General features: G+C 44.4%; 46 protein-coding genes (1 of these 46 only partly in view). 9 read left to right on the forward strand and 37 right to left on the reverse strand.

What is annotated here, in order from left to right; translation table 11 throughout:
* Positions 1–242 precede the first annotated feature (242 nt).
* The 6 genes from MHI12_RS30095 to MHI12_RS30120 form a co-directional block, all read right to left on the reverse strand.
* On the reverse strand, positions 243–803 hold the full coding sequence (locus tag MHI12_RS30095; RefSeq protein ID WP_405171161.1) for a DUF4303 domain-containing protein: 561 nt from the start codon (positions 801–803) through the stop codon (positions 243–245).
* A gap of 318 nt (positions 804–1,121) precedes the next feature.
* Entirely contained in the window at positions 1,122–1,739 is a 618-nt protein-coding gene (locus MHI12_RS30100; RefSeq protein WP_405171162.1) for a hypothetical protein, read from the reverse strand.
* Positions 1,740–2,151: 412 nt separating this feature from the next.
* The gene (locus MHI12_RS30105; RefSeq protein ID WP_405171163.1) at positions 2,152–2,697 is read right to left on the reverse strand and encodes a 50S ribosomal protein L25; all 546 of its coding nucleotides are present in this window, start codon (positions 2,695–2,697) and stop codon (positions 2,152–2,154) included.
* A 364-nt stretch (positions 2,698–3,061) separates the two neighbouring features.
* Positions 3,062–4,180, reverse strand: coding sequence for a GNAT family N-acetyltransferase (locus tag MHI12_RS30110; protein WP_405171164.1), 1,119 nt, complete (start codon positions 4,178–4,180; stop codon positions 3,062–3,064).
* 201 nt (positions 4,181–4,381) lie between these two features.
* A complete protein-coding gene (locus tag MHI12_RS30115) occupies positions 4,382–6,505 on the reverse strand; it encodes a 5'-nucleotidase C-terminal domain-containing protein (protein WP_405171165.1) in 2,124 nt (707 codons plus the stop codon).
* A 262-nt stretch (positions 6,506–6,767) separates the two neighbouring features.
* Positions 6,768–9,143 carry an Ig-like domain-containing protein gene (locus MHI12_RS30120; RefSeq protein WP_405171166.1) on the reverse strand — a complete coding sequence of 792 codons (2,376 nt, stop codon included), beginning with the start codon at positions 9,141–9,143 and terminating at the stop codon, positions 6,768–6,770.
* 580 nt (positions 9,144–9,723) lie between these two features.
* Between MHI12_RS30120 and MHI12_RS30125 the strand changes: the two genes are divergently transcribed.
* The 4 genes from MHI12_RS30125 (at position 9,724) to MHI12_RS30140 (ending at position 12,809) form a co-directional block, all read left to right on the forward strand.
* Positions 9,724–10,350 (forward strand): hypothetical protein, encoded by a 627-nt coding sequence (locus MHI12_RS30125; protein WP_405171167.1) that lies wholly within the window; start codon positions 9,724–9,726, stop codon positions 10,348–10,350.
* A gap of 156 nt (positions 10,351–10,506) precedes the next feature.
* A complete protein-coding gene (locus MHI12_RS30130) occupies positions 10,507–11,052 on the forward strand; it encodes a DUF6199 family natural product biosynthesis protein (protein WP_405171168.1) in 546 nt (181 codons plus the stop codon).
* A gap of 242 nt (positions 11,053–11,294) precedes the next feature.
* The gene (locus tag MHI12_RS30135; protein WP_405171169.1) at positions 11,295–12,254 is read left to right on the forward strand and encodes a YndJ family transporter; all 960 of its coding nucleotides are present in this window, start codon (positions 11,295–11,297) and stop codon (positions 12,252–12,254) included.
* 102 nt (positions 12,255–12,356) lie between these two features.
* Positions 12,357–12,809 (forward strand): HEAT repeat domain-containing protein, encoded by a 453-nt coding sequence (locus tag MHI12_RS30140; protein ID WP_091035293.1) that lies wholly within the window; start codon positions 12,357–12,359, stop codon positions 12,807–12,809.
* Positions 12,810–12,989: 180 nt separating this feature from the next.
* Here MHI12_RS30140 and MHI12_RS30145 read toward each other — a convergent pair whose 3' ends face one another.
* Both MHI12_RS30145 and MHI12_RS30150 read right to left on the reverse strand, forming a co-directional pair.
* A complete protein-coding gene (locus MHI12_RS30145) occupies positions 12,990–14,480 on the reverse strand; it encodes an aldehyde dehydrogenase family protein (protein ID WP_338589593.1) in 1,491 nt (496 codons plus the stop codon).
* A 28-nt stretch (positions 14,481–14,508) separates the two neighbouring features.
* Entirely contained in the window at positions 14,509–15,594 is a 1,086-nt protein-coding gene (locus MHI12_RS30150; protein ID WP_338589594.1) for a 5-methyltetrahydropteroyltriglutamate--homocysteine S-methyltransferase, read from the reverse strand.
* A 273-nt stretch (positions 15,595–15,867) separates the two neighbouring features.
* On the opposite strand from MHI12_RS30150, the gene MHI12_RS30155 reads away from it, so the two are divergent.
* The 3 genes from MHI12_RS30155 to MHI12_RS30165 all read left to right on the forward strand — a co-directional run bounded on the left by MHI12_RS30155 (position 15,868) and on the right by MHI12_RS30165 (position 18,846).
* On the forward strand, positions 15,868–17,892 hold the full coding sequence (locus tag MHI12_RS30155; protein WP_405171170.1) for a right-handed parallel beta-helix repeat-containing protein: 2,025 nt from the start codon (positions 15,868–15,870) through the stop codon (positions 17,890–17,892).
* A 558-nt stretch (positions 17,893–18,450) separates the two neighbouring features.
* A complete protein-coding gene (locus tag MHI12_RS30160) occupies positions 18,451–18,654 on the forward strand; it encodes a CPBP family intramembrane glutamic endopeptidase (RefSeq protein ID WP_338589599.1) in 204 nt (67 codons plus the stop codon).
* A gap of 30 nt (positions 18,655–18,684) precedes the next feature.
* On the forward strand, positions 18,685–18,846 hold the full coding sequence (locus MHI12_RS30165) for a hypothetical protein (protein WP_405171171.1): 162 nt from the start codon (positions 18,685–18,687) through the stop codon (positions 18,844–18,846).
* Positions 18,847–18,975: 129 nt separating this feature from the next.
* On the opposite strand, the gene MHI12_RS30170 is transcribed toward MHI12_RS30165, so the two are convergent.
* The 7 genes from MHI12_RS30170 to MHI12_RS30200 form a co-directional block, all read right to left on the reverse strand.
* A complete protein-coding gene (locus tag MHI12_RS30170) occupies positions 18,976–19,602 on the reverse strand; it encodes a DUF2306 domain-containing protein (RefSeq protein ID WP_405171172.1) in 627 nt (208 codons plus the stop codon).
* A gap of 195 nt (positions 19,603–19,797) precedes the next feature.
* A complete protein-coding gene (locus tag MHI12_RS30175) occupies positions 19,798–20,757 on the reverse strand; it encodes an SDR family oxidoreductase (RefSeq protein WP_405171173.1) in 960 nt (319 codons plus the stop codon).
* Positions 20,758–20,938: 181 nt separating this feature from the next.
* Positions 20,939–21,907 carry an AraC family transcriptional regulator gene (locus tag MHI12_RS30180; RefSeq protein WP_338595092.1) on the reverse strand — a complete coding sequence of 323 codons (969 nt, stop codon included), beginning with the start codon at positions 21,905–21,907 and terminating at the stop codon, positions 20,939–20,941.
* Positions 21,908–22,243: 336 nt separating this feature from the next.
* The gene (locus MHI12_RS30185) at positions 22,244–25,717 is read right to left on the reverse strand and encodes a hypothetical protein (protein ID WP_339787519.1); all 3,474 of its coding nucleotides are present in this window, start codon (positions 25,715–25,717) and stop codon (positions 22,244–22,246) included.
* Between the two features lie 369 nt (positions 25,718–26,086).
* A complete protein-coding gene (locus tag MHI12_RS30190; RefSeq protein ID WP_405171174.1) occupies positions 26,087–28,057 on the reverse strand; it encodes a hypothetical protein in 1,971 nt (656 codons plus the stop codon).
* Positions 28,058–28,379: 322 nt separating this feature from the next.
* Positions 28,380–29,489, reverse strand: a complete 1,110-nt coding sequence (locus MHI12_RS30195) for a hypothetical protein (protein ID WP_405171175.1) — start codon at positions 29,487–29,489, stop codon at positions 28,380–28,382.
* Positions 29,486–29,998 carry a DUF4365 domain-containing protein gene (locus MHI12_RS30200; RefSeq protein ID WP_339787513.1) on the reverse strand — a complete coding sequence of 171 codons (513 nt, stop codon included), beginning with the start codon at positions 29,996–29,998 and terminating at the stop codon, positions 29,486–29,488. Before MHI12_RS30200 ends, MHI12_RS30195 begins: the two co-directional genes overlap by 4 nt.
* Positions 29,999–30,495: 497 nt before the next feature.
* Here MHI12_RS30200 and MHI12_RS30205 point away from each other — a divergent pair, with 497 nt between their 5' ends.
* Positions 30,496–31,353: a hypothetical protein gene (locus tag MHI12_RS30205; RefSeq protein ID WP_405171176.1), complete on the forward strand. Its 858-nt coding sequence runs from the start codon at positions 30,496–30,498 to the stop codon at positions 31,351–31,353.
* 41 nt (positions 31,354–31,394) lie between these two features.
* Here the strand turns inward: MHI12_RS30205 and rlmH are convergent, their stop codons facing one another.
* The 5 genes from rlmH to MHI12_RS30230 all read right to left on the reverse strand — a co-directional run bounded on the left by rlmH (position 31,395) and on the right by MHI12_RS30230 (position 36,380).
* A complete protein-coding gene (gene rlmH, locus MHI12_RS30210) occupies positions 31,395–31,874 on the reverse strand; it encodes a 23S rRNA (pseudouridine(1915)-N(3))-methyltransferase RlmH (protein ID WP_017691463.1) in 480 nt (159 codons plus the stop codon).
* A 676-nt stretch (positions 31,875–32,550) separates the two neighbouring features.
* Entirely contained in the window at positions 32,551–32,718 is a 168-nt protein-coding gene (locus MHI12_RS30215; RefSeq protein WP_017691462.1) for a CxxH/CxxC protein, read from the reverse strand.
* A 206-nt stretch (positions 32,719–32,924) separates the two neighbouring features.
* Complete coding sequence (locus MHI12_RS30220) at positions 32,925–33,890, reverse strand: MBL fold metallo-hydrolase (RefSeq protein ID WP_339787509.1); 966 nt, start codon at positions 33,888–33,890, stop codon at positions 32,925–32,927.
* 374 nt (positions 33,891–34,264) lie between these two features.
* A complete protein-coding gene (locus MHI12_RS30225) occupies positions 34,265–34,789 on the reverse strand; it encodes a hypothetical protein (protein ID WP_405171177.1) in 525 nt (174 codons plus the stop codon).
* Positions 34,790–35,105: 316 nt separating this feature from the next.
* Positions 35,106–36,380 carry a S1C family serine protease gene (locus MHI12_RS30230; RefSeq protein ID WP_405171178.1) on the reverse strand — a complete coding sequence of 425 codons (1,275 nt, stop codon included), beginning with the start codon at positions 36,378–36,380 and terminating at the stop codon, positions 35,106–35,108.
* Between the two features lie 716 nt (positions 36,381–37,096).
* Between MHI12_RS30230 and MHI12_RS30235 the strand changes: the two genes are divergently transcribed.
* Positions 37,097–37,309 carry a hypothetical protein gene (locus MHI12_RS30235; protein WP_036611899.1) on the forward strand — a complete coding sequence of 71 codons (213 nt, stop codon included), beginning with the start codon at positions 37,097–37,099 and terminating at the stop codon, positions 37,307–37,309.
* Here the strand turns inward: MHI12_RS30235 and MHI12_RS30240 are convergent.
* The 17 genes from MHI12_RS30240 to MHI12_RS30320 all read right to left on the reverse strand — a co-directional run.
* Positions 37,278–38,084, reverse strand: a complete 807-nt coding sequence (locus tag MHI12_RS30240) for an MBL fold metallo-hydrolase (protein WP_036671861.1) — start codon at positions 38,082–38,084, stop codon at positions 37,278–37,280. The genes MHI12_RS30235 and MHI12_RS30240 overlap by 32 nt on opposite strands.
* 6 nt (positions 38,085–38,090) lie before the next feature.
* Positions 38,091–38,834: a two-component system regulatory protein YycI gene (gene yycI, locus MHI12_RS30245; RefSeq protein WP_036612041.1), complete on the reverse strand. Its 744-nt coding sequence runs from the start codon at positions 38,832–38,834 to the stop codon at positions 38,091–38,093.
* 273 nt (positions 38,835–39,107) lie between these two features.
* Positions 39,108–40,388 carry a YycH family regulatory protein gene (locus MHI12_RS30250; protein WP_127547514.1) on the reverse strand — a complete coding sequence of 427 codons (1,281 nt, stop codon included), beginning with the start codon at positions 40,386–40,388 and terminating at the stop codon, positions 39,108–39,110.
* Entirely contained in the window at positions 40,372–42,222 is a 1,851-nt protein-coding gene (walK, locus tag MHI12_RS30255; protein WP_405171179.1) for a cell wall metabolism sensor histidine kinase WalK, read from the reverse strand. Before walK ends, MHI12_RS30250 begins: the two co-directional genes overlap by 17 nt.
* Positions 42,222–42,944 carry a response regulator YycF gene (yycF, locus tag MHI12_RS30260; RefSeq protein ID WP_017691453.1) on the reverse strand — a complete coding sequence of 241 codons (723 nt, stop codon included), beginning with the start codon at positions 42,942–42,944 and terminating at the stop codon, positions 42,222–42,224. The genes walK and yycF overlap by 1 nt, the downstream gene beginning before the upstream one ends.
* Before the next feature lie 438 nt (positions 42,945–43,382).
* On the reverse strand, positions 43,383–44,915 hold the full coding sequence (locus MHI12_RS30265; RefSeq protein WP_405171180.1) for a peptidoglycan DD-metalloendopeptidase family protein: 1,533 nt from the start codon (positions 44,913–44,915) through the stop codon (positions 43,383–43,385).
* A 486-nt stretch (positions 44,916–45,401) separates the two neighbouring features.
* Complete coding sequence (locus MHI12_RS30270) at positions 45,402–46,211, reverse strand: class I SAM-dependent methyltransferase (protein WP_405171181.1); 810 nt, start codon at positions 46,209–46,211, stop codon at positions 45,402–45,404.
* A gap of 285 nt (positions 46,212–46,496) precedes the next feature.
* A complete protein-coding gene (locus MHI12_RS30275) occupies positions 46,497–47,264 on the reverse strand; it encodes a hypothetical protein (protein ID WP_405171182.1) in 768 nt (255 codons plus the stop codon).
* A gap of 223 nt (positions 47,265–47,487) precedes the next feature.
* On the reverse strand, positions 47,488–48,774 hold the full coding sequence (locus tag MHI12_RS30280; RefSeq protein WP_036671866.1) for an adenylosuccinate synthase: 1,287 nt from the start codon (positions 48,772–48,774) through the stop codon (positions 47,488–47,490).
* A 444-nt stretch (positions 48,775–49,218) separates the two neighbouring features.
* The gene (gene dnaB / locus MHI12_RS30285; RefSeq protein ID WP_036611922.1) at positions 49,219–50,580 is read right to left on the reverse strand and encodes a replicative DNA helicase; all 1,362 of its coding nucleotides are present in this window, start codon (positions 50,578–50,580) and stop codon (positions 49,219–49,221) included.
* Position 50,581: 1 nt separating this feature from the next.
* Positions 50,582–51,025, reverse strand: coding sequence for a 50S ribosomal protein L9 (rplI, locus tag MHI12_RS30290; protein ID WP_133386402.1), 444 nt, complete (start codon positions 51,023–51,025; stop codon positions 50,582–50,584).
* Positions 51,022–53,013 carry a DHH family phosphoesterase gene (locus MHI12_RS30295; protein ID WP_074092888.1) on the reverse strand — a complete coding sequence of 664 codons (1,992 nt, stop codon included), beginning with the start codon at positions 53,011–53,013 and terminating at the stop codon, positions 51,022–51,024. Before MHI12_RS30295 ends, rplI begins: the two co-directional genes overlap by 4 nt.
* Positions 53,014–53,024: 11 nt before the next feature.
* On the reverse strand, positions 53,025–53,936 hold the full coding sequence (locus tag MHI12_RS30300; protein ID WP_036612044.1) for a DUF2232 domain-containing protein: 912 nt from the start codon (positions 53,934–53,936) through the stop codon (positions 53,025–53,027).
* Between the two features lie 5 nt (positions 53,937–53,941).
* Complete coding sequence (locus tag MHI12_RS30305; RefSeq protein WP_036611930.1) at positions 53,942–54,244, reverse strand: MazG-like family protein; 303 nt, start codon at positions 54,242–54,244, stop codon at positions 53,942–53,944.
* Between the two features lie 264 nt (positions 54,245–54,508).
* Positions 54,509–54,934 (reverse strand): CBS domain-containing protein, encoded by a 426-nt coding sequence (locus tag MHI12_RS30310; protein ID WP_091035263.1) that lies wholly within the window; start codon positions 54,932–54,934, stop codon positions 54,509–54,511.
* Positions 54,935–55,118: 184 nt separating this feature from the next.
* Positions 55,119–56,153, reverse strand: a complete 1,035-nt coding sequence (locus tag MHI12_RS30315; RefSeq protein ID WP_036671869.1) for an LCP family protein — start codon at positions 56,151–56,153, stop codon at positions 55,119–55,121.
* A gap of 240 nt (positions 56,154–56,393) precedes the next feature.
* Positions 56,394–57,671: the 3' portion of an MFS transporter gene (locus tag MHI12_RS30320; protein ID WP_405171183.1), read on the reverse strand. The gene runs 312 nt beyond the window's last position; the window shows 1,278 of its 1,590 coding nt (coding positions 313–1,590); its start codon lies beyond the right edge, outside the window — the gene reads right to left on this strand; it ends in the stop codon at positions 56,394–56,396.

The following is a 57,671-nucleotide window of genomic DNA, read 5'->3' on the forward strand; positions in this document are numbered from 1 at the left end:
TAGATGCAGTTAAATAGTTTTGGTGAGGTATAAATGTGGACAAGGCAGAAAAAGTGTGTTTGTACAGTGGTAGGGGGGAACTGGTAGCTTGATGTCAAAACTCAAGCACGAAAAAAAACCACCCTTTACTGTACAAAGGTGGTTCGAAAATTATAGTCCTATTATCATAATCATCTTATTCAGCCAATTGAGTCGAAACGGTACATTATAGACGGTCAAAACTCTCCAAATTGCAGATGCTTCTATTCTGCTGCCTCCGCCAACCATGCTTGCATAGCCGGAGATTCCGCCCGATTCAAACGTAAGGCAATTTCGGTATTGATCTCATCTGGTGGCATGACTTCAACAAGGACACATACGGACTCTCGCGGTTGATTTAAGGCAAATACGCCTTCATCATCGAGCATTTTTATCGCCAGCTCCATGGCGTTCAGCCTCACATCCAACTCCCGATTCCAATCATCATACTCCAGATCCGCAATGAAAGGACGCTCGTTATATCGTTGTTTGACATCGTCAAAGTGATCATCCTGAAAACAACAATAGGGCGAATCCGCATACGACCATTTGATGAGATCCGCAATCGTGGAGACCGGCGTATCACTTTCCTCTGCTTGCCTAGCCGACTCCAACGCCAAAGCTTCCCACGACCAGGCAGAGATGCTTGGCGCATGTCCTTCGCCAGTAGTGTATAGCGTACAATAATAGTAACGTTCACCATTTTCAAAAAGGGTGCAAAAAGACGTTCTGGCGGCAGCAGCGATCTCTATGGCCAGTGTCTCTATTTCTTGCAGTGGCTTCATGATTGGAGTCCCCTCTCCATTTGTTTATCATTTGCCCCTTCGATATGAATTGGCTATTTGGACTAGATACCAGACACCCGCACCCACAAGGATAGCAAACACCAGATTGATGCAGCCGAACACGATGAGTGACTTTGCTTGGCCTGGACCGATCCGAAAAGCGGTAGCTAGCTGGAAGACAGCCGGTAGCAAAAATGCCAGCCAGGAGATGGTTATAAGCTTTTCTGTTCTGAAACTCCACCATACTGCTGAACATGAGGCAACTAGCAGTACCCAGGTACAGATAAGCTTTAGGGCGAACATCATTTCGTCCCCCTCCTATTTACCATGAATCACAAGCCCATATTTACCGGATATCCACGATTGGCTCAAGTCGTGCATTGCATCATAGCTTATACGCACAGAGGGCTTCTGTTCCTTCATCGCATCTGCATCATGGGCTGAGAAGCGAAGGGGTTTGGTCATTTTTTTGATCAAGTCTCTTATTTCATCGAAAAACGCATAGGTTAGCGGCTTATGGTCCCGGATATCCTCATATATATAGTACTTTCCTTTTTCATCTTCCAAATTAACTTGAAAACCTTTCGGAAATGAAAGCAAGATACACGGCAGTTCATCCTCTGCCCATTGTCCGTGATATGGAAAAGAAACCTCTTCATTTCTCACAAAAAATCCTGAACTTTCTTGATCTGATGCAATCGAAATAGAGTAAACAAAGAAGGGATGGATGTCATCTCTCTTTTCTCCTGCCACAAAATACTGATAGAACGTCTGATACCCCTCGTACACCTGTCTATAATCATGTTCTGTTCGGGTAGCATTGGTACGATAGAATTGCGCTTGCCGATGCTCCAAAAGCTGCAAAAGGCTTTTAAACTCTTCAGGGGTGATGAAGAATCTCAGTTTATAGAATCCGCTATTCTTTAATTTGTCCATTTCTTTTCGCTCACCGCCCTGTTTAGAAATGTTATGCCAATGACCTTAGCGGTTCAGGTTTACTCACCGCTCTTCCTCATCTCTATCTCTATCTCTATATTGAGCGTTAATTCATCCGCATCCATTCTTATATATCAACTATATATGTATCTTATTTCCATTATAGTGATTACCTTTCCTGAGTCTACCTACTTTACACCTGAATTTTGCGAATGGACTTTGAAAGGGTAGCGAAATGTCAGGATTAATTGCGCCTGTATGCGAGCCAAAGCATACGTGAGGTGAATTCCAGACTACCCGACTTGTAAGGATGGGAGCACTCAAACATCTCGTAATCAGCACAAATTAGCCGTACGGGATGATCACCCGTACGGCTAATTTTGACTTATTCAGCTTTGCGAATTCGGAATTGTTAAGGTTTAACTACAGAGAGAAGAGACTCATTCCCCTCAGAGATGACCGTCACATCTGGTGCAAACGTTGCATCACTTACATGTAACGTTTCACCAAGTTCCATAGCACTAATGTCAAATTCAATCGACGTTGGCAAGTGTCTCGGCAATGCCTCCACTTCAATAGAAGATAATTGAACTTGCACAACTCCGCCCTGTTTTGTCCCAATCGGCGTGCCGTTGAACTTGACAGGAATTTTAGTGCGCATGATCTCATTGGTCTGCACCTGTTGAAAATCCACATGAATCAAATCGCGTGTAACCGAATCCCGTTGAAGGTCTTCCAATAATACGGTCAATGAGCCTTTCTCTTCAAACTGCAATTCAATAAAACCAGACGCTCCATGCTTCAACCATTTTTGAAATTCTATTGTTGGAATATGAATCATCTCATTCTCCGTATTTCTGCCAAAAACAATACCTGGCAAACGCCCGGATTTACGTAGATCCTTAAGTCGAGAAGAATTTAATGGAATGCGGGTCTCCGCCTGAAAACTAGTAGTCATGCTATGTTCGCTCCTCTTTATTAAATGATATTTTCACATTTTTAATACTCATCCAACCATCCCCTGTTGGGGCTAAAGAGAGAAACATAGCATCACCACCTCCATATACGATCCAATTGATTTTAAAATACATTTAATGTAAGCTCCCATAATATACATGAAGGCACTCTACTCCGAAGAGTAGAATGCCTATGGGATGCCTCCACCCTATCATAGAAACATCCTTTTGTCGATATAACCCCATAATATGATCAAAAGTGTCTCCATCCTGTCCGCATCGTTATCAGCATAGAGACCACCCAACGTGGAGTGGCCTTCATGTCCTCATCTCTAATTTATATATCCTTAATACTCGTTGGATTCGTCAGAATTTATCGATCTTGTACCAGAATATCGGGAGTGGAAACCACCCAACGGGCGCAGCAACTGCCATATAACGGCCATGTTGTGTAAGTAGAAGCGCCTGAGCCTGCTGCTTATCAAGGACAACGGCATCGGTCTTAGCAGATCGCTCGACAGTCACACCACTCGCATCCACTCGCGCAGTAATCGGCTGACCGTCCATAACTGCTGAGAATTCTCCCTCCACTATCCCTGTGGTTTTGAATTTGAGTGTCAGATATGCCTCCAATACATTGGCAAAGTCCAAAATATGATACATATCCGATGTCTCAATAACATAGTCTTCCGCAATGTTGCCAAGTGTCGTATTCAGCGGAATGTCATATTCCGGCGTAAATATAGATATACGATCCGATCTGCTATGTACCATATAAGCCTTAATCGTCCGCGAAATATCTACCTCATTTTCCAACGCAAATTCAGATATCTCATCGCCTGTTTCATTTACAATTAGATACCCGATCAGTTTACCTTGATCCAGAACGCCCAGCGCCTTTTGATGGAGGCTGCTGAAAATAAGCGGCAATTGCTGCACTGTACGTTCAACATAAGCAAGCCGCGAGGTGTTGATGCTAAGTGCAAAGGACTTTGCTCCCTCAATCTCGAAGAACGACCTGAAGGATATTCCTGTGTCGTTCACATGTTTTAAGCCATGGCGCACATTGGCCTCTCCCACAATATACTTAAGCTTTACACCACCAAGCGTGAAGCCAAAATACTCATATCTCTGCCGCTGACCATATAATACAACCATATCACACATATTGCGCAGTTCCTCAAGCCACATGTCCATGAGCACCTTCATATGTCCTTCGCCACGTGCCCGTGGGTGGACCGATACAGTACCCAAATAGCCGGTTCGCAGGGTATAGCCACATACCGTCAGAGGCTCTGGAAAAACAGCTACCTGCGCGCGCAGCCTGCCTTCCTCATCTACAGCAACCTTATGCATGGCAGAAGAATCTACGTTCTTCCCATACCCTTTGGGCATCAAGGTTTCAAAATCCAAGTGAAAAGCATAGTTGGCTAAATCGATACATTCTTCACGCTCATCTGGAGTTGCCACTCTGTATTCAGTCATTTGCCCTATCCCTTCAACATCAATATTGATAAACAGCCTTCCAAAACATAATTCTAGGAGCATATTCAATATCCTGCCCAGCAGCGTAGAAGAGGTCGACCACATGTAAGCATGAAAAAAACACATCCTTAATTGGGATATAGACTTCTCCCAATCGGATGTGTTTTCCTGTTCTCATATAAAGTTTGAATAAGTTCTATATTATGAAGCTTTTGCTGCAACAGCTTTTTCAATTAATGCTTTTGCATCGTTAGTAGTCAGACCTTGTTTAGGTTGAAGTGATTTTTTATCTGTTCCAGCAAAAATACCTTTGTCAATCAATTTTGCCATAGGTTTAATTGCATAAGCAGACACGGATTTACCATCTTCAAAACTAGCAATAATCGTAGCAGCGTCTTTATCAGTCGCTTGATCTTTTACCAATTTAGCAAGAATCGTAGCAGCTTCTTCACGCGTGATATCCCGATCAGGATAGAAGTTTCCACCATACCCTTGAATAAATCCAGCATGCGTAGCTTCAGCAATCGCATCTGCATATGCAGCATTAGCCGCAACATCCTTGAATGCAGGTGCTGTCGCTACTTCGTTAAGTTTCAACATGTCGACCAGAGCACTTACAAATTCAGCACGAGAAATGACTTCTGTAGATACAGGTGTTTCTGTTGGCTCAGTAGATGCAGCCAGGTTTGTGATACGTCCTTCATTTTTAGCTTCGATGCTACCGCCTTTATACGTATCTACGATGTACTGGTAGAATACATCCAGATCGATAGGACCTGCCAAGGATGATTTAGCATCCACCAGCACTTTATAGTTATCTCCACCTGCAGCCATAAAGTTGTTAACTACAGCAGTATATGTTTTTGCAGGATCAATAGGTGTACCATCTTCAAGACTAAGACCAGTAACACGTTCTGCGACCGGCTTATTGAAATCTGCAGTGTATTTTAAACCAGAGATTTGAAGTGTTTTGGTATTAGGTGTACCGTCAGCGTTGGTACCCCATTGTTGTTGCAACAAAGTTTTAATTTGTTCGCCAGTCAGTTCCAGCTTCACTAGAGTGTTACCAAACGGTTGGATTTTGGCAAGATCAGCAAAGGTCACATCGCCTTGTGGCAGATCCGCACGAATACCGCCTGGATTCATAAATGCAAAGTCAGCAGCACTTGCCTTATCCCCAAAGTCTGCTTCACGCATTGAATCTGCAATGAGGTTTCCTAGAGGGGCTTCGTTATTATAAGCATCTGTACGGGTAACAGAACCATCCGTTGTACCTACTGGCTTCGTCAGCTCAGGATGCTTGTCCAATGATTTTTTAATAATAGCTAAAGATTCAGGGTCTTCTTTTACACCCTCTTGGAAAGTCGTTGTAACAGTCGCTGATTTTTCAGTTACATCCCCGGTAGCAGGGTCAATCATCAACTTGATATCTTCAAACGCCGTACCATAGGAATAAGCTTGAACGATCAACTTTCCATTCACTTCACCGTTAGCCAATGCATGATTGTCACCTGCAACGATAACGTCAACAGGGGAATCCGCCGGTAAAGCTTTTGCCAGATCAGCTGCTTCTCCAGTAGTTACGCCTTCTTTGGTTGTTGCTGGATCATGTGCCAAAACAATGATCGTTTCTACGCCTTGGTCTTGCAATTCTTTAGCATATTTATTAACGGCTTCCACTTCTTCTTCTGGGCTTAAGAAACGTACGCCAGCTGTCCCAGATGGAGATACTTTGGCAGGTGTGGATTTCGTGACTAGTCCGATAAATCCAATTTTGACTCCGCCCACTTCTTTAATCACATACGGCTTAATCAATGTTTTTCCTGTGGCAGTTTCAATCACGTTTGCATTGACGTAATCAAATTTTGCACCGGCATGCGTTACTTTTCCTTCTTTTGGATCAAGGCCACCAAAGATCTGTGCCTTTAAAGCAGCGACACCTTGGTCAAATTCATGATTACCCAAGGAGCCTACATCAAAGCCCATCATATTCATCCATTCCATGGTAGGCTCGTCACGATCCAAAGATGAGGCTGGAGCAGATGCACCAACAGAGTCTCCATTATGGAAGAGTAGGGAGTGTTCATATTTGGCTTGAGCTTCTTTCAGATAGGTTGCTAGAATTGGAGCCGTTCCTGCCTTCTTATCACCCACGATTGATGTGGTATCTAACTGGCCGTGGAAATCATTAATTCCAATCAAGTGTACTTCTACATCGTTACCTGCGGCAGAGACAGAACCTGCTGCGCCCAACAGTTGCGTGAGTAATAGTGCAGCGGTAGCTACACGCAGTGTGCTTTTACCCAAAACTTTTTTCCAAAACATGAATGAAAAAACCCCTCTCCAATTTTAGATCCTGAGATATTTTACCATAGTTCAATTCATAAAAATCATAAAATATATAAAATGTATGTAAAAATTTTGGGAGATTTATAGAGGAGATGCATAGTTACTACTAGCTAAAAATAAAGACACCCTACAGGGTGCCTTTATTTCCTTCATATAATTGCTCAGAACACTCAACTGCAAGAGTATCTTTCACCCCAATTTCCTCTCTATAGAGGTAGAGATGTTTCTCTGTTAATTACTATTCTGCTTTGGTTTTATCTAACATGTTCATCAATATAACAACAGCCTCTGCTCTAGTGGTTGGTGATTTAGGTTTAAAATCGTTGTTACCCATACCTTCGACAAGGCCAAGTTCCTTCAGAGCTGCCACAGAGGTTTTTGCCCAAACAGGAATAGATTTCTCATCTGAAAAAGACGTTGCATCATTTCCTATAGTAGATACCTTGAGCGCATTCGCAACCATCACTATCATTTCGGCACGTGTTATATTGGCGTTTGGCCGGAACGTGTCATCTGGATAACCGCTAAGAATGCCTTCTTGCACTGCTTGCGAGACTGCCATTTTGGCCCAAGCTCCAATTTCGTTTTGATCTGAGAATACCAGTTCCACTCCAGCTTTTTGTGAATTCAACGCACTCATCAGCATGACTGAGAACTCGGCACGTGTGACGTTTTTCCCCGGATTGAACGTTCCATCCGGATAACCGGTAATCATACCGCTGCTTAAAGCTTGTTTAATTCTTGCTTCAGCCCAGTGTCCCGAGATATCGCCAAAACCAGGTTCCATCGTGGGTTCAACCGGATTATTCAAGACCGGCTTTCCGCTGATTTTATCTACAACAAGGACTGCATACTTCGTAAAGTGATTAACCTCGACTATGATTTGGTTCCCTTTTATAATACCTCCGTCCACTTTCTCCCATGCCTTATTCACTTCATCATAATAAAATACAGCTGCCGAATGATGACTCTCAAGACCTGATGAATCAAATGTAAATGTCATTTTTACCGGCTTGAGAAAGTTCTCTGTGAAATTCTTCAGAAGCTCAAATACCGGGCTGGCCAGAATCTCTTTATTTCTTAGCAGAGTTTCGGTATCAGATACTTTATCAATCGACAAAGTCAGTTCTTGAGGTGATCCTCCGGCTGGAATTGAGATTTGAATCTCCTTGCCCAAGCTAACAACGCCTGACTTACCCATCGGAACGGTTATTTTACCCGTTGTTGAAGTGACTGTATTGTCTATCGGAGCCATTGGTGCAGAAGGACTACTCGGACTTGTTGTTTGTACTGGCTGTACAGTGAAGACGGAATACGGATTGGACTCCGTTATACCCTGTCCTGCATTACCGGCTCCATTGGACACTCCATTATTCTGAAGGGTGATAACATTGAACGATTTGCTCACGTTCGCTTGAGGTGTTAACGTTGCTGTCCACGTCACACCCCCATCGGATGATTGAACAGCACTCAGTGTACCATTCGCAACCGTCAGATCCGCATTATCAAAACCCGACACAGCCTCTGAGAATGTGATCGTTACCACTGATGTTTTGCCACTGGTCAGCGTTGTATCAGCTACAACAATCGTTGCCGTTGGTTGGACAGTATAGACCGCATAATTATTCGAATCCGTCGTACCCGTGCCGGCATTGCCTGCAACATCATTGATGCCTGTATTATTAAGTGTAATGTTATTCGTTCCATTCGTGATACCGACAGTCGGCGTCAATATCGCGGTCCATGTAATGCCTCCATCGGAAGAACTAACGGCACCTAGCGTACCGTTTGCAACGGTCAGATCATCACTGGTAAAGCCTGTTACTGCTTCGGAAAACGTGAAGGTGACCTCTGATGTCTTCCCGACGGTAAGTGCAGCATCGGCTACGACAATCATTGCTGTGGGCCTTACTGTATCGATTGCGAAGTTATTTGAGTCTGTTGTTCCTATGCCTTCATTGCCGCCTTGATTCATCACACCCATATTGTCGAGTGTAATCTTGTTGATTGCAGCAGTCATGCCGACAGTTGGGGTTAGTTCTGCTGTATACGTAATATTGTCATCTGTAGCCAGATTGTGAATTGTTCCATTCGTCACCGCAAGGTCTGCGAGGGTAAAACCTGTCACGGCCTCAGAGAATGTGATCGTTACCTGTGATGTCTTACCAATGGTCAGTGTTGTATCGGCTACAACAATCGTTGCCTTTGGCCGGGCGGTATAGACCTCGTAATTATTCGAGGTGGTTATACCTACACCTACAGTACGGTCTTGATTCATCACACCCCCATTGTTGAGAGTAATGACGTTGGTTGCATCTGTAATGTCGAGGTCAGGTGTGAGAGTTGCGGTCCACGTAATGCCTCCATCAGAAGAGACAGGTGCAGTCAGTGTGCCGTTCGGAACGGTTAAGTCTCCATAATCCAACCCTTGTACCGCTTCCGAGAACGTAAAGGTTACCTTTGATGTACTGCCAATTCTCAGCAGCGTATTATCCATTGTGATTGTTGACGTTGGAGCCGCAGCATACACCTTATCCGATGGTTTTAAGTACAACAGTCCTGTAATGAGAGACAAGACCAGAATGAAGCTCCCTATCCTTTTGCCAAAATTCATATGACCCTCCTCGTATCTTTCCTCTGGATGAAAAAATCATCTAAAACTCTTTTGAAATACTTCAAATTCAATCTAATCAATCATTCGACACATTCGTCCAAATTCCTATATCCACAAATAAAAATAAATCGTTTGCCACAACTGAACTACTAACTGTAAGTCGAGAGTGAGACTAGTTAAAAGTATTCATTTATGCCTTCCACTATCGAACAGATAGATGTTAATAGAAAATTATGTATTTTATCTTTTTAGTTGATATAATGGTATAAAAAGTCATATTCGTTTTTTGTCAAATGTATGGGCAGTTATAATAGCAACCTTCCACGGACCTCAAACCCCTCAACTCTAGTTAACACATATCCATTTACATACGATCTATTCAGCAATTTATTGTCTATTAAAGGAGGTGACCCCGGAGAGCATTGTATATCGATTTTCCCTATAACTACCACTGGGGGATGTGTTGATTGCTCTTTCACCACTCCTAACCGAACGCTGCGCAGATATACGCAATAATTATAAAGACTTGTAGTTCTATGCATTTAGCTTCAACCATTAAAAAAACATAGGAGCGTGTCCAATGAACAGACAACTTTTCCCCAGATCTTTTCGAATTCTTATGGCTTGCTTGTTGATTCTTGCATTTGCCGTACCAGCGACGGCTTCTGCTGGCTATCTCGGAGATAAGCTCACGATCGGACAAAACATGGCAAAGGGTGACTATTTAACCTCCCAAGATGGTAGATTTTCAGCCATTTGGCAGAATGACGGGAACTTCGTTATCTATCAAAACGGTTCTTCTCTTTGGAGTAGCGGTACCAGTAACAGTGGGGCTCTTTCGTTCAAGTTTGAACCACAATACGGGAAACCCGTCATGTATAAATACGGCATGAAGTATCAAGATGTTTACCAATATGGTTATCGTTTTGGTTTTAATCCGGCTACAGGTAAATTCGAATATTACACCGGTTGGGGATGGGATAAAGTTTTGGTGATCGATACTTCTGTACAGGTAGCTGCTTGGTCTCCCAATACCACCTCATGGATTCCAGGTCATCACGGAAGCAGCTTACCAACTAACACAACAGGTGATACACTGGTCATGCAAAGTGATGGGAATTTAGTTCTCTATAACACAACCCTGACCAATGATTATTATCCGAACAGTTGGATTCCTGTCTGGGCTTCCAATACGGGTGGGCGCTAAAATTAGAGGTAGAGCCGCATGGTGCGCGGCTCTTTTTTGTTTTCCAAGGAAGTTGATAGATTGCTGATGTGTAGCAATGGATATCTACATACAAGAAACTTTAACAAGTATTTATCGTAGTAAATAGAATAATTAACATATACAGGATGTGATTGTTTGACAGGAATTATAGGTGTTGTAGTCTTAATCATAGGAATAATTACGGCGATTTGGCCTTACTTTGCTTGGTATGTTCGACTGGGATGGAAGTTTAAAGATGCGGAGCCAAGTGATTTAGCATTAAATGCTGGACGGATCTCAGGTATTGTCTTAGTGATAGTCGGTTTTATACTGATCGTTTCAAGTTGCTCCACAGGAAGAGGAGCGGACAGCAAATGGGCGGAACAATTTAAAGAGAAACTGAATGCAGGGCAAGTAAAAGAAATCAGTATTGGCATGATTAATCCCACCATATTAACCGAGGAAGAAAAAAATACGGTTATCCAAATGATACAAGATGCAGAACTTAGACCTTTTGATGCAGGTGATGCTTTTGGATCGAACAATGCTGGAAAAATTACATTTATAGATGAAACGAGCCTAGACATCGTTATTTTCGGACCATCTGGAGGAATCGAATTGCATCCGAAGTTTACCGAGACGGAATTTGAGATAATGAGCGAAGAGTTAAAAAATTGGTTTCACACAAAATATAGCGATTAGTATCGTCATTATAATTAATACTCAAGAACCCCACGTAGGTGAGGTTCTTTTTGCTTAGCAAAGAACAAACAAGGGCTATTTTCCATGACTCCATCAACCGCAGTAAGATAAGCTTATTTTCATATATTGACAAATAAATGTGTTAGACTACTTAAAGAAGAATTGCCGATCTATACTAAAGAACGCTACACAACTGGATGCAGGCAAGTATTACGATAAACGTAGGTTAGAAAGGAAGCCCCATGAATAGTTCCTTGAAGCAACGAATGAAATCATTATTAGCACCAGTGTTTTCCGGTGGAATCATAACCATTCTGATATTTTATCTAGATTACTTTCAATTCGAACTTGTTGAAAAATTTCTGCTGTTTGCGGCTTTCGTTATTGTGCCTCTTGTGATTTTACTTTTGGACCATGACGCGAAGAATACATATCAACGAATGATGTATGCCGCTATGAAATGGCTTCAATTTCCCGCTGCGCTTCTTACTCTAGCTTCGGTAATGAGTAGTAAGATGTGGGGGTTAGAAAGTACGGCAATCCCAGGAATTCTGTCCCTTGGGTGGCTACTGTTCACACTGCTGCTTGGCATCTATGGCTTGACCACTATTGTGATCGTTAAAGGAAAAGCAGCGGAAATAGCAATTGGTGCGGGGCTCGTTTATTTTTTCATCGGAGGCATTTGGTTTACCTTATATCAATATCAATTGAACCTCTTTCAAGCTAATCCTGCAACGCACGCGTTAAGCTCGGTTCACTTTCATTTCTCATCTGCAATCGTTCCAATTTTCATTGGTGAACTGGGACGCATCATGATGAAGAAAAGCTGGTATCCCTGGGTTGTTGCCATCGATATCATCGGACCCATCTTGATTGCGATTGGTATGATTTTCTCCAAGCCGATTGAATACATTGGTGTCGCTTTGTTCGCCTGTAATATTGTGGTTTACACCGCTTATCTCCTTACTTACTTGAGGAAAAACGCTTTGGATATTAAGGCAACCATCTTTTTAGGCCTTTCTTGCCTAGCCTTTTACACGGTGGTTGTCATTTCCATCTTCTATCCGTTACTGAAAAATATGTACTCATTAACCATACGCGATTTCATTCCCATTTACGGAGCTCTGCATGCGTTTGGTTTTGTCTTGTGTGGACTGATTGGTTGGGTGTTCATGGTAGACTTCGTTAAAGGAAAAGGCTAACCAATCGGCTTCATAGGAGTAGTTTAGTCAGGTTCGTGCTATAATAGTGTTTAATAACATTCATCATTCTGCCGAGATGGCGATGATTAAGGAGATTGAATTTTGACGAACAACCATGAAGTTGGAGCAGTGAACGAACTACCGGAGAACTTTGAAGAGCTCAAACGAGCGGCTAACCGGACGTCAAGCTGGAGAGACAGACTGAATGCGGTGAACGAATTGGGAAACTGGGATACAGCCCCTACCATTAAGTTACTTCAGCATGTTTTGAAAAATGATCAAGTGTTCCAGGTGCGTGAAGCCGCATATCACAAGCTGAAACAGTTGGATGAAGATGTACAAATGCCTGCCAAAAACAAAGGCGAGCTGTTTAAAGGTACTAACAAAATTTTGCTGCGGATCAAAAAAAGCCTTCCTGAAGGTCATACATTTGAGGAATTTAAGGAAAAACTGCAAAAGACACGTCTTGATCTCTATGATACTTACGAGGGCGACAAAGATGCTGAGTTCGACGCCTGGCTCCATGGAATTTGGGAGACACTAGGTAGAAGATAGCCGCCGTTCACCGTAAAATAGCTGAATACAAAGCCACTCCAAAAAATGGAGTGGCTTCTTTATTTCTTATTATTTTGATTGTCACCAGATTTCATCTCACTCTTTAGCACTTTGAAATAGCCTACATTTAATTTCACATGTACATTCCTCGTACGATGTCAAAGTTGTGTGCTATAAGATTTATTCTGGTATATAAGGAAGATCCAGTGTCTTCGGAACGTTGATGACATGTTTTTCTGTATAAGTGCGGATACCTTCGGCGCCGTATTCACGGCCAATACCAGATTGCTTAAAGCCACCGAAAGGGAACCGAACGTCAAGACCTTGAACAGCAGCTGTATTAATCATGGTCGTTCCCGCTTCGAGTTGGCGTGCGACGGAGATGGCATCCTCTTCTTTGCCCCACACAGAACTCGTCAATCCATATATGCTTTCATTGTGTAGATGAATAACCTGCTCTTCATCGTCAAATGGCAGAATCGGAACCGTAGGGCCAAACTGTTCCTCTACTACAATCGGATCATGAACATCGCAACCCAAAACCAGCGTAGGTTGTAGGTAGTAACCTTGGTCAAACAGCTTCTGATCCAGAATTTGCCCGAGAGGGATGACCTTAGCCCCGCGCTTTTGCGCATCTTCAACCAAACCAAGCACGTAATCTTTCTGCTTCAGGTTATTAACCGGACCTATCGTTGTATTTGAATCAAATGGATCACCAATTCGAATCCAGCGATTAGCCGCCTCTATATATTTTTCCACAAACTCATCATAAATAGAACGGTGTACATACACACGTTTGGCGATCATACAGATCTGTCCTGTTGTCAAAAAATTAGAAATGACAATCCGGCGCATGGCTCGCTCATCATGTACATCAAAGCTTTCCAAGAAGATCGCCGCATCATTGCCGCCAAGCTCAAGTGTCATATCCTTAATCGTTTCCGAAGCTGCTTTGATAATATGCTTAGCTGTTGCGGTTCCACCTGTAAAGGCGATTTTAGTAACCAAAGGATTACTAGTCAGTTCAACGCCCACATCCGCATCACCATGAACCACATTGATAACACCAGCCGGGAACTCACTCGCAATAATCTCTGCTACCTTCGCTGCCGCCAGTGGTGCAAATGGGCTTGGTTTAAGCACAATCGTGTTGCCTGCAAGTAAGGCAGGAGCAATCTTAATGGTAGATAAAGCAATGGGATAGTTCCATGGACTAATCGCTGCCACCACACCAATTGGATCATAAGTAAGAATTGTTTTACCATTCTCATGCTCTTTGATCTCTTCCTGTAGAGCCGATCTGGCTTCATTACAAGCAAACTCCATCCACATTAACGAAACATAAATTTCACCGTGTGCATCATACAGGGGCTTGCCATGTTCTCTAGACAGCAAATGCACAATTTCATTCTCAGTAGCTCTAATCTTCTCTATTGCCTTGCGCATCCGAGTAATGCGTTCATCAATGGAGGTCTGCTTCCATGTTTTAAAAGCTACTGCCGCTGCTTCAATCGCTTCAACGGCTTGTTCTTTCGTAGTGACAGGGAAATAGCCTACGATCTCAGCGGGGTTTGTCGGGTTCTCTTTTGCTAACTGCGAAAGGGATTTTACATTTTGACCATTAATCAACGCTTCAACGATAATTGTCTCTTGGTCTGCTTGCGTCGTCATTTTGCATCCCCTCCGTTATTTAGATGGATTAATTCCAAACTTCTTCTGCAATTTCCTTCACATAACGAAGTTTACGCCATTGTTGTTCTTCCGTTAAAATATTGCCTTCTTCCGTGGAAGAAAAGCCGCATTGTGGGCTCAAACAAAGTTGCTCAAGTGGTACATAGGTTGCCGCCTCTGCAATCCGAGCTTTAATCTGTTCTTTATCCTCTAACTCGCCTGTTTTCGAAGTAAGTAAACCAAGCACGATTTTCAAATCTTTTCGATTCACATATTGTAAAGGCTCGAAGCCACCTGAGCGCTCATCATCAAATTCCAGGAATAATCCATCTACGTTTAAGCCACCAAAGATAACTTCAGAAGCGTACTCGTAACCACCCGTTGAGAAATAATTTGATTTATAGTTACCACGACAAATATGCATCGTCACAACTAAATCCGCCGGTTTATGAGCCAAAGTTTCGTTAATCATTCGCTGCATCGTTTTCAACTCTTCCGCCGGTTCCAGACCTTTAGCACGTAGCTTATCGTGACCAGCTTCTGAGAATAGGTCTGCCCAAGCTGTATCATCTAATTGCAGGTATCGACATCCTGCATCATAGAAGGCTTGAATGGCTTTTTGATACGCCGCAATCGTATCCTGAAGGAATTGCTCCCGGTCCGTATAGATATTGGCGCCATTTTCCAACCGATATAGAAGCATGTTGGGACTTGGAATGGTCTGTTTCGCCACTGCGTCACCTGCATGCTTTTTCAAAAACTCAAAATCCTCAACAAAGGGATGACTCGAGAAATCAACTTTACCCACAACACGAATCCCGCCCTTGCGAGTCTGCATGTTATGGAATTGAGGTCCATCGATTTCCTCATACAGCTCTACGCCATCCAAGCCGCCCAGAAAATCAAAATGCCACCAGCTTCTACGGAATTCACCATCCGTAACGGCAGACACACCATTCTCCTTCTGCTTTTCAATAATTCGAATAATCTCTTGATCTTCCACAGCTCTTAATTCTTCATATGTGATGTTGCCTGATTTATATTGTTCACGTGACTGACTTAAATCTGCAGGGCGTAGAAAGCTGCCTACATGATCATTACGAAATGGTATCATAACTATTTCTCCTTCTAACTTTTTAGTCTAATGAGTATAGCATGATGAAAAGGAATGCTTGTTATATGAAAAAAGCATGGCTGGTTATAGCTTTTAACAATATCTAAAGTTTCGAAAAACAAAAAAACCACAACCTCATAGGGTAATGATGTGGCTCACCTTATATCAGTATATCTTTAGCCCGACACTTGACTTCCTATCTCTCCCAATACATTTATTTTCTAGTATAATAACGAGATACAACAAACATTTTTAAATAGAAGGAGAGTTGTTATGGAATATCATGTATCCAACCATGGGAATGATCAAGGAAAAGGAACAGCAGATCAACCCCTTCGTACCATATCACGCGCTGCGGCTCATGCCATGGCTGGTGATACCGTTATTGTTCATGCGGGAGTATACAGGGAATGGGTTAACCCGGCGAATGGAGGAACAGCGGAGCATCGAATCGTATATCGATCCGCAGGAGACGGGGAAGTTGTGATTACAGGAGCTGAGCGGATTACCAACTGGAAGTCTGAAGGAGACCATGTTTGGAGCACAGAAGTGCTCAACTCTATCTTTTCCGTTCGTAATCCCTTTGAGGTGGAGCTCAGTGGAGACTGGTTGTTTGACGGGCCTTTCCCGGTTCATCTCGGCGATGTCTATTTGGATGGCAAATCATTATATGAGTGCAATAGTGTTGAAAGCGTTCACAATCCTGAAGTTTGGCCCGAAGCCAAATATCCCAAGGATTCATTGTTAAAATGGTATGCCGAGGTTGGTTCTACGACAACCAAAATCTGGGCCAATTTTGGAGAAAAAGATCCTCGTAAGGAAAATGTAGAAATTAATGTACGTCCTTATTGCTTCTGGCCTGAGAAACCGGGACTCAATTATATCACCGTAAGTGGCTTCACACTTAGTCAAGCCTCTCCTCAATGGGCACCGCCTACCGACTACCAGGAAGGTTTGATTGGACCTCACTGGAGCAAGGGCTGGATTATTGAAAACAATATAATCAGTGAATCCAAATGCGTTGGTATTAGCCTGGGTACCGAGATCGGCACAGGGCACACCAAGTCTTTGGAGAAGCATAGTAAAGGTGGTACTCAACGCGAGCAGGAGGTTATTTTACAAGCATTACGCTCCGGCTGGCATAAAGATAACATCGGCAGTCACACAGTTCGAGGTAATGTGATTCATGATTGTGAACAGGCTGGTATTGTGGGTCATATGGGAGCAGCCTTCAGCCGCATATATCAGAACCGTATTTATAATATTCACCACAAACGACTCAGACACGGTGCCGAAGTAGCGGGAATTAAACTGCATGCTTCACTGGATACCCAAATTGGCGAAAATATAATGTATAGCTGTTACCGTGCGCTTTGGCTGGACTGGCAGGCACAGGGCACTCGCATCAGCCGTAATGTATTTTTTGACAATCTTTCGGAAGACCTCTTCGTTGAGGTTTGCCATGGTCCGTATATGGTCGATCACAATCTATTTCTCTCTCCGATGAATTTCAGAAATATGGCTCAGGGCGGGGCATTTGCTCATAATTTGTTTGCAGGCCGATTTGTAGTTCGTTCCGAAATTACTCGTATTACGCCATATCACTTCCCTCACGAGACGGCCATGGCCGGATACTCCAATATCACTGGAGGCGATGACAGGTACTACAACAATATCTTCTTGGGTGATAACGATGCGAATAAAGAACCTGTACCTATTACCTTCTTTGAGCATCTTCCACTTAAACCAAGGGATGAAGTTGGAGAGGACGGGAAGACGGTCATGGACGGGGTTCCGGATAATTCCATATGTTATCTGCATGCTGTTGGACTTGGCGGCTACGATCAACATCCTGATGTGAAAGATAAGAGATGGTGGGAATACACCAAAGAGGAGCTTCTTGAGCTTGGCGATGCCGCGAAGGATATCTTTATAGGCAATGCCGTTCTTCCAGTAGCTATGGGTGGCAATGTATTTCTTAACGATGCGGTTCCAAGTCGTCACGAATCGGATGGGAAGATCTATTCACAGAAGGGTATAAACGTTGAAATTGATCCTGCACTAGGCAAAGTGCACATTCAGATTCATGATCCCGAATTGCTTCGGGGAACCTCTGCAATGTTAGTTTCCACGGATCTGCTTGGAAAGACTTATCACGCCAACATGAAATTTGAGGAGCCGGACAGCACTCCATATCATTTTGACTCTGATTTCTTCGGAACAAAGAGACCCGATGCAGATGTTACACCTGGTCCGTTTGAGTTAAGCGAGAAGGGTACGATTGATTTTGATATTTAGTGTATGATTGAGGATCCAGTCATGATTTTAGGTGATTGGTCTTTATCATCTGTAAAGCCTCTATTCCGCTAATCGGGATAGAGGCTTTTAATTGGTGAACGATACTCTGTTTTCTTTCGGGTAATCTCTATTTTTATCAAGAGTATTCCGCTGTTACTTGTGGTACGGTTTAGCTTAACGGGGTTATCGGCGAAAAAAAACGAGAGGAACTGCTACACAGCGATCTGCTGATTCCGTTCAGCTATCGTACCTATAGTTGCTCACGCCAAATTTAATTGAATGTCGAACTTGAAGGTAAATACAGCAGAAAACCCCATAGTGGTAAAATATAGATATGAAGTATTGGGGGTGAGGTTATGTATGGCTACGTACAAAGATAACAGGAATTTTAACTTTCTATTACAACAGCTAGAATATCAGACACCTACAAAAAGACGTTCAATAATGAGGAAGAAGAAAGGAAGAAACTCATCCATTTTATAATTGATCGTCCCGGTCGCGTCGCAGAGAATCCCCCTCCGCTGCTCAGGGTACGATTATCTTCGGTTTCGTAGATTGATGCTTCAACCTATACAGAAATTATGGGGCAGCTGGATTGCACTTGCGGTAACCTCGCTTACCTTCGGGGCCTTCCATCTTGGCAATCCAGGAGCAACACTATGGAGCGCACTTGCCATCACTCTGGAAGCAGGGGTTCTGCTCGGAGCTGCATTCTTGTGGCGGCGTAATTTGTGGTTCGCCATGGGGCTGCATCTTGCTTAGAATGCACTTGAAGGTGTGCTTGGCATTCCTGTGTCCGGACTCCCTACGGCCGGGTTGTTTACGGTAAAGGCTGACAGCGCAGCATGGCTTACGGGGGGAGATTTTGACCTGGAGGGCTCTATTGTTACGGTGATCCTGGGAATTGTGATTGCCATTCCGATGCTGATCGGTGCTGCACAGAAACGGCCATGATTTGTTTCCCGCTATTTGGATGGAAAGTTGGAGCTTGAAAAGATTGTCCAGCTCATGAACTGATTCGATTAATTCTCATTGTACAGAAGGAGCGCATTTAGCGTTCCTTCTGTAGCTGGCAGTTGTGAATCATTGTCGCTGCCGCAACCTCATTCTGAAAATCACGGCTTCTATGACGAGCAGATTAGGTATCCAACAAACCCAAGCGACAACCCGAAACGCCGCCTCGAAATCGCCAAGCAGAAGATTCAGCGGCGCTAACCAGATTCGAAGCGTGACCGCTGCAAAAGTAAGTGCATAACTGCGAAGCATCCATACTTTATGAGCTTCGATGTCTTTCGCCAGGATTTTTCTCGTTGCAATAAGCGTCGTCGCAACCCACAATACATCGAGCGACATGAACCCAAGCCCTGCAATCCAACCTCCCGTGGCAAAAAGGGATAAATACACACTCACGATTCCACTAACTGTAATCGAAAGAACATATCCATACCCCAATAGGCGATGCCAACGTTTCCTATCATTCGTTGGCTTCATAAATAGTTGAAAGGGTCCTATGATCAAGGCAAATATCGCGGTAACAATATGGATGTATAGTACATATATCCATGGTTTGAGTTCAAAATTCGGCTTTTGCAATTTGAAAGAGACAAGTCCTGCATCACTAGCTTTAAGCACGCCATACTGAACAATTGCGTATCCGGCAATCGAAAATGCAAGAATGAAAACGAGTGACCGAATCATCTTATTTCCCATTAGAATTATCCTCCTCCGTTGATGCACCGTGAAGCTGTTGTCCCTTTAAACTCTATAGTGGCTATAGAGTCAATACCGATCTTCTCGATTAAGGCATCGGCCAGAAAGGGACATACAAATTCAACGCTTGTCGTGGTCAAGTTTCCTGCCGTACTTTTGGTGCAAACGGATCTTCGCTTCCTCCCAGCTTTACAGTTAGAAATAATACCCCTTCCGAATATCATCTAAAAGGGTAGGATGTACTGGTTTCCATCCTACACGCTCCTGCGTCAACGCACTGGACGCCGGATTATCCGTTTTCGTGAAGGGTGCAAGCCATCCGAAATGTTGACCTGCTTCTTCAACCCCAATACCTTGGACCGGCAAGTTCAAATGGAGGCCCAAAGCCGTGGCGATCTCTTGAAATGGAATGCCCTCTTCGCTCACTGCATGAAACCGGGACCCTGCCGGAGCTTGTTCTAAGGCGAGTCTAAAAAGGCGCGCCGCATCCAGTAGATGCACGGATGGCCAACGGTTGTTACCGGAGCCTGTATAGGCGGAGAACCCCTTCTTGCGAGCGATGTTCACCAGATTTGGGAACAAGCCCGTCTTATCGCCTTCACCGTGTACGATCGGTGGGAGGCGTACAATCGAGGAACGTATCCCACGATTCGCCAAGTCTAGGGTGGTATGTTCTGAAATGATGCGTAATCCACCTTGCGATTGAGGATCCCCAGCGCTGGCCTCCGTTCCGAGACGGCCGGGAGTAAGCGTCATCGTAGGCATAGCGACGACAAGCGCCCGGTCACCGGCGGGTAAGGAGGTGCCAAGTGTCTCGATGGCTCGCCTATCGGTCTCAATTGCAGCCTTCATAAATCGCATCACTACATGACGAGGATTCCCTCCGAATAAAACCCTAAGCCGAGTTGGAAGGCCCGCATGCGAGAACTTGTGGAAGAAGGCCAAATGAATGACCCCGTCTACTGCAGCAGCCACTTTGCGCAAGCCTGCTAAATCCTCAATCGAACCGACTTGAACCTGGGCACCCAGTGCCGTAAGCCGTTTGCCGGCTATTTCAGAACGGGCAAGACCAACCACTTGATGACCGGCATCCAGCAGTTCGCGAACGACCGCCCCTCCGATGAAGCCTGTCGCCCCTGTAACCAATACACGCATTTTCAGAAATCCCCTTTCCTATCGATAGGATGTTTACTCTTAGTATAGGGGATTGACTACTGCGGTCTTTGCCTTTTCCGTCCGAGTTTTTGCCTGATTCAACAGATTCCGCCGCTCAAAAATAAAAAATCCGCTAGGCTCTATGCCCGCGGAAATTTGAAAAGCCGTTTACATGTGCGTTTCACTTCAACTTTTGCTGGTCCTGACGCCACCTTGTGATATCTCTAGTTGGAGGACACCCAAAAAATCGGCTGTAATCGCGGCTAAATTGGGAATCGCTCAAATAGCCTACACGCCGGCTCGCCGTAGTTGCGTCAATGGAGCTGGATAACATTAGACGCCTCGCCTCTTGCAGGCGCAGCACCTTTTGATATTGCAGAGGGCTCATCGCAGTAGCCGATCTGAAATACTCGCGAAACGACGATTCGCTCATATGGACCAGCTCCGCCAAATCCGCTACTTTCCACGGCTGAGAAAAGTTATTTTGGAGCCAATCAATCGCTTTTGCAACCTGCTGCATGCCCGATTCCGCCAGAACAGTCTCGGCAACATAAACACCGATTGGGCTACGGAGGATGCGGATATAAATCTCGTCTTTCACCAATGGAGCCAGCATTTGAGCATCATCGGGAGAGGACAGGCAGGCCATCAATCTTGCAGCGGCGTTCATCATAGCCAAGTCTGCTTCGATGACATAGCACGCACTGCGATTGCGAACCTCCGGTAAACCATTAGGAAATACCATCGGCAGCAACGAAGCAATCCTTTGCGGATCGAGGTATAGACCTATCCCCAAGAACGGTATTTGGGGGCTGGCCTGCATGATTTTCATCGAAACAGGCAAGGCAACGGGGGCAATATACATTCGCGAAGCACTATACTCATAAGCATCCTTGCCTGCGGTAATTCGCTTTTTCCCTTGCGCTGCAATGCAGATTGCCGGCGAGAACATAGTGTGAACATCATCCGCCGCTTCTACTTGCGAATATCGGTTCACATAGAGACCATGGATCGGTGAAGCATAGGTCCCATCCTGCGAAGTATGCGTGTAAATCAAACTTGCCAACCGAGCTGCTTCACTATCTAGCGCTGAATTGGCATCATCTAATACAGATACATCCTCATATTTATAGTAATTGTCCATGTTCACAAGCAACTTCTTCCCCCTCAGATGTAACAGGATGATAGGCATGTTCATGATACCACAGGCGCATCCAGAAAGCTTAAGCATTAAAGTTAAATTAGCATGGATATCTCAAGTCTACCCTTCTGCAAGTCCGAGGGGATTCCCCGCTAGCACGAAGCGGACAGCATTTCTCGCTATCGCCTCCCAATGTGCTTTACTTATGATACGGTTCACCGTATCGGTTGTAGGGCGAAACTTAAGAGGCTGTTCCAAGATTTACTTTTGGAACACCCTCTTAGATTATTTAATGATTGCACTGTAATTATATTCCAAACAATAACATAACGGAAAATTACACAGTTATTGTGCTGGTTCTAATACGGTTCCATCTGTGAAAAGGTATTGAATGTTATCTGACTTTTTCCAGAATGAAGGTTTAATCGCTGCTACAATTGATGCACGATCGACTACTCCTGGTAAAATAACAAAATCAGATGTTTTACCCAAAATTAAGACACTCCACCCGTTTTGAGCCCCATCATAGTATATAGGATCTTCATCTTTAATATCTTCAAGAGATATTAACTCTTCCTCACTCAACTGTCTTGGAGAAATAAACCCAAACAGTATAAAGTCTTGCTTATGTTTGCGTATCAACTCTCCATGTTGATTTAGCTCTTGAAGCCAAAATTTATTTACTGATCGATCAAATTTTTTTACAAGATTTTGTTTACGATTAAAAACGTCTCGTTCCGGCATAAACATACCCAATCTTTGATGTATCTGTGCTGGATCAATTCCAGCAAGTCCTGAAATTGAATTTGAGTGATCGGCTACTGCCTTCATTTTTGAAGAGATTTCAGTAGTCTCATATCCATACAACAATCTGTCGTATAGTGAAGGTGAAATTATCGGCCATAACCCAGACACCAAATCATATTGGGAATATTCACCTTCCCACTTATCTGCTCTAACTACTAATGGGAGAGTTTGATCCGGTCCAAAATGACGCATTGGAATAGTAACGCTACGAAACGTTGATGATTCAATACGCACATCTATATCCTTAACTTCTATGTTACTAGCTTCCACAATTTTGCCAAGAAAAACAAGTTCGCCGGTGGGTTCAAGTAGTCTACTGTCGAACCTCTTTAATACTAAATTTTGAGAATCTATAATATCGCCAACAGAGACTTGCTTCTCTCTAAACAATGAAATGTCATCAAGTATCATATTCGCTTCTGGAATAACTGCGAGTTGACCGATCAACCAATTAGAAAATTTATGAAATTTGTGAAATATATAATTCCATAACTTTTTCACCTCAGGAGAGCCTGACTTTAAATTATAATGTTCAATGTGTTTACTAATTTCCAAGACAACTGTACTAGCAAGATTTTCTGGAAGCTTACTAATAGAATCATCAAGTCCTTGAGGAATATTTGTAATAGAGTTTCTGTCAACAGACAATTGCGGACGTTCCATACCTACAAAGTTTATTGTTCCTATTTCTGCTACATCATGAAATTGGTGTATTGGTATTTCGACTACAACTCCATCAACAAGAACATTAGGGATCCTATATAATACAGGTTGAAAAGAAAGCACTCGATAGTCTACTTCAGGCATGCCTGGTAAAGGTAAGCTTAGTAAAAAACGATACTCAATATCTTCGACACGTATACTATGTTCCTGTAGGTTAATAAAGTCTCTAACTTTTAAATAATCATCTAATACCTTATATCCATCTGAAAGATATCTATGCTCTGAATAAATAAGTTTCAAATCCTCAGAAGGATAATCTTTCAAGTTAATTGGAGTTCCCCAAGGAATGACTTTTTCAGGTGTCCCATTATTGATTGCCACCAATACATCAACGTCTTCCTTCGGAATCGCTAAAGAACTGCTTATCAAATTGTAGATATGTGAATCCCACTTTTCATAAACAGCTGGTCTACTTTGCTTAAATTCTTGCGATTTACTTCCGTGAATCACTAGTTGAAGTTCATCGATTTTGTGATCATAAATAATCACGTCATCAGATAGATATACCTTAATCAAGGTTCCGTGCCTTCCCAATTTTTCTAAGTCAAGCGCGTCTGGTGTCATGTAATAGAACTTCTCGTGAGGCCCGTCAATTGAAAAACGAATTGGCTGCTCGGAAGTTGTTCCATCGACAGCAAGAGATCTAGTAGTAACTTCTAATTTATCTCCTACCATGAAACATGACAATATTCCAATTCCGAATTGAGAAGTTGGTTTAAAACTGCTATTTAACAAGGCATTTTGTTTTTGAAACTCTTTAGATTTATAAAATGAGTTGCCAATCTTTAAGAAGAAATTTGTTATTTGGTGCTTATTCATACCAACACCATTATCTAGACAGTATATATAGGTCCGCTGTCTGCCACCTTCTTTAGATATACCAAGCCCGAATTCAATTTTTCCACGTATACCTACTGATTGATTATCATATATTGCCATCATACAGCGACAAGCATCGAGTGCATTTTGATAGAGTTCGCGTAAACATAAGAATTTATTTTTATAAAGCCCAACACCCATTAGTAATTCAAGAATCTTGTTTTGTTCAAGAGTAAATTTCATGTCGGGTACAGGGGTAAATTTGCTATTATCGTATTGAACCTGTGACCTGTCCACTGTATTCGCAATGTTTAATCTATATCTTTCGGCAAGGTGTCTTGTTTGAACGGAATACTCCATGCCGTGAATGAGACGAAAGTAATTGTCTATTTCTACGTCAACCCAGTCTAGATATTCCTGTATGAAGTAATAGAGACTTGGTTCATCGCAATAAGCCATGTATTTTATTTTTATCCGTCCATTTGCGTCTGACTCATCTAAACTGTAATTAATTCCTTGAAACTTTACCTTCCAGTGAAGAAGGCTTTCCTTCGAGCGAATCATTTTTTCAATAAATAATGATTGTGGTGCTCTATCATGACTGAAATGCAATATGTCTGCAAGACGAAGTAGCACGGCAACGAATTGTAAATTTGCAGACTCTGGTCCATGGTATGCTGTGTGCTCCTCAAGGGTTTTAACATAATTCATTGATTCTCCATGCGACCGACATATTCGTGCTAAATCATTTGCCAGTTTATCTCCCCACACTCCACCAAGACGAGCTTCAAATAAAGAAGCAAGGTTGCGAATATATTTTTCAACTCTCTGAGGGTGCGTTTGCCGAGTAAATTCGTATCGAATTAAGTCACTCAACTCAAAAAATTCAGTATAGCTACCATTAAGAGCTTTTTTCTTTAATTCATCAGTGTAACCATTTCTAAACTCTTGATAGTCAATGAGTCTTTCAGCTAAATCACGTTGCATTTCAGACTCAGAAGGGGAAGAAAAAATAAAAGTGCTCACTTTTTCAAAGTCCTCATATAATTGAGGCTTATGGGTCTCTATAAGCTGAATAGCGGATGACAATTTGTATGGAGGGTTTCCATCATTAGCATACGACTTCCCCAAATCATTCCGAACGAACTCGCCAATTCCTTCAGTCATTTTTAGGAGATTGAGCTCCCAAGCAGGTAAAGCCATAGCGCAATCATGTAAAAAACCGGACATTTGAAGTAGGAATAATTCGTAAATAGATAACTCATCTACTTTGTCTCTCAAGAGAGATTCCATATTATGTACAACCATACCACTGTGAGAAGCATCGTGAATATCAAATTCAGGCAATTGCTGTAAGACTAGTTTCAAATGTTGTGTCGCGTGTTCACAAACCTCGTTTAACAGAAGCAATAGCTTAGAAGCCATATTTCCATTATTCGACCTGCTATTTAAAACCTCTACAATCATCATTTACTCATCTCCAATTCAGCAGGTTTTTTTGATTTCTTTTTTTCATTTATAAGTATAATTTCCAAATACATAAAAATGCAATTTACATTTGTATATTATGCACACACTCATATAAGATAAAAGGCAGCGATCATTAATGCTTATCAAAGCCAGTAGCTTCAGTCAGTCCCTTCTTACTAAAATGATGCCTACTAAGAGATGAACCGCTTTGAGGAATGACTGCTTTGCAATTCCTTATGTCCCAAAGAACTTTTCGTTCCTATCTGCTGAGAAATCAAAAATTTCGCCCTATTTCTTTCATTGTATCTAATTCATGTCTCTTTACCACTAAAATTAGAGACGTCGGTTAAGTCCGGACGTCTCTAATTTTTAATCTTCGTATTTATCCACTTGTTTTTGTTGAGCTGTAATCGGATCATTTAGAAATTCTATTAGTTCTTCCAGTATGATCAAGTCCATTTCTCTTTGACCTGTTGTGACATTTGTCATAACATGCGTTAAACCGTGATATTGACGTAAATCAGTATTGTTTTTATCCAATAACGAAGTTATCTTGTAATTCCCTACATAAAAATCTCCGGTTTCCCAGACAACAACAAGTCCTATATCATTTGAATTTTTAGAACTGTCTTGAATATTTTCAATTAATCCATCCAATGAAAATTTATATTCCAAAATTTTAGGGCTTGATATAAACGGAATTTCATTAATGCTTTCTAAAGTTTCATCAAAAACGCCTAGTGGATTAGTTTCCTGATTGTAAATATGGTAATCTGTAGGCTCTGTGACAATAATTCTATACAGCCCATCGTAGGTAAAACGCTCATTAGTTGACATTATTCTAACCCCACGAATAACTCCACCAGCTAAAAGCTGATTAAACAAAGCTATTACATCTTGCTCTCTTGTAGGTTTAGATGTTATTGAAATTGTTTTGGTCGGTAAGAAGAAATGCTCATTAATCAACTTCAGTGGATTTTCCAATTCATACTGAGCCATGTCCCTCTTCCAGTCTTCCACCCTTTTTTCTCTTAGAAGATCGGGTGCTGCCCCAGTGTTGGATTTCAAGGTAAACCCCACCCGCTGTAGCGGTCCTTCAATTAGTTTTCTTGAAATTTCCTTGGCGAACTCTACAATTTCACTTTGAAATCCCTTTCTTCCCAGATCAGGACTACAATTATCAAAATGTATCACTACATGTACCTGGTTTTGTCGCCCTATATATCTTTTTAAAGGAATTTGAATTATTTCGCCTTGAGGCATATTATTGGCTGCAATTTGGATTCCTCCATACATTATCCTATAGTTATTTCGCAAGCCAAGTGATTCATTTATTTTATCCCAGGTTTTCGTTGTGAATGTATACGCAATGTAAACATTGGGAAGATATTTATTGCATATATCCATGGCTTCATCATCAGCCTCTAGATTTGTGAGTTCAACTATTTTTTCTGTGTCCCAAAAATCATAAATGATATCCAAGTCTTTATATGCTGAGGGAAGCCTATTTGTATCTTTTCCTTTTAAGAACAAATCTGCTCTTTTGTTCTCTATATCAGTGTAAGAAGCAGACTTTCTTACAACCAAATGTGGCCAAAGATATTTTATACCTCTTATTTGCTTTTCAGTCTGGACACCAGCCTTGGAAATGACTTTTATACTCACATCAATATCTTTATTTTGAATAAATGCTCCAATGCCCGTCTTAATTGAGAGTATTTGAAACCACGCTTCTGCTGTATCAGCTTTTAACCAACTAAGATCCTTAGGATGTGTTTGTTTATCAAATTTCAAACAAACAGAGACACCTCTATCTATTTCATTGAAATATTTATCTGTTGCACCAGCTTCATCATATTTCACTACTGGATTTCCCGAAGGGCTTTCATCATGTAACCATTTCCGGGCGTCAAGGATTTTCCCCACTGCGTAATAATCTTCTGTTTTTGTGCATACTTGCAAGTAATTAAACCCATATGCTAAGTAAGTAGCACCTACACCTTTATGCCCTCTAGTTTTACCTGATTTAAATGAAAAATCAGGAGCTAGAAATGATTTATACTTTTGCTCATCTAATCCTATTCCATTATCAGTAACAATCAACCGATTCTTCTGTATGTCTATGGTTATAAATACTGAGGGTACATATTTACTATCTTCCTGCTCAGACCGCTCTTCTACGGAATCTAGAGCATTTTGAATAGTTTCTGCAAATGGATCAAACCAACCGACATAAGATGCTAAAATATTAAGTATTTCTCTCTTTACTGATCTCAATGCGACATCAGAGTTCACAATATGTTTTGCCTCTAATGGATCAAAGGGATTAAACTTTATCATGTTACCCTCCTACGTTCAAAAATTGTATTCTCAGTATAACCAGATTTAGATTATTATTTACCTCTCCATTAAAGGCAGTTATCTATCGATGAGGACAAATTAACTCTGAGATTTTTCAAAAACCGAAGGGGTACCTGTAAACTTAATTAAAAATGTTGAACAAACGATCATATTTGAGAAATGGTTTGAAATCTCAAATATTAATTACAGCTGGAGAGATGGCCGAAATCTTATAATAGAAAAGGGTTAAGTTGTTAATGAATATACTGAAGTTCTTATTCACCTCAAATTTACATTCTTTTAAACCCTCAATTATTTTATCCTATTCCAATATTACAATTTTAGAGATATCCACCATCTTCCATGTGTTTCCTTTCTTGAATAGTTTTCCTGAAGCCTTTATTGGTGCTCCTATACCGTGTGCCTCGTAGGCGATAGCATAGTTTTGTTTATTTAAGTCTAATTTTACAAGGATTTTCTTTCCGTTCATATCGTGTCTTACAGTAGCTTGTCTTGAAAATTCTTCATCACTCATTGGATTTTTATTAGAATGCAATGTTACTATGTTTCCATATATAGTATCGTAATAAGGTTCAATTTTGTTTAACTCATATGCCGCATACTCTAACACCTCATATGAAGCCCTTGAAAGAACCCATTCATTGTTAACCGATATATCTTCTGAAACTTCAAACTTTGGACTCCATTCCACATTTATCCCAATATTAATTGATTTATTTGATGAAAGTTCAAGTAATGATTCACACATTCTAGAGTTAAAGGCTGTTTCGAAGTTATTAACTAAAATATCACCATCATTCTCTTGTACAGATTGGCTTAGTAATTCTATACCGCGAATAATCCTTTCCATTACTTTACGTTCAAAGGGTATGGCCTTCAAGTCTTCAAACATTTCAATTTGAACATATTCATCAATTATGGGTGAGTTAATAGCTAGACCAAAACTCCCCTCAAATGTATGCCCGAACCGACATAATTCACCATGTTTTATCCCTACTTGGAGTGGTTTCTCGAAAGATGGAAGGCTAACTTGTTCAGAACATGCTCCATACACAAACAAATCTCTTAAAGATTTTAAAGAATCAACAGCATATGGTAATGGTATACTATTTGTATACTCACCAGTATTCAGAACCCGCACCTTAAAAATATCATGACTCATTAACCGCACTTCATCAATAACCTTTTGAATGCTTACGCCCCTTAACGAAGCAACTATACGAAGTACATCATCTACCCTTCTATTATAATCTATGTAGCCTTCATTTTTCGGAACACCTACTTCTATTGGTATACCAGAATCACTTGTCGGTCCTTTAAAAAGGATAATTTTTTGGTTCGGATGATCACTAGATGTCCACTCATTTTCTCTAAGATATCTAATTAAGTTTACTAATGGTATTTTACTCATTTCAAAACACCTACTCTAGCATCTTCTATTAAAGTCCTTACTGCATCAGGTGTTAGAACATTATCTCTGGGAATTCGTATTCTAGTGGTTTTTTTATTCTGAGTCATTTCTCCTTTTACATAAAAGAAATACCCACACTTCCTGAGCTTGAGTTCGTCTTCAGTTAGAGATATCCACTCACTTGAATCTTTGGGCAAGCATAGTACTACTAGTAAACATGGGGTTGAACTTGCGGTATGTCTATAAACTAACTTATTATAAGCATCGACTTCTATATCGTATACAATAAAAGACCCATCAACTTTCCAATTAATTGTTGATTTCAGTTGGAAATCAAAAGATACCCCCATATCCATTAGTAGACCATTAAATTTATCAATACGCCGAACGCAAACATCCACTCCGTAGTCTCGTGAAACTATATCAAATGAAGCGCCAGCTTTCGCAACTACAGCACTAACGTAAGAAACAGATAAAGACTCCTCGATACTCTGGACACTTACTGTCATGTCACTCCCCCCAATTCCACGTAGATAATAAGGCAAAATATTCAATCTCTTGTAGTTATAGTCCGGTTTCTTATACTTTGCTTCGGAATATAAACATAATTATGTAATTTTTCAGTATTGAATACAATCATATTTGTCCCCACAACAAAATTCGAGCGAATTCGACATATTATTGATGCCAAATTTATTATTATCGACTCACACTTTTTGATCCATTAAGTCCCCGCTTTTTAGAGTTTAAAAACTCAGGAAAAATGTGTTCCTCCTACCTGATCTCTCTCAACAATGGATTTGAAGCATTCGCATATATGAATTGAAACAATACAAAAGGGAACATTCGATTCAAAACAAATAGGGGAGATATTGAACGTATAGAGTATCGAACCGATGAACAAAAAAAACGGTCAATTGATTTTCAAAAAATCATAAATTATTTTAACATTTTTTGTGAAATAAATGTTTCTAACATCGATGGAGCTGAAAGAGGCATCTACCGGGTGACGAGTTCTATTGATAAAAGTTTACGATTGAAGAAACTTAAAAGCTCTATAAAAATCAGTTCGTCAAAACTTAAACACATCTACATTGTTTATGCTGCATCAGAGATAAGACTTATTGATTACATTAATAATATGCAGAACTTCATAGTAACATTTTCTGAATTTGATATTGTTTATACAAACATAAAGTTGTTTAAAGACAGTAAACTACTTGCAAATTTAGAATCTTTTATTGATGTTTTTGAAGAATACTCCGCGCTAGAAGGTACTCTCTCAGAAAAAGGAAACATTGCATCGCATATGACTCGCTTTGAAAGTAATACTCTTTTTGATTTTGTAGATTCCGTTCTAGCAGTTAACGCAGACTACCTATTTTGTGATGATCTTGGAAATGAATTCGCTGATTTTATTTCAATAGATAATCAAAAGAAAGTAAGTTTTTATCATGCAAAGCATGCATCATCGCAATTTTCAGCTAGCGACTTCCAAGTTGTAATTGGTCAAGCATTAAAAAATATAGGAAACATGACTCCATCCACTGCACAACTTGAACAAAAAAGAACCCGTTGGAGCTCTCATTACACTGGATCAGGTATTGAAATGATGCGAAAAGGAGATAGCGTAGAGAATGGAATTACAAGCTTTACAAAAACTCTGAATCATCCTAATACAACTAATTACATCTATATAGTAGTAAATTATATCTCAAAAAATAGAGTTCTATCTGAACTCAATGAGCTACGGAAGGGGGGTAACACTTCGGCACAAACTATACAACTGTTTTGGCTACTATCATCCTTTATTTCTACATGTAGAGAGTTAGGTTCCCAAGCTCACATAACATGCAAACCTTAAAAAGTATACACCCCAAGAAACTCCAGGCGCAAAATTTCGCCCTACTTGTGGTAGGGTTCACCCCGATTAATCTTCACCGCACGATAAATCTGCTCCACCAGCACCAGCCGCATAAGCTGATGCGGCAGGGTCATGCGCCCGAAGCTCAAGCGCTGCTTCGCGCGGCGCAACACCTCATCGGAAAGCCCGTGGCTTCCTCCGATGACAAACACGACATGGCTCGTCCCATATGTGCCGAGCTTGTCGATCTCCAATGCCAGCTCTTCAGAACTCCAGAGCTGGCCATCCAATGCGAGCGCGACGACATGCGCCTCGCTCTTCACATGCGCGAGGATGCGTTCGCCCTCGCGCTCTTTCACCGCCCGAACCTCAGCTTCGCTCAGGGTATCGGGCGCCTTTTCGTCTGCGACCTCGATCATCTGAAACTTGATGTACGGGGCGAGACGCTTGGCATATTCCTGAATACCCAGCGTGAGATATTTTTCCTTCAATTTGCCTACGCCAATAATCTGAATAAACATATCAATCCATTCCTCCTAAATTGTCTTGCGAGATTTCCTATAAGTAAGATGCTTCATCGCATCGTTCGTTCCAACTGTATTACCTATACTACACATTTCTCCAAATTCTAATGAACCCCACACACCTTATTCAGCCCCATTTCGGCTCCTTTAAAATCTAACGAATCTGAAACACGCTATCCCAGTTAAAACAAGCGTTTCCCACCTATTTCCAGGCCATTTCAGTAAGATAACGTGTCTACGATTCGTTAGATTTCAACCAGGCGGTGTTTGCCCCGAATAAGGTCTGTCAGGTTCTTTAGAGTTACTCCGCCCAACCCAGCCACGCCACCGTCCCTACCGACATCGCTGTCACCCAAATTCTACTTTCTCCATGCCTCAGCAGCTTCCATTCTATTACCTACACACCTTGCACCTTTTCTACAAACTAGCTCACTCCCAACTCGGAACTCCGCACCTAACTAACTTTACCTATTACTCTCCCCTACTCCACCGTCATCCCCCACAATCCTCGCCAACGCCACGCTGCCTAACAACCACTCATTCCCCCATAAACACAAAAAGAGCGCTCATCACGCTCTCCTTGGCTTCTTGCTGCGATGTTCATACCGGATGGAAAGTCAGCCCGAAGCGCCACCTTAAGTCACGCCTCCGGCCATCTAAGTCCTACAGTACGCTAAACGACGAGAAATTCCGCATGCTGTTCGCACTCGGCGCACTTCGCAGGCGGGTCCCAATCGGCAAATTCCGTCTCCTTCAGATCAACGATATCTGGAGCGTCCTCATACTCATCGACAAACATGTCGATGGCAATGTCCACGTGTTCTTTGCATACAACGTACATCCGTTAAGCATCCTTTCTGTAACCAGCTATGTTCCCGATTCACAACCGCTTATCCCATTACAGGATAGCCACTTCTCAGTTCTATCACACCTGCCGCCGAAAAGAAACCCCTACACGCCTAATGACAGCAAAAACATCCCTCCCACTTAACAGGATAAGGATGTTTGCCTTTTACTTATACCGTTTCTAGAAGTCCATTGTTATACTTAAGGCCAAGAAATTTCGCCTTTAATTACCTGAGCGCTCGTCTCCAGATCGCCTGTATTCTTAAAGTCCGGATATGCTTTTTCCATGGCTGCAATCAGTTCTTTTGAATCTTTGGCTGCTTCTACCTCTGCTTCAAATTTAGCAATATAATCACGGGTGAACGTAACACTCGATATATCCCCGGCACTGGTACCCAGGTAATGACCTGGAATCACTCGCTCTGGATTCAATGCAATAATTTGGTCCAGCAGTTGGCGCCAGTAGTCACGGCTCTCTGGCGTTTGGTTATCTGCGATCCAGACGTGCGAATTTTCATAGACAGGAACGCCACCCAGAACAGTTTTAATGGAAGGAATCCACAGGAACGTATGGGACGGATCGGAACCTTCTAGACCGATAATCTCTACGGTTTCTCCATCTAAGGTCAATTGAGCACCGTCAAGAACGTCCGGAACAATCTGTGCAGTTGGTGCATTTTCTTTCAGAATCGGATTCCAATATTCATTCTTCACTTGAATTGTTTCCTTGATTCCTTCCACCGTTGCTGGAGTCGCAACGATTTTTGCATCAGGGAACGCCTCACGGATTACCGATAGACCGAAGTAATAGTCCGGGTCCTTGTGGCTGATATATACGGTGGTCAGTTTTTTACCCGTTTCTTTAATCATTTTGACCAATTGCTCGGCATCATTCTTTTGGAACTGCGCATCAACGAGCACGATTTCAGTTGGACCTTCAATCAGGTTTGATGAAACGCCAAAAATGCTGTTTTCCCCAGGATTATAGGTGGTCACTTTCAGCTCTACCGCTGGTGTGTTTGTTTCCTCGCTCTTTGTATTTCCAGCACTAGCAGCATTTGAGTCTTCCGCATTTTCGGCTTTACTTGCTGTACCCGCACAAGCACTCAGAATTAACATGAAACATAGAGCGAGCATAACGCCCATTGATGATTTTTTAGTAAACATTGAATTGATCTTCCTCTCTTTATGTCGCTGCCATTCATCCATATCAATGCATCTAGCAGCCAATTCCGTTGATTTCTTAAACCATCCTATAGTCTGGTTGTACAATTGCTTCGACTTAATCCCCCTTCAAATCATTATATGTAACCACTACAGTTACAACTTATATAATGTAATCATTATAGTTACAACTAACTGCGAATGTCAAGTTATTTATTCAAAAAATCTACTTCTAATAACTTTTCCGTTACTCACAAACTTTATAAAAACAACAAAAAAACCAACCAGAATTTTCTGATTGGCCCCCATTTAACTTCCCCTAACCCTGCAGTACGCTTTATTCCAAAGATTCAGACTCTTCGTGTCCAATACTCATTTTAATTCAATCCCGACTGCGCCTTCGTCAACAGCTTCCCACCTTGAAAAGCAATAACCGCATTGGCACCATTGCCGGCTGTGCCTTTATAGTTGTAAACCACCATATTCTCCGCTTCACTCAGCGCTTCACCTTCACCGCCAAGGATCTCGATGACATCTTCCACCGACATGCCAACCTCAAGTTTCTCATACTGGGCAAATGTAATCAGCACCCCATCGCCTTTCCCGGCCGATCCATTGTTTCCCGATGCTACAGGCGTTTGACCACCTGTCTCACCTACCGCAATCACATTTGTACTCAGCTCACTCAACTTAGCCTCAAGCTCTGCGATCTTTTGTTCCTGCTCACTGCTCTTGGCTCCCTGCTCCACCAGTTTCTTCTCAAGTCCAGCAATCTTCTCTTGCAGAGCACTTGTATCCACAGCAGCTCCTGTTGTAGCTACCTCAGATCCACAGGCAGACAGCATAAACAGGGACAGCGCCAAGCTCGTTCCCCCAAGCATCTTTTTCCTCAATCGTTTCATTATTAATACCCCTTCCATTCTGAAATAAAATTAGATCGACAAACAGATGTTATTTGCATCAGCGACCGTCTCCAACATATTGACAACAGTTTACCACAGCCCGAGTCTTATGTATCTGCTCCTTTGGCTCCGGGTCTAACTGATCATAGGAACATAAAAATGGTCAATCTACTCATTTAATGTCGAACGAACTAGTCCACCCCTAGAATAATACTGAACCAACAACTAAAAAAGAGTGGTCAGTTGATCTGATCACTCTTCTAGCATTGCCCTATTACAATCCAAACAACAGCATAAGCTCCGTTCGAAACTTCCCTTACTCCGGCTTATCTGTCAGCTTCACCGATACCTTCTCAGCTTTGCCATCCCGATAGAAGGTCACTTCAATCGTATCCCCAATCTTCTTCTGATCGTACAGATACTTCCGCAGATCCAGCGTGGAGGTAATTTTTTGCCCATCAAATTCCGTAATGACATCATTCAGCTTCATGCCCGCATCAGATGCCGGACCGGATGCTTCCAGCACAACCACACCGCTGTCCACGTGAGATGGCAGCTTCAGATCCTTGCGCTGCTCGTCATCCAGTGGCGCATAAGGGTTGCTCAGATCGACCGTGTACACGCCCAGGTATGGACGAGATACTTTGCCGTTCAGTAGCAGGGAATCTACCGTTTTCATCACTTCGTTCATCGGAATCGCGAAGCCGAGACCTTCAACGCCCGTATCCGAGATCTTCATCGTGTTGATGCCGACCACTTTGCCGTTCAAATCGACCAAAGCACCGCCGCTATTACCTTCATTAATCGCCGCATCCGTCTGGATTACATTTTGTTCCCAGTCGTACACCCCGTCCTGATTAATCGATACAGGCAGAATACGATCCGTGTAACTGACAATACCGGATGTCAGCGTACCACCCAGACCGAGCGGGTTACCGATCGCCAGCACCGTTTGACCGCGCTGAAGTTTACTGGAATCGCCGATCTCCGCCACTGCACCCAGCCCTTTGTCTTCTGCGGATAGTACAGCTATGTCGCTCACACGGTCCTTGCCGACCAACTTCGCTTTATGTGTCTCCCCGTCTACGGTCACAATCTCCAGATCACTCGCACCCTCCACGACGTGGTGGTTGGTCATGATGTAGGCCTTGCCATCTTCCTTTTTGAAAATGACCCCTGAGCCCAGCGCCGAATCTTCCATCGACAGACTGCTACCCGTTTTATGGTTCACAATGCTCACCACGGAAGGACGAACATGGGCTGCTGCCTGGATAATCCGATCGTATGGATCAGCTGCCTGCGCTGTCTGTGCACCGCCTCCACCATTACCCGTAGCATTAGCCAGCGGTAACGAAGCGGGCTGTGTGATGAAGCTAAACAGCAGGACGGTCACGATGGAGCTGATCACCGAGCTGATCACAGCTACTTTCACTGTGGAACTGATTCCCGTACGCGATCTGCGCGGATTGCTCCAGCGGTCACGTCCACGTGCCCTGCCTCCAGGGCGAATGATCTGAAGTTTGCCTTTCTGTTCAGGTTCGGCGCGTCTTGATACTTTGGTTGAATAAAAATCGTCTCCAAACAATCCCATCGTGATCCTCTCCCCTTCGTTGTCACGCATCAAGACCCTGACTGCCGCCTAAGTTGTCGCATGGTTCAACGATGGAGTTCTCACTTACACCACTCCGCCAACAGACGAACCTTCCGATCGCTGTTACTCACAAATTTTTTTGATCCCCTCTTCCAAGGTGAAAATTTGTTCCTAAAGGCGAACACTCTGTTTCTTCAGGTTTCTTCTGTCGTCTTCGTTACGTGAAGACTCCAACGGTTTCCCATGCTTTTTTGCATTATTATAAAATGGTCTTGCATATCGCCGCATCCTGGCATCAAATCAAGATACAGCGTCTATGTACAACAGAACGGACACGCCATTCTGTCAGTGACTCTATCAATCATGCTCTCGCATTCTATGACATGCCATTTCACACGCAAAACAGCCAAAATCACAATGCTCCTCATATACTAAACACGCCAAATCCCAAAAAGTTGCATAATTACGAAAATTAACGCAAATTTCCGCTATAACGCGCTTAACAATAAAGGTCCATAGTATCTATCACCACAAAATCCGGTCCGCTAAGCGCCGTTTTGGCCATTTTGAAGAACTTTTTCTCCCATGCATAGCCACAGGTTCAGCATACACGCCTCGTCTAACAAATTATAGCGGCAAAAAGAGGAATGTTTTCCACCCAGCCTGACTACAATAATAGTAAAAGACAATTCGAAGCTTCATAGAGGAGGATATATATGGATCGCACGCGTACACTCACAGCCATGGATGAAGTTCATATGGCGGCCAAGCTGGCCGATCTCAAGGAAGAACACTATCGCAATACCCTTGCACTCAGCACCATCATTGAACTGCTTATTGATAAAGGCATCCTAACCCGCGAGGAAGTCGAGCGCAAAGCCGCCGAACTGGACAGCTTTATGGCTCACCCACCCTATCCCATGGCGTAGGACGGTCGTAATACGTATCACAGAGTTTGAACTCATGATCCCGATAAAAACATCCACGGCTCTCCATCGCGTCGCGCACCGACATTTTTGCCAAGTCCATCATATTATGATCTCGGCTAAGATGTGCCAGATACGTGCGCTTGATGCGTCCGTTCATCAGTTCACTAAGCGCTGCCCCTGCTGCTTCGTTCGACAAATGCCCAATGTCACTCAGAATCCGGCGCTTGGTGTTCCATGGATAACGCCCCATACGCAGCAATTCGACATCATGATTCGCCTCCAGCACCAGCACGTCAGAATCGGAGATTGCATCGCGAACCTTGTCGCTCATGTACCCGAGATCCGTTGCAACAGATAGCTTCTCCGTACCATCATCAAATGTGTACCCTACCGGCTCAGCTGCATCATGCGAGATCCCGAAGGATTCCACGCGCAGTGACCCAAAATCATGTTTTTCACCTGTCTCAAATACCCTCCGGTTTTCCTCTGGAATCGCCCCAACCGACTTCTCCAGTGCCGCCCACGTATTCAGATTCGCGTAGATTGGTAAATTATATTTCCGAGACATCGCGCCTAGTCCTTTAATGTGGTCGGAATGTTCATGTGTAACCAGAATCCCGTCCAATTCTGCCCCAGAAATCTCCCTTTCCTGAAACAGTGCATCCAATCGCTTCGCACTAAGACCCGCGTCAATCATGAGAGAGGTACCCCCATGCTGTATGACTGTGGCATTACCTGTCGAACCGCTGGATAACACGGTAAAATATATCCCCATAACGCATTACTCCCCTGGTTTGTCTGTCTTGGGACTGAATACATCCCCACTGATGCCCTGCACGTACAACACTTCGCCACTTTCCAGCACGAACCGCCATGCCGGCATCGCTACCTGTATATCTGAATTGAACAACTGGCCGTAATAGCCCAGCTGAATATCTTTGACAATTGCATCATTTGGCAAAAAGTTCTCGATCAGCGTACCCAGCGCCTTCGACGCCGGAAGCACCTGCTGATCGCTCTCCTCTGCGGTTGTGATCCGCACTGGAGTTTGACGATAACCCGTTATTTTCTGGTCGCTGTAGAATAGCTCCAGACTCACATTGAAGAGCGGCCATTTGCCATCCACCAGTGGATGAAGTACAAAAGCCCCGTCCTCGGCCATCAGCTGATCCAGCCGGTATGTCCCGATCTGTGGAATCTCACGCTCTAATGCATCTTCCAGCTCGCTCTGCGAGAAGATTAACTTGCTATCTACAGGCTGTTCCAGTTCCATATCCACGCCAGCCTTGTCCTCTTCAATGAACTCATAGGACAACTTTGGCAGCTTCGGCGTTTCATTCGGAATCGGAGCCAGCACCTGAATGCCCTTCTCTTCCATCGCCTGCTGTGTATTATCTGCCAGTGAGGTGAAGTCCAGATTGGCTCCGGCCGTCTCTCGCGCATCCATCCAGATCTGGTATCCCAGCACCAGATTGAGCAGCAGAAAGGCATAGATCAACACATTTTTCGCCCGTCCCCAATCCAAAACATTCCCCCCCTAACTTAGCTGCTTGCAATACTTTCTCAAGTTGCCTACACCTTCCACCGTAACTGGCCGTTTATAGCCTTTGAACTTAAAGCTATACGATAACGGAGAGGGCAGAAATAACCTGAAGAAGCGGAGCGTTCGCCTTTACCACCAGATTTCTCCCGTGTTAAAAGGGAATTCAAGAAATCTGGGGGTAACAGCGATCGGAAGGTTATTCTGCACGCGTAGTGATAAAGTACAGCTACTCTTTGGTTCAAAGACTATAACCTATCAAGATACGGTAGTTTCCTCACCATTTCCGAATCGAATCACCCAGACCGGGATCAGCTTCAGTCCATCCTCGATCGAAGAAGGACGATAAGCCGGATATACATCCACGACCTGACGATTCTCACCTGCGACCTTTTTAATAAGAGCCTTCAGCTTGTCTCCGCCAGGCAACTTGACCGATTTCTTCGTCTCTGCACCTTCGTTCAGGTATTCCAGCGATCGCTCATAGCTGGATACGGTCTCCTGTTGCATCTCCATGCTGATCGTGCCAAAGCGGAACTGCATGGAATCCATAATCGGATAGCTGCCGTAATACTGCTGAAATTCAAGCCGTGTCTTGCTGTCGGCGGTCTCCAGCATCATGCGCGACCGGCCTTTCCAGCCACCATGCTGGTTCACAAAATCAACCGCAGACAGTGCATCCTTCGCGGGATCAATCTGCCCCGCAGGCGGTGCGGCTGGGTCGGTGTAGCTGATCCAGCGTTGTTCCTGTTTCACCTGCAGACTACGTTTACTGTCCGTGTAGATCTCCGATCCATCTTTTTCCCGGATGTTCCGGGTCATGCTTGGATCGAAGAACAGACTACGCTGCATCTGCTCAACCGTGAACTGACCTGTTGGCACATCCGCCTCAATCGTCTCCAACGCTTCCGCAGGGATATAATACCCGCCATCCATCAGCGTATATGGCGTCCAGTTCGTACCAAAGTCAACATGCTGCTGCACGTCTTGTACTGTAAGGTCTGCCTGCGTTGCTTCGTATACCACGTCTCCCTTAGCGCTGAAGAACAGCGCATGGGCCTTCGTTTCATTTTTGGACGTATAGATCGAGATGCGGTTAATTGTCTCCCCCTGGAATAAGGAATCCGTCCCGAGCCTCATCACCCGCTGCAACAATGCGACGGGAATACCTTCTTTGAACGATAACTCAAACCCGGGGTTCTCCTTGCGAATCTGATCCCAGTTCACCGATTGCACACTCCGGCGCTGAAAATCATCGAACGCCCGCCCCTGTAACCGCGAATAGATTAACTGATAGAACGTATTACCAGGGTAAAACACCGTATGTTTATCCTCGCCCAGATGAATAATCATCTGATCGGGGAAGATCAATTCTTCAATATTGCGTTCCTGACCCATATTTTCTGTCTTCACATAGTTCGTCTCTGACGTCACAATGGAATCCCCGCCTCCGGGCAAACGGTAGATCAGAAAATAACTCTGAACGAGACTGGCTACAACAAGGGCAGCAAGCACCAAGGATTTAATCCGTTCCTTCAAGGTGCTCACCCCCTTTCTCACGCATCGGCAGTGTGAACGTTACTGTCGTTCCGACATCTACTTCAGACTCCAGAGAGATGCTACCATCATGTGCCTTCACAATTTCCCGGGCAATGGACAGACCTAGCCCTGTGCCTCCCATACTGCGGGAACGAGCCTTGTCCACCCGATAAAACCGCTCAAAAATGCGATCCAAATCACGCTGTGGGATACCCATTCCGGTATCCGATACCGAGATGGCAAGTGCGTGTTCATCACTGCGTCTAGCCGCAATCGTAATAGTGCCACCTTCCAATGTATATTTCAGCGCATTGGACACGACATTATCCAGCACCTGATCAATCTGATCACGATCCAGCGGAACAGCCGGAATATCATTCTCCACAGACAGCACAGGCTGAATATCCTTCTGATGCATCTGGAACGAGAATCGATCCGTCACTTCCTCCAGCATTTCCAGAATATCGGTTGGCTGCTTGCGCAGTAAAGCTTCCTTGGAATCCAGCCGCGATAGATGCAGCAGATCCGTAACCAGTCGTATCATTCGCTCCGTCTCGTTCTGAATAACACCCACGAAACGACCGGCAAGCTGCGGGTCTTCCAGTGCACCGTCATCCAGCGCTTCCGCGTAACTCTTGATCGTAGTCAGTGGTGTACGCAGTTCATGGGATACATTCGCCACGAATTCACGCCGGGATGCCTCAAGCTCTTCCTGCTCGGTAACGTCCTGAAGTACGGCAATCGTTCCCGTAATTCCCCGTTCACGCCGATGAACAGGTGTGAACGTCATCCGAATGACCACAGGTTCTTCTTGTCCTGCCGGTGCAATCTGCAGCAACGTTGAACCTGTGAAACCACTTGCGAGGGCTTCCGCATCCTCCGGATCAATGCCGAGTAATATGGCGAAGTGTCTTCCTTCAATATCCGCAGGATGCATACCCAGAATGCTGCTGGCACGACGGTTTACGAGAATGACTTTACCATACTCATCCGTAGCCACCACACCATCACTCATATTCGTCAGAATGGAGGTCAACTTCTCCTTCTCCTCTTCATTCAGTGAAAGTGCATCCCGAAGCCTGCTGGTCATATAGTTAAAAGCCCGACTGAGCTGACCAATCTCATCCGTGCCAAATACAGGTGTCTGCTGATCAAAGTTACCTTCTGCGACCGCTGTCGCTCTCCGAGTCACTTCCTTAATCGGCTGCGTGATCGTATGGGACAGGATCACGCCAAGCACCGCCGTTAACACCAAGGCAATCAGAATGCCGGAGATGAAGATTTTGTTGATTCCCTCCATCGTGGAATACAGCTCGTTCATGGATGCCGCGATGTAGACCGCGCCAATGATCTTGCCGCCGGACAGCACCGGCTTGGCGACGACCTTTTTGCGAACATTATCCTCGTCCACGATATATTCCTCATTGTCCCGAATGCCTTGCAGCGCACGGCTGACAACGGTTTGGGTATTTTTGCGCCCGACATAGTCCGAATGTGAACTTAGCGAGGTCGTCAGTACTTTGCCGCTGGCATCCAGCACCTGAATCTCGGCACCGTTAATGTTGAACAGGTTGTTCACCAGCACACGCAGATTTTCCGTTTTGTCCTCGCCGGCCTCTGCTTCTCCACCCGCCATCGTCTCCCCCACGAGAACCGATAACATCTCAGCACGCGCCTGCAAGTCTTCCGTAAAGTTGCTCGTTAGTGAGTTCTTCATCGCGCTCACAAAATAAACCCCGATCAATTGCATCGCAATCAGAATCAGCAGTACATAGATAATGATCAATTTCGCCTGAATCGTTCGGAAGAACGAGAATCGCGCGAATCGGCCCATTATATCCCCACGCTTTTGGCACTGCGCACGAGATAACCGAGCCCGCGGCGTGTCAGAATCGTTTCCGGTTTGCTCGGATTCTCCTCAATCTTCTCACGCAGACGACGAATCGTAACATCCACGGTACGTACATCGCCGAAATATTCATATCCCCACACCGCTTGCAACAGATGTTCCCGTGTCATAACCTTGCCGGAATGCTTCGCCATATAATAGAGAAGTTCGTACTCACGGTGAGTCAGATCGAGCGGTTCCCCGCCTTTGTAAGCCGTATACATGTCCATATCAAAAGCCAGATCAAACAGCCGCATGACCTGCTTCTCTTCGTCTTCGTGCGCTTCTGCCGTAATCGCAAGTTTTTGCCGTCTGCGCATCTGTGCCTTCACCCGTGCAAGCAGCTCACGCGTACTAAATGGCTTCGTCACGTAATCATCCGCACCCAATTCGAGCCCGAGCACCTTGTCGATCTCGCCATCTTTGGCGGTAAGCATAATGATCGGCATCTCCAGATGAGCGCGCACCTCACGACATACATCCATACCGTCCTTGCCCGGGAGCATCAGATCCAGCAGCATCAGATCCGGTTTCTCGGATAACGCCAGTTCAACCGCACGAATGCCATCAAATGCACAGATGACCTCGTACCCCTCTTTTTCCAAATTAAACTTCAAAATGTCTGCGATGGGCTGTTCATCGTCCACTACCAAAATCTTCCCCTGCATCGGCTAAGTTCACCCCTATATCCTGCTTAATCCGCGTTAGCGTTTATATCTCTCTTCTATGTTTAGCTTGTACCAAGCCTGCTTGATTGGTTTCTCTAATATAAGTTGAACTAAAGAATATTTACTCTCATACTACGATGACAGAACAACCTTCCAATCGCTGTTATCCCCAGATTTTTTCGATTCCCTTTTCTCAAGGGAAAATCCGGGGATAAAGGCGAACGCTTCGCTTTTTCAGGTTTTTTCTGTCCTCTCCGTTATCGTAAAAATAATTAGTTCAACTTATATAGCTTGTTGTTTATATTCTCTAGTTTAACATACCTGAAGCACCGTCACATCCCGATCAGGGGCTTGGAAGGTCTTTCATCTGAAAATTTTTTACAGCAGCAAAAAACAAGGCCAGCATCATAGCCAACCTTGCTCTACTTAAGCTCTATATTAGTTCAGATACGTTAACGGATTTTCTACCGTTCCATTCTTAATAATCTCAAAATGCAGATGTGTTCCAGTCGAACGACCCGTGTTGCCCATAACGCCGATACTCTCGCCTTTTTCAACCACTTGTCCAACCTTAACGCCAATGCTGTTCAAATGCCCATACAGTGTTTCGTATCCGTTACGGTGGTTAATAATGATGACATTACCATAACCGCTTTTCTGTCCTGCAAACGTAATTACACCCTCATCAGACGCTTTCACATCGCGGTTACCTACCAGATCGACACCTTTGTGCTGGCGACCCCAGCGTTGTCCAAAGCTGCTGCTCATCGTTGCATTTGATACCGGCCAAGCAAATTCACCTGTGCCCTCACCAACCACTTTTGTTCCGCTAAGGACTACTTCAGTTACAGCTGCTTTAATCACTTCCTGACCAAGCCACTCTTCCTGAACCACTTCACCATTTTCTTTCGTTATACGGTACTGCATGCTTTTTAAGCCACTTTGTCCTGGGCGCACGACTTTAGTTGTACCAGCTTTCAACTCGGCACTTTTGCGCACTTCCACTTGCGGTTTGATCTCAATCTGCTCAACAACCTGCTCAACCGATTTAACGGTTACCGCCGGTTTCGGAACGGTCAGGGTCAGTTCGTCTCCGATTTGAAGCGACGTTTCCTTGATGCCCGGATTATGCTGGCGAATCTCGCTTTGTGTAATTTCATACTTGGCAGCGATCGAAGAGATCGTATCTCCTTCACGAACCACATAAGTTACAGGCGCGTCTTTACCAACGGTTAAAGCTTTAACCGCCTCGGACACATCCCATATTTTGTTTGGATCAGCCTTCACCACATCTGTCGCTACATCTTCCTTGATGCCTACCGACTTCAGGGTTGTGCTAGGTCCCTCATCTTTCTTCGAGGAGTTAGCCGATACCGACTTCGTCTTAAGCGAACTTCGCACAGCCGATGCCGATATGTATTTGCTCTGCACTTGTTCCAGGATTGCATCCGCTGTTGCCTGATCCTTCACAATACCAATGACTTCACCGTCTACCTTGAGCTCCACACCTTTGGCGTAGGCTGTCAGCATGTCACCCAGTTTGTCCAGCGTTTCGTCACTGTTCACTTCAGGTTTGTACGCTCTTACCGTTTCGGTTGTGATACCATCCGTGTTCAGCACCATCTCTGCATCCGGATATTTATGTTGATATTCCTCAGTTTTGTCTGTAAATAGTTGTTGTAATTGTGCCTCATCTGCAATGGTACCAATCTCGCTACCTTTAACCATGACTTTATAGTACGGTACGGTGTTTGCAGTAACGTATTGTTTGCCTGCGAACCCAAGCGATGCTGCGATGAATACACCACATGCTGCTGTAACGATCCATTTGCGCGAGGCCAGAACGCGCTTCTTATTCACACTGAAGGTGGACATGCTCATGTTGTTTTTGTCTTCGGCCGTCCGGTGTTCCCCGGATTGTTCGTGTACCCGGTCTTTGCCCGGTTGGCGTATGCCTCTGAAACCTTTCATGATTCTCTCCTTTTCAGCACTTCTCAGTTCGCATTTCTGTCAAGACATCACCCATCGTGTCTGTCCCATGCTCGTTGATACTTGTATTGGGTGTCCGCAAAATCAGGACTTTAGCTGCGCTCGTAAAAGTGTCAAAATTTTAACCTTTTATCACACCCGTATACTTTAACACAGGTTTTACACTCATTTCAACTCTATACGTCACACCGCAAAGCCACGCCCCGCTTGGTTTCCCTGAATTATCCATAAGATAGCACGGCTGGTCCATCACCCATTATGCCTCAACATCCGCTGTACTATGTACTTTTGTTCGCAAATTAAGACTAGGTTCTAAGACCCAGTGAAATATGCTTTATTTTTCATAAAAATACAAATAAAATCCCTCACCAGATCAACTCTGATAAGGGATTACGTAAACAACCTGATTGTGGTTTATCTTAAACTGGATTTCATCCCATGCCACAATAGAAATTAACTTTTATGTCTCTATTCTTTGACTGCAAGAATTACAAATCGCTTCTGCTGTACTTCCCAAAATCCATTTTGCTCCATCTCCGTATGAATATCCATTAATGGCTCACGGAACTGTTCTACCTTGAAATCAGGTACTTGCCACGGGATGGTCTTTAGATAATATACCAGTGCCCCTACATCATAGAAACGCTGCGCGGGAGTTGCTTCCCGTTGCTCCAGAATACGGAATCCACACTGTTCCAGCTGAAGAACAGCACGATCCAGCTCCCATCCAGCGTAATCCACGGGCATAGGAATGCCGAGCCGTTCATTGATCTCCCTGCAATCTGACCAACCTACCTGTTGAGTTAGAAACAGTCCACCTACCGATAGAATCCGCCTAACTTCCTGCTCATCATACGACTCATGCCGATTAAGAATCAGATCGAATTCCCCATCTGCGAAAGGAAGTTGCGAATCATCAGTCACTGGAAGCACCTTCACACCGAGCGGCTGTAAACGTTCCTCTGCAATCGGTATATTGGGGAAATAACCTTCGGTCGCACATGTGTATGGAGGAAGTGGAAGGAGTCTGGACAGCATTTCTCCTCCACCCGTCCCCATGTCGAGCAATCGTTCTGTTTGATTCAACAATCGGCGCGCCATCGTTCCATAGGACCAAGGCAACATTCCGCTCTGGAGTCGCCCACTCCCTGTTACATAGCTAAAATCCCAGCCACTAAACGGCTGCTCCGCCTCTTGCAGTCCTTGCTCGTATCGCTCTTTAGCCGCTTCGGTAAACTTTTTTACTGATGGTTCTGAATTAGAATGATATAAGTTCATGTTCAATAAAACCTCCAATTCGTGTATTCATAAACACAAGTCCATCGAATCTCTTGAATGCACCCATGAACGGAGGTCCACGAATTGGACTGGAGGTTTCTGCAATATTGCCTGAACGTTTTTATATGTTGTGTTCTTTATCTTTATATTTCATACACTGTACCCTCCTATAGACATTTCCAGTATTTATTTAAATAAATTATATTCAAATCACCATCGACAAGTCCATTACATTATGAATCAGGCGATACTCGTCTAGGAGCACGCCCGCTTTCTCTGCCTATCTTATTCTGTTTGCAGTACTTCCATCAGATTGTCGTACTCTTCACTGGTCAGGTACTTCGAGATCACCTGTTCAATCTCACGCAGTTCCTGTTCCGTTAGGCCACCTTCCATGGCGCCTGAGATCTGTTGCATTTCTTTCTGTGGCAGCTTGTTCATGAGCAGGCTGAAGATTTTTTCTTTCTCCTCTGCTGGCAGCTTGTCCTTCGTTCCTGTAATGTCATCCGGTGATACAACAATGGCATCATTACCTGAAGATGCACCGCCGCTGGCCGCTCCGGTTCCATTGCCTGAAGCTGAACCACTAATCTGATCTGTTCCTGAGTCATTACCCGTGCCCGTATCCGTCCCATTGCCTGCACTTGTGCCTGAGTTTGATCCTACAGTCGTATCTGTACCTGAACCTTCCCCTGTGCCCTCATTTGAGCCACTCCCTTGGGACGCATTATTGCCTGCATCTACGCCAGATTGACCGCTCTCTGTCCCATTCCCCATAACTGAAACAGCATCTTCCGGAACCTGCTCTTCGTCCGCTCCTGTCGGCTGATCTGTCGTCCCATTTCCCGATTTATTCCCCTCGCTGGTTTTACCGCCCAAGGCACCTTGGAACATGGCGGTTAACCCCATGGGTTGACCTTCCCACTGAATATTGAAACTCGCAAGTAACGACTTCGCATATGACTGTACAATTAATCCGGTCGTAAGCAGTGTCAGTGAACTGACCAGCACCACGGTTAGCACGATTTTGACAAACCACACAAGCAACTTCATTCCGTTCTCTCCCTCCGATTATCCCACCCGTCTTAACATGCACATGTCGGGGTCTGTGACTCTACTGTTAACCAGTATTGACGGAAATCTCGGGATTATATCCGAAAAAAATACAAAAAACCTCCAGTCATCGCTATAAAAGCAACAACTGGAGGCTTAACATGCCTAAGTCAGCAGAGGATTCTATTTTATAATTCAAGAAACAATCTCTCTATTTCTTCGATTACTCGTAGATTGGAAGAACTTGATTCGTTTGCTCACGGTTACGACCAACGGAGAAGATGGCAATTGGAATACCTGTCAGTTCGGAAACACGTTTTACATAATTCTGTGTGTTCACTGGCAGGTCTTCGAGTTTCTTCGCTCCAGTGATATCTTCGCTCCAGCCTGGCATCTCTTCGTATACCGCTTCACATTCTGCCAGCATTTTGAGGCTTGCCGGATAGTGTGTGATAACCTCGCCGCGGAATTTGTATCCTGTGCATATTTTTACGGTTTCCAGACCTGTCATTACGTCCAGGGAGTTCAGGGACAGACCTGTAATTCCGCTGACACGACGCGCGTGACGAACAACAACACTATCGAACCAACCTACACGACGTGGACGTCCAGTTACCGTACCGTACTCATGTCCAGTCTCACGGATTTGGTCGCCGATTGCATCATGCAATTCTGTAGGGAATGGGCCATCTCCTACACGGGTTGTGTAAGCTTTCGCTACCCCAATGACTTGCTGAATACGAGCCGGGCCTACGCCAGAACCGATACATACGCCACCTGCGGACGGATTGGATGATGTAACAAATGGATAAGTTCCTTGATCAAGGTCCAACATAACGCCTTGTGCACCTTCAAACAGTACTTTTTTGTCCTCATCAATATATTCGTTCAGAACAACAGATGTATCACGTACATATGGACGCAGAATTTCAGCATATCCGAGGTAATCTTGTAGAATCTCTTCCACATCAACAGGCTGGCCGCCGTAGACTTGCTCGATGACACGATTCTTTTCTTTGACCAGATGACGCAGTTTCAGTTCGAAATCTTCAGCATCCAACAGGTCAACCATCCGAATACCAATACGAGCTGATTTGTCCATGTAACATGGGCCAATCCCTTTGCCAGTCGTACCAATTTTGTTCGGACCTTTGCTCTCTTCTTCCAGTGCATCCAATACCATGTGATATGGCAGGATGATATGTGCACGCTCACTGATGGACAGGTTCTTCGTTGTGAAGTCATTGTCATGAATATAGTTAATTTCTTCGATGAGTGCCTTCGGGTTGATAACCATTCCGTTACCAATAACACACGCTTTATCCGTGTAGAAAATCCCTGATGGAATCATCGTCAGTTTATATTTTTTGTTATCAATCAGAATTGTATGACCCGCATTGTTACCACCTTGATAACGAGCCACCACATCAGCGCTCTCCGCCAAATAATCCGTGATTTTACCTTTTCCTTCGTCTCCCCATTGCGTTCCCACTACAACTACCGTTGACATAGTTAACATTCCTCCGTGGGTGCCTTGCGCACCTTTGTATTGGTCTGTCCGTCCTCTATCCCGGCAGGCATGTTACGCAATAAACCGACTGAGAAGCGTGCTAACGGACAGTAAAAATGTCCTTCCGTTACATTCAAGGGAAGGTTTGCGCTGCTTTAACGCAGCAGTATTAGTGTACCAGTACCCTTTTTCAAAGTCAAATCAAATGGCGAACAATTAGATATAGTACAACTGTAATGTTCGGGATTTACCCACTATTTCAACATAAAAAACCGGAGACTACAGTCCAAGCTTGCTTGACTGCTATCACCGGTTCAAGGATACCCATTTCAATGTGAATCTATATCTGGTATTTATAAGACATGTTTGAGTTCAGTTACTCTAATGGTTGATCTTCGGGACAGACGATTTTGCTCCTTGATCGAAGCTGTCAGCACCTGCCCGTTACATCGCGAAGGCGTCATTGTGCGCCCTCTCGTAATTGACGAATTTATTAAAGTTTTTCAGGAAGACCAGTTCTACCGTACCTACCGGACCGTTACGCTGTTTGGCGATAATGATCTCAATAATATTTTTCTTCTCGGTCTCCTGGTTGTAGTAGTCATCCCGGTACAGGAACGCTACGATGTCGGCATCTTGCTCGATCGAACCCGATTCCCGCAAGTCACTCATCATCGGACGTTTATCCTGACGTTGCTCTACACCCCGGCTCAGCTGGGACAAGGCAATAACCGGAACTTCCAGTTCCCGGCCAATCTGTTTCAGTGTACGTGAAATCTCGGATACCTCTTGTTGACGGTTCTCCCCTGCTTTACCACGTCCGCTAATCAGTTGAAGATAGTCGATCAGGATCATGCCAAGGCCTTTCTCTTTCTTCAGACGACGGCATTTGGCACGAATATCGGCTACGGTAATCCCTGGCGTATCATCTATAAAGATGTTGGCTTCTGACAAAGCTGCAATACCCATCGTCAGCTTCTGCCAGTCTTCATCACCCTTGAAGTCACCCATACGCATAACACTCGCATCCAGGTTAGCTTCCGCACAGATCATACGTTGCACCAGCTGGGCGGCTGACATCTCCAGACTGAAGATGGCTACCGTCTCCTGTGCCCGAATGGCAACGTTCTGAGCGATATTCAAGGCGAAGGCCGTCTTACCTACGGAAGGACGGGCCGCTACAATGATCAAGTCACTGCGCTGGAATCCGGCAGTCATCTTGTCCAGATCGATGAACCCGGACGGAATACCTGTCGTTGTACCCTTATTCTGATGAAGTGTTTCCACACGATCGAATACTTCCATCAGTACGTCCTGAATGGCTATAAAACCACTACTGGAGCGACGGTTGGAAATCTCCAGAATGCGACGTTCAGCTTCTCCGAGCATCGCTGCAACATCTTCGCCGCCTGTATATCCTTCGCTCACGATCTGTGTTGCCGTACGAATCAGGCGACGCAGCATCGATTTCTCTTCGATAATCTGAGCGTAATAGTCAACGTTCGCGGCTGTAGGTACACCATGGGCTAGCTTAGCCAGATAACTAACGCCGCCGATGTCCTCCAGCTCACCTTTATCCTTCAGAAGCGAAGTCAGTGTCACGAGGTCAATCGGTTGATTTCCCTCGCCAAGCTGGATCATCGCTTCAAAGATTAATTGATGGGGCTTATCATAGAAATCCTCGGTTTGCACCCGTTCCATCGCTGTAATCAGGGCTTCGCCCTGCAACAGGATTGCACCCAGCACGGCCTGTTCGGCTTCCAGGTTCTGCGGGGGAATCCGGTCGAATAACATTTCTCCGCCCATCTTACTCTTCCGTTACCTGTACCTTCAAGGTTGCCTTCACTTCAGGGTGAACCTTGACAGTTACTTGTGTTACGCCGAGTGTACGAATAGGCTCGTCCAGCTCAATTTTGCGTTTGTCTACTTTCAGACCCTTTTTAGACAAAGCTTCTGCGATCTGTTTGCTGGTAATGGCGCCGAACAGACGACCACCTTCGCCAGACTTGGCTTTCAGTTCAGTCACTTCTGCTTCCAGCTTTTTCGCAAGTGCTTCCGCTTCCGTTTTCTCTTCCTGCTTGATTCTTTCTTCAGCTGCCTTCTGGTTATCCAGTGTCTTCATGTTGCCGTCCGTTGCCAGACGTGCGATTCCCCGTGGCAATAGGAAGTTCTGTGCGTAGCCCTCAGATACTTCTTTCACTTGCCCTTTCTTGCCTTGACCCTTCATATCTTTTATAAAAATGACTTTCATTCGAACAGCCCCTCTTCCTTTTCGATTTCAGCCAGTACGTTCGTCAGCCGTTTTTCTGCCTCTCCAAGCGTTCCTTCAAGCTGCACGGCAGCATTCGTCAAATGTCCGCCACCGCCCAGTCGTTCCATGACAACCTGAACATTCATGCGCCCCAGCGATCTCGCGCTGATGCCAATTAGTCCGTCCGGACGCTCACTAATCACAAATGAAGCGACCACGTCGGTCATGTTCAGCAATGTGTCCGCCACCTGGGCGATCATCATCTGTGGAATCTTGCTACCAGGGTCCGTGACCGCCAGCGCAATGTTCCCGTATACCATTTTAGCATGCTTTATGATTTCTGCCTTAGCAATATATTCTGACAGATCCTCTTTCATCAACCGCTGGATCATAATGGTGTCCGCACCGCTACGGCGCAAGAAGCCTGCCGCTTCGAACGTTCTGGACCCCGTGTGCAGTGCAAAATGCTTCGTATCCACCGTAATCCCGGCAAGTAGAGCCGTAGCTTCTAGCGGAGTGAATTGTACCTTGTCATGAATGTATTGCAAGAGTTCAGTTACCAATTCGGCAGCAGAAGACGCATAAGGTTCCAGATAGATCAACACTGCGTCATTGATGAACTCTTCGCCCCGGCGATGGTGATCCACAACTACGACACGGGTAGCAGACTGTACCAGTTTCGGTTCCATGGTCATGGAGGCCTTATGGGTATCCACTACAACCAGCAACGTGTGCTCGGTCATCATTTGGGTAGCCTGTTCCGGTGATACAAATGCTTTGGACAGCTTCTCATCCTTGTTCACTTGCTCCATCATGCGTTCAATCGATGGATTAATTCCATCCAAAACAATCCGTGCTTCCACATTGTACAGACTGGCCGCTTTCCACACTCCGATGGATGCGCCGATCGCGTCCATATCCGGAATTTTGTGCCCCATGATGAGCACTCGATCGCTCTCCTGCATGAGATCACGCAGCGCGTGAGCAATAACGCGGGCTCTTACTCGTGTCCGTTTCTCCACTGCGTTAGACTTACCGCCATAGAAAGACAGGCGTTGTCCAGACTTCACGGCAGCCTGATCACCACCGCGTCCAAGTGCCATGTCCAGACTGGACTGTGCCAGTTCTCCCATCTCGCTGATGCTATCCGATCCAAACGCCAGTCCGACACTGAGTGTCATTGGCACTTTAAGATCAGCAGTCATCTCCCGAACTTCATCCAAAATGACAAATCGGCTCTGCTCCAGTTCCTGCAAAGACTTATGATTCAGCATTAATAGATAACGATCAGAAGACAGACGGCGCAAGTACACTTCGTACCGCTTGGCCCAAGACGTAATTTCGCTGGTCACTCGGGCAATCAGTGCTGTACGCTGCTGATCATCCATGCCTTGGGCAGCCTCGTCCAGATTATCCAGAACGAGAATTCCCAATGCAAGGCGTTCATTTTCATATTTATCACGAAGAATGGCTAACTCCGTAATCTCGTATACATATACATACCGCTCCTGCGGGTTATGAATAACTCCATAATGCCGATCATCCAACTGGAATTCGTCATGGAACTCCTTGGATGAATGTTCCTTCGTCCCATCCTTCTTCTCTTTAGGCTGAGGAAGTTTGGGAAACAAATTAAGTAGCGGATTACCCACCATTGTCTTCTCCTGGAACATCTCCGCGACAAAGCGGTTATGCCACTCTACCGTACGATCTTCGCTGTACAGCACAATTCCGAATGGAAGCATGCTGACCGCTTCCCCCTCCATCCGTTTGATCCGAATGGATAGGCCATTAATGTAGTCGTTAAGCTCACGGCGGAACGCGAGCTCCGCCTTAATCATGACGATTCCCAGCGCCGAAGCCAGTATCAGACTAATCAAACCAAGCGTCCAGTTATAAATGGTAACGAACATAACGAGCAACAGCAGCAGTATGAACGCCCATACGGTATAGTAGCCGTGCCAGCGTTTCTTCAGAAATTTAGGCATGACTCATCACCCTATCGTTTTGATTTCGATATTGCCTCACGAAGCGGGAACGCCAGATCGATAATTCCGATAATCCGAAGCGGACCAATGAAGAAGACCGCAGCCGCCAGGAAATATGGTATAACCGGATTCCATTTCTTTGTATGTGAGAGAAAGAAGAAGAAACCGATCGCTTGAATCATGAAGCCCAGATTGATTAACGGCGACAGATTCATGGCAATCATGGTCCAGTATGTTCCATCACTTTGTCTGGAGATCACTTCGATCAACAATGCGAGGAAATAATACCAGATCAACGCCCGCGGCATACGCCATTCTCTCGCTGGTGGAAGCTTCGATACCACCACACCCATCACATTCAGAATCGGACGAGCAATGGCGTGTGTAATGAAGGCCATTACCATCGACGTGACAACGAGAGCAAACGGAATCATAAGCTGCGTTTGTTTGGCAACATCCTCGGTCATCTCAGGTGTCCATGCAAACCCGTTGATCATCTGATTTGATGTATTGGTTAACGGTTCAATGGTCAATTTGACCACATCTTCAATATAACTGGACAAGTCGAATTGGAAAATGACACTGCCGACCAAGAGCAACAACAAGTATTCTGCCAACATCATGCCACTTCCCGCCATCAGGGCGAACAGGGCTGATTTGCGTGTTTTATACGCGTGACCCATAACGATCGCAGGCAGGGTAAAGATGAGCAGTAATAACAGATAGATGGGGTGGAACACGACCAAAATAACGGCTACGGGCACAAGATGCCATATAAATGATTTTAAAGATAATGAAGCATACAAAATAACTCCCGGAATCATCATAAAAAATATGGCAAGTACCGATAAAGGAGTTAACAGCGAAAGTAGCAAGAGCAGATAAACTGCGCTCCAAACAGCTGATTTAAAGCTAAATTTCAACAAATTCACCTCTTACGCATATGATCTTCTAGCGAGGAAATATCCTGGTACCAGTCTTCAAGCTGGTGACCTTCCTGTTTATGCTTTTTCAACTTCTCAACTAGCAGTGCATCCAGATCCTTGAAAGGAATACCGAGCCTGCGGCCCAATATGTAACTACTCATAATCAAACTGGCAAGACTGTCCCCGATTCGAGTTGTACTGCCTTCCCATAACGCCTTGAATAATCGGGATACCTGATCAAGCACTTCGGTTTTCAGCCATTCAATCACTTTAGCGCGTTTGGCTACATCCAGTTCTTTAGGCATTTGGCGAAAGTCACTCTCCCCCGAAAAAGCTTTATTCTCGATTATAGCATAAAAAGAGGGCCCGCAAAATTACCCCAAAAAGCGGAGAAGTTCTCCGAAACTGATGTCAGGTACTTATGCGGAGTCCTCCGTACATCCTATCGACCTATATATTTGTAAAAAGCTTCGAATCCGCCCCTGATTTAGGACTTCTTAAGTTTAACATGATACCGGACGGCTGTGATTATCCCTCATGACACAATAATGTTTAAATTCGTAACTGCCTTACTTAGCCTTGATCGATTCTTTGGCTACAATGCCCTCGCAGTACTCAATAATCTGACTCCGTCTGACAATACCAATGAACCGATCCATATCATCGACTACAGGGACAAAGTTCTGAACTTTAGCCAGATTAATCAGGTCCTCCATGTTGGCATCAATGGATACGGGTTTAATATCCAAGCGAAGTGGTACGTCTTTGAGCAAGAACTTTGAAGCGTTTTCAAATGAAATCTTTCCCTCGGCATTCTTCATATACCACAGTAAGTCGCCTTCGGTAACCGTACCAATATATTTGCCCTCTTTATTCAAAATGGGTACCGCCGTAAAACGATGATATTCCATCCGTTCCAACGTTTGCCGCAGCGTAGAATCCGACGTCACACACGTAACCTCTTGTTTGGGTAGCAAAAAAAATGCGATGTTCATACCCTTGTGTATCCTCCTTGTGAATTTCTTCGTTCAACTTATCTCGCTCAACTTATATTATACGGATCAGAACGCAGGATGTTCCAAAAGGATAATAGTTCTCACTACAAAGAAAAAAAACAGCAGCCCGCGAATAAACGTACTGCTGATTGTGGTCTACAACACATCATTGGTATGGAATTGGTTATTCAATCTTTTGCCGGTCAGGGATCATTACTTCACCGGCTGGGGTCGATTGATCCATCCAGTTGTTAATCAGCTCTTTGGCATATTGGACATCTTTCTCGTCAGCCTGACCATAATAGATACCGTCTTTTTTCATCCCCTCACCCAGAATGGTGAAGCTTGAAATCTGCGGTTTCTCCTGAGTAAGCACCTGTTTAGCCAGATCAATAATGAAAGAAGCACGCATATCCGTCTGGAAGCTGTCTCCCATAATCTGAATCAATTCCGGAATTTTGGCGATTTGATTCAAATTCAGCATCTCATTCGCCATCGCGTTCAGGAAAATCTGCTGCCGCTTGGTACGATTAAAATCACTATCCTCACGGTATCTTACATAATACAATGCTTCCTGCCCGTCATAGATCGGCTTACCGCCTTCAATTGTGAATTGTACATGATCCGGATTCTTGTTCACAATGTCCTCATCGATTGGCAGTTTTACACCACCAAGCGCATCAACCACTTTTTTGATTCCGTCGAAGTTGATCGTTGCATAGTAACCCACATCAGCATCAAGGAATTTCTCTACCGTATTGATGGACATATTCTCCCCACCAAAAGCATAGGCATGCGCCAGCTTATCATAATCATCTTCGCCGTCCTTGTTGGCATCCCGTCCTACAATCTGCACATACGTATCACGTGGAATGGATACCAACAGCACACGGGATTCCTTCGGACGTACTACAGCATAGATGACGGTATCGGAACGTCCACGCGTTTTCTCATAGGCGCGTTTATCCGAACCGAGCAGTAACACGGAGAATGGTTCCTTACGGTATACCGTTGGATCAGGCGTATTATTGCCTTCTTGCGGTACATAAGAACGGGATAACTGATCTTCTACCGAACCGGCGAGAAACAGATCAAATGCCGCTACAGCCAGTTGCTGACGGAACAAATAACCTCCGATTAACAAAACAACAAGTGACACGAGCGTTATATATAGGCCTTTTCTTCTTTTCTTCTTCTTATCTTTAGTTCTGCTTTTCATCCATTGATTCCTTCTTCACTATCAAAATGATAATCCATAATACCAATTAAACGTCTGGGATGCCTTGTGACTCGGTGTTCTCTGAAGTTTTCTCTCTCTGGAATCAAGACACCGCTTACGCTCGTTCTATTGTAATCATTGCGAGAGCAAGAAAAGTTACAATCCGGTTAAATTGAAAAGAACAGCGACTCCTTTTTAGTTTCAAAAGGTGCACTGTTCTCTTCATTTTCACACGCAATCCTATCCGTTCGTGGATACACTTTCCACATGATGGCTCTTCTCTTTTTGACGCAGACGTCCCGTTATAAGCGCAGCTACCAGCGTAAGCACACTGAATACCACCGCAGACCAGAAAAGGCCATTGTAACCCTGCCCTGTCGTTTGATGCACTGCCTGGAGCAACACATCACGGATACCTTCATCAGGAATCTGGGACAGGCCCTCTGTCAGACTGGAGACATCACTCCCTGATGCCCCTCCCGAGGCATATTGTTGTAGCATCTCGGGCGGCACCTGAATTCCTTTGTCAGCGAACCCTGCCTGAATGTTGGACCCCAGATTAATGAAAGAACGTGCCAGGAATCCGGCAAAAATGGTAGGTGCAATAGCCATCGCCATCTGGCGGAATAACGAGCTGGTCGCTACCGCGATGCCTTTGTTGTTCTCCCCCGCCTGTTCTGTGACAAGTACGTTAACTGGCGCACCCAGCATCATGCCGAAACCGATACCTACGAGTGTACTCGCGATGACAAATTGCCAGATATGCTCCACCCATAGCGGGAACAGCAGGAATCCAATGGCAGATAGCAGCCCCGCAACCGATAACGTCCAGATTGGCCCTTTGCGGTCAACGAGGTATCCACCTCCACCTGCCCCGATGCCGGATGCCAGCGCGAGCGGAGTGAACCAGTACCCGGAAGCCGTATTGGATACGCCAAGATATTGTTCAACAAAACCTGGAATAAAGATCACCGAGGCCAGAATGGCTCCGGAGAAAAAGGCAATCAACAGCGTCCAGCGAAAGGACGCAATGCCCAGAAGCTGTGTCGATACAACAGGTTCACGTTCAGATCCTTCCAGCCTTTTTTCCATGAAGTAAAAGAGCACCAGAATGATTACACCTGCCAAGAAAAAACCGTAGAACATCGGTGATTCCAGGCTTTGAAGCATGTTCACACCGTCCAGATTGCTGAAGCTATACATTAAACTGAGTACACCCAACGTTAGGACAGCGATACCGCTCCAGTCCACTGCTGCACGGTTCAGTTCCTGCTCTTCCTGAATAAATCGAATACCTGCTATGAATAGCAGAATCGCGATAGGTACATTGATCAGGAATAACCAATGCCAGTTGCCCGTAAGGTCCAGTATAAAAGCACCGACATTGGGTCCCAATATAGCGGCAACACCATTCATACCTCCGAGCAGACCCAAAGCTGTACCCTGACGCTCCGCCGGGAACTTGCTTAATACGTATGAGCTGGCAATGATAAAAATCCCACCACCGCCCAAAGCTTG

It is taken from the genome of Paenibacillus sp. FSL H8-0280 (genome assembly GCF_045040665.1).
GTDB classification, from domain to species: Bacteria; Bacillota; Bacilli; order Paenibacillales; family Paenibacillaceae; genus Paenibacillus; species Paenibacillus xylanexedens_A.

What these genes read in the sequence shown, in the direction of transcription:
- MHI12_RS30305 (WP_036611930.1), bottom strand. Translation starts at nt 54,244, where the DNA reads ATGCCTAAAGAACTGGATGTAGCCAAACGCGCTAAAGTGATTGAATGG.
- MHI12_RS30220 (WP_339787509.1), bottom strand. Translation starts at nt 33,890, where the DNA reads ATGTTTACTAAAAAATCATCAATGGGCGTTATGCTCGCTCTATGTTTC.
- MHI12_RS30215 (WP_017691462.1), bottom strand. Translation starts at nt 32,718, where the DNA reads ATGTACGTTGTATGCAAAGAACACGTGGACATTGCCATCGACATGTTT.
- MHI12_RS30225 (WP_405171177.1), bottom strand. Translation starts at nt 34,789, where the DNA reads ATGAAACGATTGAGGAAAAAGATGCTTGGGGGAACGAGCTTGGCGCTG.
- MHI12_RS30280 (WP_036671866.1), bottom strand. Translation starts at nt 48,774, where the DNA reads ATGTCAACGGTAGTTGTAGTGGGAACGCAATGGGGAGACGAAGGAAAA.
- MHI12_RS30265 (WP_405171180.1), bottom strand. Translation starts at nt 44,915, where the DNA reads ATGAAAGGTTTCAGAGGCATACGCCAACCGGGCAAAGACCGGGTACAC.
- dnaB (WP_036611922.1), bottom strand. Translation starts at nt 50,580, where the DNA reads ATGGGCGGAGAAATGTTATTCGACCGGATTCCCCCGCAGAACCTGGAA.
- MHI12_RS30295 (WP_074092888.1), bottom strand. Translation starts at nt 53,013, where the DNA reads ATGCCTAAATTTCTGAAGAAACGCTGGCACGGCTACTATACCGTATGG.
- MHI12_RS30105 (WP_405171163.1), bottom strand. Translation starts at nt 2,697, where the DNA reads ATGACTACTAGTTTTCAGGCGGAGACCCGCATTCCATTAAATTCTTCT.
- MHI12_RS30100 (WP_405171162.1), bottom strand. Translation starts at nt 1,739, where the DNA reads ATGGACAAATTAAAGAATAGCGGATTCTATAAACTGAGATTCTTCATC.
- MHI12_RS30310 (WP_091035263.1), bottom strand. Translation starts at nt 54,934, where the DNA reads ATGAACATCGCATTTTTTTTGCTACCCAAACAAGAGGTTACGTGTGTG.
- MHI12_RS30235 (WP_036611899.1), top strand. Translation starts at nt 37,097, where the DNA reads ATGGATCGCACGCGTACACTCACAGCCATGGATGAAGTTCATATGGCG.
- walK (WP_405171179.1), bottom strand. Translation starts at nt 42,222, where the DNA reads ATGGGCCGATTCGCGCGATTCTCGTTCTTCCGAACGATTCAGGCGAAA.
- MHI12_RS30110 (WP_405171164.1), bottom strand. Translation starts at nt 4,180, where the DNA reads ATGACTGAATACAGAGTGGCAACTCCAGATGAGCGTGAAGAATGTATC.
- MHI12_RS30155 (WP_405171170.1), top strand. Translation starts at nt 15,868, where the DNA reads ATGGAATATCATGTATCCAACCATGGGAATGATCAAGGAAAAGGAACA.
- MHI12_RS30185 (WP_339787519.1), bottom strand. Translation starts at nt 25,717, where the DNA reads ATGATGATTGTAGAGGTTTTAAATAGCAGGTCGAATAATGGAAATATG.
- MHI12_RS30190 (WP_405171174.1), bottom strand. Translation starts at nt 28,057, where the DNA reads ATGATAAAGTTTAATCCCTTTGATCCATTAGAGGCAAAACATATTGTG.
- MHI12_RS30160 (WP_338589599.1), top strand. Translation starts at nt 18,451, where the DNA reads ATGCTTCAACCTATACAGAAATTATGGGGCAGCTGGATTGCACTTGCG.
- MHI12_RS30120 (WP_405171166.1), bottom strand. Translation starts at nt 9,143, where the DNA reads ATGAATTTTGGCAAAAGGATAGGGAGCTTCATTCTGGTCTTGTCTCTC.
- MHI12_RS30095 (WP_405171161.1), bottom strand. Translation starts at nt 803, where the DNA reads ATGAAGCCACTGCAAGAAATAGAGACACTGGCCATAGAGATCGCTGCT.
- MHI12_RS30240 (WP_036671861.1), bottom strand. Translation starts at nt 38,084, where the DNA reads ATGGGGATATATTTTACCGTGTTATCCAGCGGTTCGACAGGTAATGCC.
- MHI12_RS30195 (WP_405171175.1), bottom strand. Translation starts at nt 29,489, where the DNA reads ATGAGTAAAATACCATTAGTAAACTTAATTAGATATCTTAGAGAAAAT.
- MHI12_RS30275 (WP_405171182.1), bottom strand. Translation starts at nt 47,264, where the DNA reads ATGAAGTTGCTTGTGTGGTTTGTCAAAATCGTGCTAACCGTGGTGCTG.
- MHI12_RS30150 (WP_338589594.1), bottom strand. Translation starts at nt 15,594, where the DNA reads ATGATACCATTTCGTAATGATCATGTAGGCAGCTTTCTACGCCCTGCA.
- rlmH (WP_017691463.1), bottom strand. Translation starts at nt 31,874, where the DNA reads ATGTTTATTCAGATTATTGGCGTAGGCAAATTGAAGGAAAAATATCTC.
- MHI12_RS30270 (WP_405171181.1), bottom strand. Translation starts at nt 46,211, where the DNA reads ATGAACTTATATCATTCTAATTCAGAACCATCAGTAAAAAAGTTTACC.
- yycF (WP_017691453.1), bottom strand. Translation starts at nt 42,944, where the DNA reads ATGCAGGGGAAGATTTTGGTAGTGGACGATGAACAGCCCATCGCAGAC.
- MHI12_RS30315 (WP_036671869.1), bottom strand. Translation starts at nt 56,153, where the DNA reads ATGAAAAGCAGAACTAAAGATAAGAAGAAGAAAAGAAGAAAAGGCCTA.
- MHI12_RS30200 (WP_339787513.1), bottom strand. Translation starts at nt 29,998, where the DNA reads ATGACAGTAAGTGTCCAGAGTATCGAGGAGTCTTTATCTGTTTCTTAC.
- MHI12_RS30135 (WP_405171169.1), top strand. Translation starts at nt 11,295, where the DNA reads ATGAATAGTTCCTTGAAGCAACGAATGAAATCATTATTAGCACCAGTG.
- rplI (WP_133386402.1), bottom strand. Translation starts at nt 51,025, where the DNA reads ATGAAAGTCATTTTTATAAAAGATATGAAGGGTCAAGGCAAGAAAGGG.
- MHI12_RS30115 (WP_405171165.1), bottom strand. Translation starts at nt 6,505, where the DNA reads ATGTTTTGGAAAAAAGTTTTGGGTAAAAGCACACTGCGTGTAGCTACC.
- MHI12_RS30230 (WP_405171178.1), bottom strand. Translation starts at nt 36,380, where the DNA reads ATGGGATTGTTTGGAGACGATTTTTATTCAACCAAAGTATCAAGACGC.
- MHI12_RS30145 (WP_338589593.1), bottom strand. Translation starts at nt 14,480, where the DNA reads ATGACGACGCAAGCAGACCAAGAGACAATTATCGTTGAAGCGTTGATT.
- MHI12_RS30170 (WP_405171172.1), bottom strand. Translation starts at nt 19,602, where the DNA reads ATGGGAAATAAGATGATTCGGTCACTCGTTTTCATTCTTGCATTTTCG.
- MHI12_RS30125 (WP_405171167.1), top strand. Translation starts at nt 9,724, where the DNA reads ATGAACAGACAACTTTTCCCCAGATCTTTTCGAATTCTTATGGCTTGC.
- MHI12_RS30175 (WP_405171173.1), bottom strand. Translation starts at nt 20,757, where the DNA reads ATGCGTGTATTGGTTACAGGGGCGACAGGCTTCATCGGAGGGGCGGTC.